The sequence below is a fragment of the Streptomyces sp. NPDC093795 genome (assembly GCF_044764665.1).
Taxonomy (GTDB): Bacteria; Actinomycetota; Actinomycetes; order Streptomycetales; family Streptomycetaceae; genus Streptomyces.
In genome coordinates, this window is sequence record NZ_JBIWIO010000005.1 from 1 (window position 1) to 57,671 (window position 57,671).

Here is a 57,671-nt window from a genome sequence, read left to right on the forward strand (position 1 = left end):
TTCTCCTCGCCGGTGATGAGGCCGTCGACGGCGGAGAACTGTCCGGTGACGCCGATCGCGGCCCGGACCGCCTGGGGGTGGGTCGTGAGGTCGTGTCCGGCGACCTGGGCCTGGCCGCCGTCGGCGGTGACGAGGGTGGACAGGATCTTCACGGCGGTGGTCTTGCCGGCGCCGTTCGGACCGAGCAGGGCGAAGACCGTCCCGGCCGGGATCCGCAGATCGATGCCGTCGAGCACGGTCTTGTCGCCGTAGGACTTGCGCAGCCCGAGGGTGGAGATGGCGGCCGGGGACGGGCGACCGTCCACAGAAGTGGTCATGGGCATGACAGAAGAAGGCATGGGGCCCTCCATTCGAAGGATGAAGGCTGACGGGCTGAGGAAGGGGCGGCTGAGGAAGGGGCGGGCGGGGCGGGGCGAGGGCCCCGCCGCTCAGGACTTGGCGCGGCGCACGTCGATGTTGCCCCAGCGGGTACGGGCACGGATCTTGACGGACTCCTCGGTCTCCGCCGGGGTCTCGGACGCGGCGAGCGTGTTGCGCACCTGCCCCCGGTCGGAGCTGACGTCGAGCCAGGCGACGGTGCCCTCGCGGATGCCGACCTCGATGGAGCCGTTGGAGGTCTCCAACTGGACGCTGCCACGGACGACTTCGGCCACGCGCAGGTGGCCGTTGGTCGTGGTGCCGGCGACCGACGCCTCGGCGCGCGTGATGTCGACGCCACCGTTGACGCCGTTCACCCGCAGCTCACCGGTGACGGTTCCGACGGTCGTGGTGCCGTGCGCGTTCTTCAGGACGGCGGGTCCGGTGACGGTGCCGACGCGCACGTTGCCGGTGCTGCTGGTGATCTCGGCCCTGCCCTCGACCCGGTCGACGATGCTCGTTCCGTGCGACGCGGTCAGGTTCAGCGGGCCGGTGGTGTCGAGGCGGACGTCGCCGGCCGAGGTCTTGACGCGGACCTCGCCGAGCCGGCCCTCGGCGAGGACGTTGGCCCCGGTGCCGGTGATGTCGATGCGCGAGCCCGTGGGCAGTTCCACCGTCACGTCGACGGTTCCGCCGCGGCCGAGCAGATTGGCCTTGGGCGTCCTGACGGTCAGTACGCCGCTCGCGTACGTGACCTCGGTCTGCTCGGCCGTCCGCACGTCCAGGTCCTTCTGCGGGGCGCGCGGCCGCACCTCGACGACGGTGTCGAGGCGGTCGCCCGCGGTGAACTGGATGGAACCGGCGTACACGAACGCGGAGACGGAGATCGGTGCGGGAGTGTCGTAAGAAGGCATGGCTGTCCCGTCCTCTTGGGTCTTCAGGGCGTCCCCGCTGGTGGGACGTGGTGTGAGGTGAAGTGGCGCGGGCGGGGTGCGGCTAGCGCACCCACCCCGTGATGCTCTGGCCGATGGTCTGGGTCCGCTCGGGCGTACGCGGCCGGCCGCCGCCGTCGACCGCGGCCGACACGGCGCGCACCAGCCACGCGTTGACCGACAGGCCCTCGCGGGCCGCGGCGTCCTCGGCGCGGGCCTTGAGGTGGGCCGGCAGACGCAGGTTGACGCGGGCGATGCCGCCCTCGTCGCCCTCGGCGGGAGCCGCGGCCGGGAGCGGTTCGGCGGGCGTGGTCGGCTCCGCGTGCCCACCGGCGCCGGCGGGCGGCGGGGTCACCACGAAGTCGGGGTCGAGCCCCCGCAGCCGTACGTCGACCGAACCGGGGGCGAGTTCGCGGGTGATCTCGTCCGTCGCGGCGGAGAGCACGTTGAGCATGGTCAACCGGGCCGCCGACTCCAGGGGAGCGGTGAGCCGCTCGGCCAGCTCGCGCGCTTCGTCACCGCCGGCTTCGGCGGCCACCGCGAGTTCGCGGCGGAGGGTGTCGACATACGGGGTGAGATCCATGACGCCATCATGGCACCGCAATGGCGCCACACGCAAGCCCTGATGGTGCCGAACGGATTACAAACTCCGCCAGGACGGCTCTGACCTGCGAAAACGCCCCTCTGGGGCCAGCGTGGCACCGGTTGGCGCCAGTCGGTGCCACCCCGTGACACACGGCCCTGCGGCATCCGCGCCCCGCCACGGCGACGGCGTTAAGAAAGCGACAGGAATTACGCCGCCGGGCAGCTGGTTCCAGAGGGCCCGAGCGAGACGACGAGGCCGGCCGCGTACGCACGGTCGAGAGCCGGCGCCCCTCCGGTCGCGGCGGGTGCCGCTCCGGGCGCCGTACGAGCGCGGGGCATCGGAAGGCGACTGGCCGCGCCGGTCGCCGCCATCGGACCGTTCCGGCACCCCCGCCCCCTCCTCGGTACAAGAGCGCAGGTGAGACGGCCCGTTGACGGTCCCCGGCGGCCGGCTGGCCGCTCTCGGCGCGGCGGTCCGGCGGCACCGCCGGGTGCCACGGAACGGAAGTCCCTCGCCCGTCCCCCGGCGCCGCGGAACCCTCCCGCTCCACCCGCGTCAGCCCTCCCGGCCTGCCCCCGGGCTCCTCCCCGAGCCGCCGAGCGGGCCCCGCCGGCCGCTTCCGCGACGGCTACGGGGTGCCGCCGGGAGGTCCCATACTCGGTGATCGCACAGCCGCGAGAGCGGTGACCGACAGGCATGTGCGCAGGAGCAAGGAAAGTCGATGGGAGACATGAAGGACGCGAACGGCCCGGCCGCCGTGCCCGAGGCGGCGCCCGACACGGCGCCCCACGTGGTCCCCGAGGTGGTGGACAGCCCCGCGCTGCGGCCGCAGCCGACCGGACGGCTGGCGCAGTGGATGCTGCGCCACCAGGTGCAGCCCGTGGGCCCGGCGGCCGGCGCGGGGCACACCGAGCCGCACGCCTGGTGGAAGGTGATGTGCCTGACCGGGGTCGACTACTTCTCCAGCCTCGCGTACGTGCCGGCCATCGCCGCGCTCGCGGCGGGCGCGGTCTCCCCGCTGGCGACGTTGCTGATCGTGGCGCTGACCCTGCTCGGGATGCTGCCGATGTACCGCCGGGTGGCCAAGGAGAGTCCGCACGGTGCCGGGTCGGTGGCGATGCTGGAGGACCTGCTGCCGTTCTGGTGGGGCAAGCTGTTCGTCCTGGTCCTGCTCGGATTCGTCGCCACGTCGTGGATCATCACCATCACCCTGTCGACCGCGGACGCCTCCGTCCACGTGGTGGAGAACCCGTTCTTCCCCGAAGCCCTGCACGGCCACGAGGTGGCCCTCACCGTGGCGCTGCTGCTCGTCCTCGGAGGCGTGTTCCTGCTCGGCTTCAGCGAGGCCGTCAGCGTCGCCATCCCACTGGTGGCGGTCTTCCTGGCACTGAACGCGGTCGTCATCGCCGTCGGCCTCGTCCATGTCTTCACCACGCCCGGCGCGTTCGCGGCCTGGACGGACGCGCTCGTCGGAGGCGGAGCCGGCTTCGGTGACCTGATGGCGCCGGCGCTCCTGGCGTTCCCGCTGCTCGTACTCGGCCTGTCGGGGTTCGAGACGGGCGTCAGCATGATGCCCCTGGTGGCGGCCGACGGCGCCGACGAGGAGCGGCGGCTGCGCTCGCGTATCCGTAACACCCGCAGGCTGCTGACCACCGCCGCGCTCATCATGAGCGTCTACCTGCTCGCTTCCAGCTTCGTCACCACCGTCCTCATCCCGGCCGACGAGTTCGAGCCGGGCGGTGCGGCCAACGGCCGCGCACTGGCGTGGCTGGCCCACGAGCACGTCGGGGAGGCGTTCGGCACCGTCTACGACATCAGCACGATCCTCATCCTGTGGTTCGCCGGCGCGTCCGCCATGGCGGGGCTGATCAACATCGTCCCCCGCTATCTGCCCGACTACGGGATGGCCCCCGAATGGGGGCGCGCGGTGCGGCCCGTGGTGCTCGTCTACACGGCCCTGTGCATCCTCATCACCATCGCCTTCGACGCGGACGTCGACGCCCAGGCGGGGGCGTACGCCACCGGGATCCTGGCCATGATGGTCTCCGGCGCCTTCGCCGTGACCATCTCCGTCGCACGCGCCGGGCGCCGGATCGTCGCCACCGGGTTCGCGCTGCTCACCCTGGTGCTGCTCTACGCGCTGGTCTACAACATCGTCGACAAGCCCGACGGCATCACCATCTCCGGCTTCTTCATCGCCGGGATCATCGTCGTGTCCCTGATCTCCCGGGTGTCACGGACCACGGAACTGCGCGCCGACCGCATCGTCTTCGACGAGGCCGCCCGCCGGTTCATTGCCGACACCCTGGCCCACGACCAGGCCATCAACATCATCGCCAACCGCCGCCAGGCCGGCGACGGGGCGGAGTACCGCGACAAGGAGCGCGAGCAGCGCGGCACCAACCCGGTCCCCGGGCCGGCGGACGTGCTGTTCCTGGAGGTCGACGTGGTCGACCCCTCCGACTTCAGCGAGGTCCTCGCCGTACACGGGGTCGAGGTCGACGGGTACCGGATCCTGCGCGCCGCGGCCCCCGCCGCGCCGAACGCCATCGCCGCGATCCTTCTCGCCCTGCGCGACACCACCGGTGTCCAGCCGCACTGTTACTTCGCCTGGGCCGAGGGCAGCCCTCTGAAGCACATGTTCCGCTACTTCCTCCTGGGGCGCGGCGACACCGCCCCCGTCACCCGCGAGATCATCCGCAGACACGAGCCGGACCCCGACCGCCGCCCCGGCATCCACGTCGGCGGCTGACCGGGCCCGCCACCCTCGCTCCGCTCGCCCTCGGCGGGGGCCCGAACGAGTTCTCCCTCCGAAAGCGCCCACTCCGGCATGATCAGCCCACTACCGTACGGACATGCCGCGCTGCCTGCCGCGGCCACACGAGGAGGAATCCTGTGTCGTCGCCCTGTGACCCCACGTACGCTCCCGCCGGTGATGTCGGCGCGGCGCTCATGATGATCGACTCCCAGCTCAAGGCCGTCTACGACGGCAGGACCGAGGCCGATCCCGAGCAGCGGAAGCTGGTCGAGCAGATCACCACGTCCCTGGGCCCCTCGGGAGCCGACGACGTCCTGGACGGCGCGTGCACGATCATCTTCATGTTCATGAAGTGGCTGCGGATGGCGTACGAGGACCACGACAGGGACGTCATCGAGTACGTGGTGCCCAACCTCGTCGCCTCGATGCGCATGATGCCCAGGAGCATCCGCCCCGAGACCATCCCCACCATGGCGGGCCTGGTCATCGCGGCGGGCACCGGCCTGAGCCCCAGCCTGTGGCGCCGGCAGTACGGAGACTGGACCAGCGAGGAGATGAACCCCCTGGAGGCCACGGCCTTCCTCCTCGCGGAGCACATCAACCGGCTGACCGAGGACCGCGAGTTCGCCACCCGCCTGATCACGGAAGCGCTGACCCGGGCGGAGGAGATCTGATCACCGGAATCGCTCTCGTCCCCATGACCGACGACCACGCGTCGGCCGTCATGGCGATCTACCAACAGGGCATCGACGAGGGAAACGCCACGTTCGAGACGGCCGCGCCGTCGTGGAGCACCTTCGACGCCGCCAAGTTGGCGGCGCACCGGCTCGTGGCGCTCGACCCTCGAGGGCAGGTCGTCGGCTGGACGGCGGTGTCCCGCGTCTCGGCTCGCCCCGCCTACGCGGGGGTCGTCGAGCACTCCGTGTACGTCTGCCCCACGGCACGCGGGGCCGGCGTGGGACGCACGCTCCTGGAGGCCCTGGTCGTCTCCACCGAGAAGGCCGGGATCTGGACGATCCAGGCGGGCCTCTTCCCCGAGAACACGGCGAGCCTCGCCCTCCACGAGTCCGTCGGGTTCCGCGTACTGGGCCGTCGGGAACGGGTGGCCCGCCACCACGGCGTCTGGCGCGACGTCCTGCTCGCGGAACGCCGTAGCCCGGTGGTCGAATGACGAATGCCGGCCACCTGGGTGAGCGGCCCGCGCTCCCTCTCGCGACCCCGGCCATGATCCGCCGGACACGCCCTAGTACCAAGGGCGGGCGTCATGCGTGGGCAGCGGGCGCAGCTTCGGCCAGCGTTCGAGCAGGCGGCCGGCCAGAGCGGAGCTGAGGCGGCCGAGGGCGTGCAGGTGGTCGTGGTCTCGGGTCATGTCGGCGACCACGTCCAGGCGGTGGACGAGCCGCTCACGGGCGGAGACGTAGCCCCACTCGAAGTCCTCGGCGGGTACCCGGGCGAGCTGGTCGACCGTCCCCCGGTGGGCCCGCTCGACGAGCGCGTCGCCCTGGATCAGCCACCCCGCGCACGCGTCGGCGAGGTCACCCGGCACGTCCTTCCCGGTGAGGCCGCGCCAAGTGGTCCGGTAGACGTCCTCCACCTCCGTGAGCGGGGCCGCGGTGACCGACATGGCACACCAGCAGGTGGGAAAGCCGATGCGGAAGTAGGCGAGTTCGATCAGGCCGTTGCCGAGCGAGGCCCGCTCGAAGTCGACGAAGCGGACGCCGTCGGCGGTGCGCAGATCATTGCCGGGGCAGGGGTCTCCATGCAGCAGCGCATGGTACGGGGTGGGGTCCAGCCGCTCCAGGAGACCGGCGAGTTCATGGGGAACCGTGGACGGTACGGCCACGTCGAGCGCCCTGGCCAGGGCGAGGAAGGACTCCGCGTCGGCGGCCGTGGGCCCCGACCAGACCGGTAGTGCGCCCGCGTCGGCGGGCCCGGCCAGGGCGTGCAACCGGGCGAGCGACTCGGCGTACCCCGGCATCCAGTCGTCCGTCCTGCCGAGGTCGTCCAGGTGCTCGAGGACCATCACCCGCGAGGGCAGGTCCGTGGCGAGCACCGAGGGGGCCACGGCGGGCCCGGAGGCCCGCCCCGCCAGGCGCAGCCCGGCGACCTCCCGCGCGAAGCGCGTGTTCGCGTCGGCGCCCGCGTCCCCGACGTCGGTGATCTGCTTGACGATCACCAGCCGCCGGTCGGCCAACCGCACCCGCCACACCCTCGACCGCGGACTGCTGTCCAGGAGTTCGGTCTGCTCGGGAGTGCCCACGGTGGAGAGCAGCGCCTCATTGAAAGGAACACGGTTCAGCATGCCGACGAGCGTAGCCGCAGCTTCGCACGCGCGAGCGAACGCCCTGACCTCGTCAAAGCCCCTGTTGCTGTCGGAACGGTGAGTTGTCGTCACCTCGCGGAAGGGCCCGCTCCCCGAGTTCCTGAAGAGGGTCCCGGCGTATCGAGAACCAGGCCCGGGTTCCTCGCTGTTCGCGGCGCAGCAGCCCTGCCGTGGTGAGGATCTCGTCAGCGGCGGCCCGTACGAGAAGGACCTGCGCCGTCTTCAGATGACGGCTCACCGCGGGCTGGGCCACCGCGACGCTCGGGGCGAAGACGCTCCAGCCGCGATACTCCGGGCGGCGACGCCCGGCCCACGCCGCTCCCGGCGGCCTCGCCGACAGCACAGCCGCGGTCGGCCGCCCCCGTCACTCCCTCATCGGCTCCCCCCGGCGAGCAGGCCCGAGCCCTCCGCCAGGGCGGCCTCGATGCGCTGCCACGCGGCGACATCCCGCCGCACGGCCGGCAGTTCCCTGCCTCGCCCCCCGCCCCATCCGGCCGCTGTCTTGACCGGGTCCTCGCCCCACGCGGCGCCCGCCGCGAGTGCGGCGGCTCCCACGGCGACCAGCTCCTCGCCGTCCGGCATCACTACGGGGCGCCCGGAGAGTCTGCGTACGGTCTCGATCCACGCGGCCCCCTTCGCCCCGCCCCCGATCAGCCGCAGTGGCCGCTCGCGCACGTCGGGCGCGTGCGGGTCGAGCCCCGTGGCCGCGTAGATCTCGTCCAGGACCCTCAGCAGCGTGAACACCGCCCCCTCGTACGCGGCACCGAGGATCTGACGGGATGTGGTCGCATGCCGAAGGCCGGTGAGCAGACCTGCGGCGCGAGGCAGATCGGGGGAGCGCTCACCGTCGAGGTACGGGAGCACGACCACGTGCTCTCCGGGCTGTACGTCCTCCCGGTCGAGGCCGAGGAGGCTCGCGACCTTGTCGACCGCCTGGGTGCAGTTGAGTGTGCAGCCGAGCGGCAGATAGGTCCCGTCGGCAGCCGCGAAGCCGGCGAGTCCGGCCGCCGACGGCCGGGCGCGGGTGGCGGTGAAGACGGTGCCGGACGTGCCCAGGCTGACCACGGGGTGGTCGAGCAGCCCCGCGCCACCGAGGCCGAGTCCGACGGCCGCCGCCATGTTGTCGCCGGTTCCGGCGGCGACGGGGATGCCCGGGCGAAGGCCCAGGAAGGCGGCGGCCGCGCTGGTCAGTGACCCCACGCGTTCGGCGCCGCTCGTGGCGACCGTGGGCAGCAGCGCGGGGTCGAGCCCGACCAGGTCGAGGAGCGTGAGGTCGTACGAGCCGGTACGGGTGTCGTACCAGCAGGTGCCCGAGGCGTCACCCGGGTCGGTGGCCGCCACCCCGGAGAGGCGCTCCGTGAGGAAGTCGTGGGGCAGGCGCACCGCTGCCGCCCGCTCGGCCGTGGCCGGCTCGTGCTCGCGCAGCCACTGCCATTTGGTGGCGGTCATGGAGGCGACGGGCACCGATCCCGTACGTTCCAGCCAGGCGTCGGCACCGCCCAGGGAAGCGGTCAGTGCCTCGGCCTGGGGCGCGGACCGCGTGTCGTTCCAGAGCATGGCCGGGCGCAGGGGGCGGCCCGCCGCGTCGAGTACGACGAGGCCGTGCTGCTGCCCGGCGACCGCGATGCCGCGCACCGCCGCCGGGGAGACGCCGGAGGCGTCGAGCGCCGCACCGAGGGAGGTGCGCAAGGCTGCCCACCAGCCCTCCGGGTCCGACTCGCGTGCGCCTCCCTCGCCCGTGACGGTGTGGGCGGCGCGGCCGACGGCGAGGATCCGGCCGCTCTCGGCGTCGATGACGACGGTCTTGGTGGACTGCGTGGAGCTGTCCACTCCGATGACAGCAGGTGATGTCAGCACGACGCACCTCATACCTGAAGAGACCTGAAGAGACCTGAAGAGCCTGTTTTGCAATGCGGGTGAACAAATTACACCTGCGACCATCCCCGCACGTCAAGGGCCTGGCAGTGGACTACTCAAGAAGCTGCGACAGAGTCGAGGGGGTTGCCCGACGCACCCCCATCCTCTATTAGTTTTGATGCACAACAAATCAGCGACGCCCGCATCGTCCCAAGGGAGCGCCACCATGCCCAAGCCCTACTCCCCCACCCCCGAGGACCGTTTCACCTTCGGTCTGTGGACCGTCGGCTGGCAGGGCCGCGACCCCTTCGGCGACGCCACCCGCCCCGCCCTCGACCCGGTCGAGTCGGTCGAGCGGCTCGCCGAGCTCGGGGCGTACGGCGTGACGTTCCACGACGACGACCTCATCCCGTTCGGCGCCGCCGAGGCCGAGCGCGACGCGATCGTCAAGCGCTTCCGGGCGGCCCTGGACCGCACCGGCCTCAAGGTCCCGATGGCGACCACGAACCTCTTCACCCACCCCGTCTTCAAGGACGGCGGCTTCACCGCCAACGACCGCGACGTGCGCCGCTACGCGCTCCGCAAGACGCTCCGCAACATCGACCTCGCCGTCGAGCTCGGCGCCACCACCTACGTCGCCTGGGGCGGACGGGAAGGCGCCGAGTCCGGCGCCGCCAAGGACGTCCAGGTGGCGCTCGACCGGATGAAGGAGGCCTTCGACCTGCTCGGCCAGTACGTCACGGAACAGGGCTACGACCTGCGCTTCGCCATCGAACCCAAGCCCAACGAGCCGCGCGGCGACATCCTGCTGCCCACGATCGGCCACGCGCTCGCCTTCATCGAGCGTCTGGAGCGCCCCGAGCTCGTCGGCGTGAACCCGGAGACGGGGCACGAGCAGATGGCCGGCCTGAACTTCCCGCACGGCATCGCGCAGGCCCTGTGGGCGGGCAAGCTGTTCCACATCGACCTCAACGGCCAGTCCGGCATCAAGTACGACCAGGACTTCCGCTTCGGCGCCGGCGACCTGCGGCAGGCCTTCTGGCTCGTGGACCTGCTGGAGACGGCCGGATACGAGGGTCCGCGCCACTTCGACTTCAAGCCGGTGCGTACGGACGGCTTCGACGGCGTCTGGGAGTCCGCGAAGAACTGCATGCGCAACTACCTGATCCTCAAGGAGCGCGCGGCCGCCTTCCGCGCCGACGCCGAGGTCCAGGAGGCCCTCGCCGCCTCACGCCTGCCCGAGCTGGCCGTGCCCACCGCCGCCGACGGGCTCGCCGGGCTGCTCGCCGACGCGACCGCGTTCGAGAGCTTCGACGTGGACGCCGCGGCGGGCCGCTCGATGGCGTTCGAGCGGCTCGACCAGCTCGCCCTGGAGCACCTGCTCGGCGTGCGCTGACCAGCAGGGACAATCTGAACGGCGGCCGGTCGGCACTTCCCGGCCGGCCGCCGCGAACCGTCCGGCCAGCATCAGGGAGATCCCACGTGTCGTCGAGCGCCGACAAGCCGGCCCGTATCCCGAGGAACCCCATGGACCAGGTGTCGGTGCGACGTGCCAACCTCGCCCTGGTCCTGGCCGAGGTCCGTTCCTCGGGACCGGCCTCCCGTGCGGCAGTGGCCAGGGGCACCGGGCTGACCCGGGCCACGGTCTCCAGCCTCGTCGCCGAACTGCTCGCGTGCAGGCTCGTCCGGGAGACGGAGTACCAGCTGAGCGGCTCGGCCGGGCGCCCGGGCCTGCAACTGGAGCTCGACGGTCGTACGGTGGCGGCCCTGGGCCTGGAGATCAACTCCCGCTACCTCGCCGGCTGCCTGATCGACATGGCGGGGCGGACGGTCCAGGAGCGCCGCCTCGTCCTCGACGCCACGGCTCAGGACGCGGACGAGACGATCCGCGCGCTCGCCTCACTCGCCGTGGAGCTGCTCGGACACGCCGCACGATCAGGCGTCCACGTGGCCGGCATCGGGGTGGCCGCACCGGGCCCCGTGGCAGCGGCGACGGGACGCGTCTACTCCGCGCCCAACCTCCACTGGGAGGACATCCCGGTCGCCGAGCGGCTGCGGACCGTGGCAGCCCTGCCCGACAGCATGAGCATCGTCGTCGACAACGAGGCCAACCTGGCGGCGCTCGCCGAGTGGGAACACGCCCACCCCGGCGTGGCGGACCTCATGTACGTCACCGGAGAAGCGGGCCTCGGAGCGGGCATCGTCGCCGGCGGGCAGCTGCTGCGCGGCGCCTCCGGCTTCAGCGGCGAGCTGGGCCACGTACAGGTGGACCCGGACGGCGCTCGATGCGCCTGCGGCCGTACGGGCTGCCTGGAAACGAAGGTCGCGCTCCCCGCGGCTCTCCGGACCGCCGCGCCCGACCTGGTCGAGCCGGCCGGGGAACGAGGCGGGACGGCATGGGGCCCCCAGGAGCAGACCGCGGAACTGGCGCGCCGGGCCGCCGCGGGCGAACCCCGGACGCTGGCCGGCCTGGACGAGATCGGCCGCTGGCTCGGGACGGGGCTCTCGATCCCGGTGAACCTCCTCAACCCGGAAGTGGTCGTCCTCGGCGGCTACTTCGCCTCGGTCGCCCCCTACCTCCTGCCCGCGACGATGAGGGAGCTGCGGGCGCGCGTGGTCGCCGGTGACGCGGCGCTCTGCCGCATCACCGGCTCCGTGTACGGCTTCGGCGCCGCGGTCCGGGGCGCGGCGGGCGTCATCGTGGAAGAGGTCTTCACCGATCCGGCCCGGGTGGGCCGCTGACACGCGCCCCCGAGGCCGCGCGGCACGGCGGTCCGCCGCGGCGGACCGAGGCGATCAGCCCGTTGACGCGTGCCGAAAGCCGCGCCGTTGACGCGTCCGGAAGCCGCGCTTAACGTCACCGTCGGCATCTCGAACCGATGTCGAAATACCGAACGAGCCACATGATGTCGGGGAGCCCACCGTGCGCATCACGGGAATCACCACACACGTCGTCGGCACGCCCTGGCGGAACCTCACCTACGTGCGGGTGCACACCGACGAGGGAATCACCGGCGTCGGCGAGACCCGGATGCTGGGACACACCGACGCCCTCGTCGGGTACTTGAACGAGGCCGAGGTCAACCACGTCCTGGGTTCCGACCCGTTCGCCGTCGAGGATCTCGTACGCCGCATGAAGTACGGCGACTTCGGCCGGGCCGGCGAGATCGTGATGTCCGGCATCGCCGTCATCGAGATGGCGTGCTGGGACATCAAGGGCAAAGCCCTGGGGGTGCCGGTCTGGCAGCTCCTCGGCGGCAAGGTCACCGACCGGGTCAAGGCGTACGCGAACGGCTGGTACACCACCGAGCGGACGCCGGAGGCGTACCACGAGGCCGCTCGCGGCGTCATGGAGCGCGGTTACAGGGCCCTGAAGATCGACCCTTTCGGGACCGGCCACTTCGAGCTCGATCACGCGCAGTCGATGTACGCGGTCTCCCTCATCGAGGCCGTGCGGGACGCGATCGGCCCCGACGCGGAGCTGATGCTGGAGATGCACGGCCGCTTCTCGCCCGCCACCGCGATCCGCCTCGCCCGCGACCTGGCGCCGTTCAAGCCCGCGTGGCTGGAGGAACCGGTGCCGCCGGAGAACCTCAAGGCCCTCACGAAGGTCGCCGCGAAGGTCGACATCCCGGTCGCCACCGGCGAACGCATCCACGACCGCATCGAGTTCCGGGAGCTCTTCGAGAGCCAGGCCGCCGACATCCTCCAGCCCGATGTGGGCCACATCGGCGGCATCTGGGAGACCCGGAAGCTCGCCGCCACCGCCGAGACGCACTACATGCTCGTCGCACCGCACAACGTCGGCGGTCCGGTCCTGACGGCCGCCTCGCTCCAGGTCGGGTTCACCACCCCGAACTTCAAGGTCCTTGAGCACTTCAACGACTTCGCGGACGCCGAGATCAAGAAGGTCGTCAAGGGCGCGCCGGAGGTCGTCGACGGCTACTTCGAGCTGTCCCACGCGCCCGGCCTGGGCGTCGAACTCGACGTGGACGCGGCCGCCGAGTTCCCCCAGCAGAAGGCTCGCTTCGACCTGTGGGCCGAGGGCTGGGAGCAGAGGAAGCCCGCGTGAGCCGCGCCGTCGTCGTCACCGCCCCGGGACGCCACACGCTCCTCCTGCGCGACATGCCCGAACCCGGCCCTGGCGAGGCACGCGTGCGCGTCGCCGCCGCGGGGATCTGCATGAGCGACCGCGAGGTGCACGACGGACACCGCGCGCCCGGCTACGTCCGGTACCCGGTGACTCCCGGGCACGAGTGGGCCGGGACCGTGGAGGCGGTCGGGGCCGGAGTCGATCCCGGGCTCGTGGGGCGCCCCTGTGTGGCCGAGGGCTTCCGCAACTGCGGGACCTGCGCCCGCTGCCGCGAGGGCGCCACGAACCTGTGCGGGGCGGGCTACGAGGAGACGGGTTTCACCGAGGCCGGGGCCTTCGCGGACCACGTGATCGTCCCCGCCCGCCTGCTCCACCTGCTCGCCGACCACGCCGATCTCCGGGCGGCCGCCCTGATCGAACCCGCCGCTGTGGTGGCGGCCGCGGTACGGGCGGGCAGGCCCCGCCCCACCGAACGCGTCGCCGTCGTCGGTGCCGGAACCCTCGGACTCCTGGCCGTCCAGTGGCTGGCCGCCCACTCCCCCGCCGAACTGGCCGTGATCGACCCGCGAACCGCACGGGCGGAACTGGCCGTCGGCCACGGCGCGACACGCACGGCCGGCCCTGGGGAGGCGATGGCCTCGGGCGGCCGGTACGACCTCGTCGTCGAGACCGCGGGCGCGCCTTCGACCGCCGCGTCGTCCTGCCTGCTGGCCCGCCGCGGCGGGCGGGTCGTGCTCACCGGCATGTTCGGCCCGGGCGCCGTGGGCATCGACCCCGTGCACCTGTCCATGAGCCAGCTGGAGATCCGCAGCGTGTTCGGGGCCTCGTCCGCGGACTGGCAGGCGGCCGTCACCGCCTTCCAGCAGGGCATCCTCACCCCGGGCACGCTCGTCACGCACGAGTTCCCGCTGGAGGGCTACGCCGAGGCAGTCGAACTGGTCGGCTCCGGCGACCCGACGGTGGGCAAGGTCCTGCTCCGCCCCGAACTCTGACCGCACACTCCGACCGCACGCAGAAGAAGCCGGCCCGGCGCGGGGCGGGCCCGGCGCGGGGCGGGCCCGGCGCGGGGCAGGCCTGACGCGGGGCAGGCCTGACGCGGGGCAGGCCTGACGCGGGGCCGCCCCGCTACGAAGCCGGCCTGACGCGAGGGCCAGCCATCCTCCGTACTCCTGACGAACCCGACCGAAGGACGACATCCCGTGACCGCTCAGCCGTCGCCGTCCCGCCGCCCCGGAGCTTCCGCGCTCGCGGCGATCGGCCACCCCGTTCCGCCGCTCGACGACGCCGACGCCTCGCCCCATGCCTTCCCCGACGGCGGCACCTGGCGCACCGAGATCCCCTCCGTCGAGGGGCCCGAGTCGCTGGCCGCCGTCCTCAAGGAGGCCGGTCGCCTGGACGTGCCCGTCCACCGGGTGAGCCAGGGCAGCGGCATCTGGATGCTCACCGACTCCGAGATCACCGAGATGGTCGGCGCCTGTGCCGAGCACAAGATGGAGTTGTGCCTGTTCACCGGACCGCGCGGCACCTGGGACATCGGTGGCTCCACCCGTACCCCGTCCGGCGGCGCAGGTCTCCGGGCGCGCGGCCATGACGCCGTGGCGGGCAGCGTCGAGGACGCCCTGCGCGCCGCCGAACTCGGTGTCCGCTGCCTGCTCGTCGCGGACGAGGGCGTGCTGTGGACGCTCCACCGGATGCGTACCCGGGGCCTGCTCCCCGCCGACACCACGCTCAAGGTCTCGGCGCTCATCGGCCCCGTCAACCCGGCGGCGTACGCCGTGTACGAACAGCTCGGCGGCGACTCGCTCAACGTGCCCTCCGACCTGACACCGCACCATCTCACGGAGATCCGCAAGGTCAGCCGTGCCCCGATGGACATGTACGTCGAGGCACCGGACGACCTCGGCGGCTACGTCCGCATGTACGAGATAGCGGAGCTGATCCGCCGCGGCGCGCCGCTCTACCTGAAGTTCGGCCTGAGCGGAGCGGCGGGCATCTACCCGTACGGCGCTCACCTCCGCGACCACGCCCTCGCCACGGCCCGGGAGCGCGTACGCCGCGGCCGCCTCGCTCTCGACCTGCTCGCCCGGCACGGCGCCGACGTCGGCATGTCCCCACTCGGCGCCCGACTCCCGGGCAAACTCCGCCGCTTCCCCACCGAATGCAGCTGAAACGACCGAGGGGCCGTTTCAGATTGCTCTGAAACGGCCCCTCGATCTACGACTCTTTCGAGTCGGGACGACAGGATTTGAACCTGCGACCCCTTGACCCCCAGATGTGCGGGTCGGGGGTATTTTCTGGATATAGCAGACTTATTCCGGGCGCACGCGGTGCGCATGACGGTCGGTCGTGTACCAGCGGGCACACCGTGTGGTCCCCAACTGGTCCCCAAGGGCGGTGCGCTGCGGCCGGCCTTCGCAGGCAAGGGAACGAACTCGCACACAGTCCTCCGGGAGCCGATTCACTCCAAGGGGCTGTCCTGGCCCCATTTGCCGTGCCAAGATCGAGGTCACGTTCAGTGAGCTTCGCTGCACCAGGGGGCGTCGTGGCAGAGAAGGCGGACCCGTTCGAGGCATCGGCCTCGGCGATCGGTTACGTGTACCAGCTGCGCAAGGCGCTGCACCTCTGCGTCGAGCGCTACGGGCGAGGGATCGATTGGTCGGTGGCGATCGAAGCCGGGGACGACATCGAAGAGGTCTCCAAGGGCGGCACCGTCTACTACCAGCTGAAGCACAGGGCGCCGGGAGTCAGCCTGACGGACGCCAGCACGGACTTGTGGAAAACGCTGCGCATCTGGGCACATGCCATCGCCAATCATCAGCTCGATCTGGACGAGACCGATCTGGTCCTCATGACCACGGCCGAACTCCCCAGGGGCTCCGCAGCCAGCTTGTTGCAACCAGGGGCTGTCTGTTCCAGAGACGAATCCGGCGCGCTGGAAGCGCTGACAGCAGCACGGACCGCTTCGACGAACAGGGACCTCAAGAAGGCGTTCGAGGCCTTCGACGCACTTACGGAAGAGCAGCGGCAGCGGATGGTCGGCCGCATCCAGGTGCTGGGCCGCGCGCCCGACGTAGAAACCGTGGGGGGCCTGCTGCTCGAGCGAGCAGCCACGGCAGTCGGCCACACGTACGCGAGCCCGTTTCTGAGCCGGCTCGAAGGGTGGTTCTTCCAGCGAACGATTCGGCAGTTGCGAGCTCGGGACGTTGATGCGATCAGCGGCAACGAGTTCGATCAGGTGTTCACCGACTATCGCAACCAGTTCCGCCCGGAGAACCTCCCGATCGACGAGGACATCGCCGGCCTGGAACCGAACGTTGCCACGTACAGCGACCACGCCTTCGTACGTCAGTTGCACCTGATCGACCTCGGAACTCCCCGGGTCGGGAGAGCGGTCCGGGACTACATGCGAGCCTTCACTCAACGCTCACGGTGGTCGGACGAGAACCTGCTGCTGCCGGGCGAGATCAGCCGTTTCGAGCGCCGGCTCGTCGAGGAGTGGGGGGAACTCTTCGAAGACATGAGGGACGAGTTGGGCGACGAGGCGGCAGAAACCGCCAAGGTGGCTGCGGCGCGGCACATCTACCGGTGGGCGATGACTCAGGCGCAAAGTCGGATCCGTCAGGACTGCGACGAGCCGTTCCTCACGAAGGGGTCCTTCCACATGCTGGCTGACGACTACGAGGTCGGCTGGCACATCGACTTCGTGGCCCGGCTCATGGCCATGCTGGAGCCCACGGAAGCAGGAACGGCGTGAGCGACTTCGTCGACCTCAGCCGTGAGGAGCGGGCTCTGTACAACCCGGCGTTCACGGCACTGCTCGCGGCCAGGACGGTCCAAGGGCACCAGACACAGTACGGGCGGCCGTGCCCCGTCGCTCTCGCCGTGCTCGGAGCAGTGATGGCACTGCAGCCCGCCGTGCGAGAGAAGTTGCCCAGGACCACCAACGCGGGAGTCAGTCGCTGGGTCGAGGAGAACCGGGCCGTGAAGGTGGCCATGTTGCAGAACGCGACCGCACTGGCCGCTGTCGTCCGGCCTGGCCTGCTGCTCGCCCTTCAGACCACGCTGGTGCACTGCACGGATCAGGGACTGCTCCAGTTGCCGACCGGACGGCTGAAGAAGGTGATCACCGGGCCGACCGAAGAGCTCATCGCCATTCAGAAGGCGGCACACATGCTGGGGCGATGGCTGCCCAGCACCGGAAGCATGAGCACCGTGATGACCCTGCTAGGAGTTCGGCCGTGACCTTTCAGATCAGTGCCATCTCGATCTACAACCGCGACGGTCGGATCCGCACCGTACCGCTCCGACCCGGGCGGATGAACATCATCACTGGCGATTCGAGGCTCGGGAAAAGCGCCCTGCTGAACATCGTCGACTATTGCCTGGCCAGCGAGGACTACGTCATCAAGGGCGCGGTTCTCCGTAACTTCGTCCACGTCTTCGGCGTCACCTTCGTCAAGGGGCAGCAGCAACTCTTCGTCGCGCGCCCTGCACCCGCCGGCAACGCAGCCACGACGACCACGATGTGTGTCGTGTCCCAGGCTCATGGTGCTCCGCCTCCAGCTCTCGACGACCTGGCCTTCACGACCCCGCTCGACATCGCGAAGAGAGTCTGCTCTCCGACTTCGCCGGCATTGATCACACCTTGCGGATCCCAGCGGTACGCAGCGCCAAGCCCATTGCGCCTTCGGTTCGCCACGCCTTGTTCTTCTGCCTCCAGAAACAAAATGAGGTCGCCAACGAGGACCTGCTCTTCCACGGCCAAGGTGATGACTTCCACCGCACGGCGCTCAGGGCCATGCTGCCGTACTTCCTGGGAGCGGTTGACCCCGAGCGAGCACTTCGCGAGCACCAGCTGCGGGTGCTGCGACGGGAACTGACCGAAATGGAGAATGCCCTCGCCTCCGCCCGCGTCGCGGGACCTGCTTCGGGTCAAGCCCGTGCGCTGCTCACCGAGGCCATCGAAGCCGGTCTGCTGCCGGTGCCACCGCCCGGCCGGGAGCTGACGGCCGAAGACGTCGTCGCGGGTCTGCGACGGGCCTTGTCCACCGGCTCCGCCGAAGCAGATGTCCGGGGAGTGGAAGATCCTCTCACCGCTCTCACCGAGTCACGCAGAGCGTTGCGCCAAGCCCACGCTCGCATCCGGGCGCGGATCTCAAACCTCAAGCAGGCTGCCCGGGAAAACGACGAGTTCCTCGGCCAAGCCACCGAACACCATGCCCGTCTGGCCACGCTCGGCCTGCTCCCGGATCCCGGGAATGACGAACTGCCGCACGCACGGCACTGTCCCGTATGCGGCAGCCCAGCTCCCGATGCGGGGCGCATCGCCGTAGTCATCCGGGAAGATCTGGTCCGGCTCAATGGCGAGTTGAACACCATCGGGAGAAGCACGCCTGACATCAATGCGATGATCGCCGAGGAACAGAACAAGCTGGGAGACGTTCGAGCCGCGCTCGCCAACAATCAGGACGAGATCGACACGTTGACCGCAGGCCGGCGGGCCGCCGCGGCGTTCGCCCGGCACGAGAAGCTGCCCCACATCGTCGACCGGCGAGAAGACATCGTGGCGCAGATAACGGCACTGGAAGAGCAGCTCGGCTCAGCCGTCCAGGACGACCGACTGAGCAGCTTCATCTCCTTGGTGAACTCGAAGATCAAGGACAAGGCCCTCATGCTCGACCTTGACCATCGTGAAGATCCGATCCGACTGGATCCTCGCGCTTTGACCATCGTGGCGGACACCGCCCGTGGCCCGATCCGTCTCGCTGAGATGGGCGGCGGGGAGAACGCCATGGGCTATCACGTGGCCACGATGCTGAGCCTCCACGAGTGGTTCTCCGAGCAGAGCAGGCCGGTCCCCCGCTTCCTCGTTCTTGACCAGCCTTCTCAGGTCTACTACCCCGAGGACGCCCAAGATGGCACGCCGGTCACCGACCGGGCCGCCCTGCTGAACCTGTACAAGACCATCCAGCGGACCATCGACGCGTTGCAGAGCGACTTCCAGGTCATCATCATGGAACACGCTGACCTCGACGACGAGCCCTTCCGCGCTGCAGTCCAAGCGCGTTGGAGGCGCAGCAACAGCGACGCTCTTGTACCTCACGAATGGATCACAGAGGACGTCCCCGAGGAAGCCAGCCGCTAGTAATCCAGCCGTACTTCGGTATTTGGGCTGGTCAACGCCTGATGGCGGGGAGTCTAACCGGGGCGTCACGTGCGGGCGAGGGCTTCCACGATCTGGTGCCGGCGAGTAGGTAGCCGCGCCGCGCGTCATGGCAGGTTCGGGTGCGGGCCTGGGGGCGTCGCCTCGACCGTGGCCAGTTCAGGGCGTGATCGCGGCGGTCCCGGGGTGGAGGTGGACGGATGGCAGGCGCGCGGTGATGATCAGCTATTGACGTGGTCCCGCACCTGCCCGTACACCGTGGGGTCGGTGCCGAGGGCGTTGTGACCGAGACAGGCGGACTTCGTGTTCGTCGCGCCGCTCAGGGCAACGCTGCTGTCCGGATTGATGACCGCGTCGCACGGCGACCACCACGTGGCATACCGAGGACTGCCGGGCGTCTCGTCGCCGGAGTTGAGTTCGCCGAGGAAAACCGACCCGATACGCATCTCCACGCAGGAGGCGTCGTAACACCCGTTCGCCCATTCGGTTCCGTGGTTCGGGCCGCCCAGCGAGACCCAGGCGTCGATCTTCTGGCTGCCACCGAGGTTCTTCGCGTAGTAGCGGCTCGACAGCCCGCCCATGGAGTGCGTGACGACGTCGACCTTGGTCGCTCCAGTGGCAGCCAGCAGCCGGTCGACCTCCGTGGCGATCTGCTGAGCGGTGGTTGCGTTGGACTGGCGGGTGTCGTAACTCCATTGCCGCAGATGAGTGGACGGCCAGCCGTCCGCTCTGAAGTCGTCGGCCATGGCGTTCCAGTACGAGCCGGAGGAGTTGTATCCGTGAACGAACAGGATCGGGTTGCTGGCGGGACCGAAGGTGGAGGTTCCGGTGGCCGCATGGGTCGGGTACACGGCGGCCGAGGTGAGCAAGAGGCTCACGAGGGCGGCGGGAAACAGACTCTTCTTCATGGCATGCCTCGCGGGATCGGCGTCCGTGGGGGGCGGCGCACGAGAAGGCTACTGGCGAGTAGGTGTGCTGAGTCAATAGGCGTGCAGAGATTCAACTGCCCTGTGACCTGCAGCGTTTCGCTCCATGCCGTAGCGATACTGTTCGAGCAGGCATGTGGAACGGGTGGGATCTGGGGCGCTCGACAGCCTCTTGTACGAACCCAGGTCCCTGCGCGCCGCCTCCCGTCTGCATAGTGGGTCGGAGGCGAAGACCAGCCCCGAGTCAGGTGCGCGCCATGGTCCCCCGGCCGAAGAAGCCGCGCCTGTGGCGCCCCGGCTGGACTCCCCGCCATCAGGCAGCTGACCAGCCCAAATGCCGAAGTACGGCTCGAGTACTAGGGTGTTGCTGCGGAAGGGCACGAAGGCGGGACGGCCGCCTGTTGGGCCTCGGCGACAGTCGATCGACGGCATACGGTTCCGGGTCCGGACCGGTGTTCCGTGGCGGGACGTGCCCGTTGAGTATGGACCGTGGAGCCGGGCCTACGACCTGTTCCGCCGGTGGCAGCGGGACGGCATCTGGCACCGCATCCTGACCCGGCTCCAGTCCCCGGCCGACGCGAAGGGTGCGATCGTCTGGGACTTGAGCGTCGACTCCACGGTCTGCCGCGCCCACCAGCATGCGGCCGGGGCCCACAAGCAGGGCGACCTGCAGAAGGAACCGCCGGGCGGTGTCCTCGCCGAGCCCGGAGACCACGGGCTGGGAAGGTCGCACGGCGAGTTCACCACCAAGCTGCACCTGGCCCTCGAGCAAGGCCAAAAGCCCATGTCGATCGTGATCACGGCCGGGCAGCGCGGCGACTCGCCGCAGTTCGAGCCCGTATGGGAGAAAGTCCGCGTGCCCCGCATCGGGCCGGGGGGCAACGCGTCCGTCCCCATCGGGTCTGCGCCGACAAGACGTACGCCTCCCGCAGAAACCGCGCCTACCTGCGCCGCCGCGGAATCCGATGCATCATCCCCGACATGACCGACCAGGCACGCAACCGCCAGGAGATCGGCTCCCGCGGCGGCCGACCACCACAGTTGGACCCGGCCGACTAGAGCGATCAACGACTACTGCCGCCGCCACGAACTGACGCTGGGCGGCATGTACATGGAACGGTGCTCCGCGACCTCATGCGCGTTCGTCGGCATGCTCGACGCCGTCATGGTCACCCGGCCGTACGGGGTCATCTTCCCTGCCCCGTCCCACCTGGGCCCCAAAGCCATAGCGGCAGATCGCCGACAGCAGCTCAGCGCCGCCGGCACCCAGATCCTGCTGGTACGAGGGGCACGGCCGGCCGGGGCCGGCGGTTCGGCTTCGACGCCGGCCTCGGGGAGCTCCAGGACATGAGCCTCGAGGAACTTCTCCGGCTGGACAGCCGACGTATCGATGGTCTTGGCAGCGTCTTCGGCGTCCCGCAGCACCAGAGAAGCCTGACCGTCCCCGCCGACGACAGGGCCCCGGGCACAGCACGCTCCTTCAGATGCCTGGACCGCCTGCCCCAAACAGGACGGAAGCGGCAAGCGGGTGATCGCCTTCGTGAAGTGTCCCGAGAGCTCCATCGCCCCCTGATCCACTCCACTGGAGACCCCTCATGCCTATTCCGCTCCCGCCCTCGCTCCCGAAAGTGTTGCTCCTTGACCTGGACGGGGTGCTCGTCGACACCCGCCCGGTCATGGAGAGCGCCTGGCCCCAGGTCCATGAAGCCCACGGCCTCGACGTGCCGTTCGAGGAGTACGAGCGCCACCTTGGTCGGCCCTTCGCCGACATCATGGAGCAGCTCGGGCTCGCTGACGCCGGACCGATCCACCAGACCTACTCGAAGGCGTCGACGGCCACTTCTCACCTCGCCCGACAGTTCGACGGCGTCGCGGAGGTCCTGCACGCCTTCGCCGCTGCCGAGTGGCTGAAGAGTTGTCAGGACAACCGCACCGGCTCGGTCGCATCCAGTGCACGCGACGCGCCCGTCGGGGGGACACCGTCGCTCTCCGGTGCGTTCACAGTGGCTCCGCCCACCCGTTTCGCACCGCGTACGCGCCGAGCTGCATCCGGGTTCGGACTCCTGCCATGTCCATGAGGTGGCGCAGGCGGCGGTGCAGCGTGCGCGGTGACAGCCCGAGTTGGGTTGCGGTCGTCAGATCCGTCAGGCCGGTCAGGAGCAGCGCGAGGATCCTGCGGTCCAGCTCGGTCGGGCCTTGCGGCCCGACCTCGGCGAGGGCTTCGGATTCGTCTCCCGTGCCCGACAGCTCGAGCGGGTGGGCCGTGCGCCATACCGTCTCGAACAGTGCGTCCAGCGCGGCCAGCAGGCCACTGCGGTGCAGCAGCACGGCACCGGGCTCGCCCGCCGGTGTGACCGCGAGGGGGACAAGGCCGAGGTCGGCGTCGGCCAGCACGAGTTTCATCGGCAGGTCGTCGGCGACGCGCAGTTGCACTCCGTTGCGCAGGGAGTCGATCGCGTCGCGGACGATGCCCGGCTCGGCCAGCACGGCGCGGTCCAGTACCGCTCGGAAGAGCACTCCGCGGTCGAGGGCCATGGGCTCGGCCGTGTTCTCGTCGGGAGGCAGGGCGACGAAGGGTGCGGTGATGAAGGAGCGGACCTGCGTGCGGGCTGCCTGCTGCACCTGGAGGAAGCGGTGACGGATGGCGTCGACGCCCGTGACGACCTCGAACAGATCGTTGATGCTGCTCCCGGTCATCGCCGCCCGGTGTTCCTCGGCCAAGGTCACCAGTGCGTGCTCGGCCATGCGCAGCCCGTCCCGGCGCTGGCTGATGAGGGAGCCGAGCGCCATGGCCGGTGGCGCGGCGGTGAACAGCTCGTCCGCCGACCTGATCACCAGTCCCCACCCGACCAGACGGGACAAGGCCTTGTCCACGTCGGCTCCCGATACGCCGAGAAGATCCGACAGCAGCGTCGCGGTGGAGTTCGGCCGTCCGAGCAGTCCCCGGTAAACGTGCTCGTCGTCGGGTTCGAGGCCCAGAACATCCAGCATCGGTGACCGACTCCGTTCCACTTTCAACAGCGGGGAGAGTATGCGCCATAGCGGCAGCCCTTGAATAGTCCCTGCTGGGAGCCGGTGTGAGGGGAGGGACCCCGGGGAGTCGTCTCCCCGGGGCCCTACAATGCGGTTCATCGCAGGCCGTACGCCCGGATGATCTCGTTCTTGACGCTGAAGCCGCTGTCCGTCTCGGCGCTCGCGCGCAGAGAGAGGAAGCCGCCGGGCTTCTTGGCCGTCCTGAACGGACCCGTCCAGTAGCCGTCGGTGCCCTTGGTCAGGGTCACCTTCTGCCAGGTGGAGCCGTCGTCGTACGAGACGTCCAGTTGCACCTTGGTGACGGTACCCGGCACGGTTCCGAGGTTCATCGACACCGGCTTGAGGGCGATCTGCTGGTGTGCGTTGACCTTGACGTCACCGTGCAGGTCCGTCTCCAGCTCGTAGTCCAGGTTCAGCACCGAGAAGGGCTCGAAGAAGTCCGAGTCGACGGTGTCGGACATGAACGTCCACTCACTGTGGGTGCGCGTCGACAGCCGGAAGACGTCCCCGGGCCGCTCCACGTCCAGGACGGCACGGTAGGGCAGATTGCCCGCCGGTACCTCCACCCATTGCATGTCCCCGCCGACCGGGTTGTCGTGGATCAGCGTGTCGCCCTGGAATACCTGCAGATGGGACGGCGTCTCACCCCACGGCAGGAAGCCGCCGAGGCGCATGTTGTCGCTCGCGGATGCCCAGGCCTGCACGTTCCAGGTCATGTAGTTCTGCCAGCGGGAGTTGTACACACCGAAGGACTCGCTCTGGCCCGGCCGGGTCGCCGGAGCGAACCAGTCCAGCCAGGTGGTGCTGCCCTTGGCGTACGTGTTGTCGCCCGACACCATCACCCACGGCAGGCCTCCGTCGACGCCCTGCGCGTGGAACTCCCTCCAGACCTGGCCCGGGGTGACCCATTCGGTCCGGGTGCCCGGGTGCCACTCGAGCTCGGGGAAGTTGAACGACGGGCTGAGGGTGAAGTCGGAACGGTATCCCTCCGCCAACCTGCCTTCCGTGGCCGAGTAGTAGCGGGCGTCGATCCGAGCGAGGTCGTCCTGGGTCGGCTTGTAGACCAGAGCCCGGTCCGGCACCCGGCCGGGGTAGTCCCGGGTCAGGTCGTAGACGAACGGCGTGTGCTCGGTCTGCGTGACGGTCAGCTTCAGCCTGCCGGCCTCGGCCATCGAGATCAGGGCCCTGCCCGCGTCGCGGTGCACGGTGGCGACCGGGATGGTCGACTCGCCTACGTACTCCATCAGGGCGCCGACACCGTCGTTGACCACGATCAGTGCCGCGGCACCGGCCGCGGCCGCGGCCGCGGTGCGTTCCTGAGGCGAGACCTCGTCGCTGCGCTCGACGACGACGACCCTGCCCTTGGCCTGCACCTTGTCGTACTCGGCCGCCGCGCCGCTGCCCGCGAAGACGGCGTTCAGCCTGTCGGTGGCGGTGTCCAGGGCGCTGCCCGCCTGCACCAGCGTCTCGAAGCGAAGCCGACCGTCCGGCGTACTCAGACCGAGTTGCGGCTCCCCCTTGCGCCAGCGGGTGGTCAGCATGAAATCGCCCTGCTTCATGGGCTCCGTCGGTGCGACGTAGACGTCGTCGTACGTCGGCGGCAGCACGTACGCGCTGCGGTAGTCCATGTACGCGTCGAGGCCCGAGTAGTGGACGTTGAAGTCGACCTTGCGCTGGCGGTCCTCCGTGCGCTGCGGCGCCTCGGTCTGCAGCAGACGTGCCTTGCTCGCGTCCAGCACCACGTCCGCGGAGCCGCCCTTGAGGACGGTCTCCGGGTCGACCAGCACGGCCACACCCGACCGGTCCGCCTTCTCACCGGCCACGTCGAGGTACGCCGCGACGGTGTACAGGCCGGGGGCCATGCGCATGGTCGTCGAGCCGTCGACATAGACCGACCACGGCCACGGGTCACCGGCCAGGTTGATCGCGACCAACCCGGCGGCCGGCTTTCCGTCACGGCCGACGAGCTTGATGTTCAGGTCGTAACGCTCCTCCTCCTTGAGGAGCGCAACCGATGTGCGGGACACCGGCTGCCCCGTGGCCGCCTCGGTGGCGATCACGTAGCCGGCGTGCCGGCCGACAGAGGCGGTCTGCGGGTCACCGGTCACCGGGACGGCGGCGGTGCCGCCCGCCGGGACGGTCACCGTGGCGGCGCCCAGCGTGAACGGGCCGTCAGCGTCGGTCAGCGCCAGGTTGAGCGTGACGTCGGCGGAACCCGTGTTGGTGAAGGTCAGGTCCTTGGTGACGGGGACGTCGCTCGGCTGGTGCGGCCATGTGTAATTGCCGAAGAAGAGCGGTCCGGTGCTGCGGACCGTGGCGCGTACGGCGGCGGCGACGTCGAGGCGACCGGTGCCGACCTCGTACGGCGAGTACCCGTCGGCCAGGCCCTTCGCGGTGCTCATCAGGTGTTCCTTGAGCTGCGCGCCGGTCCAGTCCGGGTGCCGCTGTGCCAGGATCGCCGCAGCGCCGACCACGTGCGGGGTGGCCATCGAGGTGCCGCTGATGGTGCGGTAGAGACCCTCACCACCGTCGGTCATCTCCTGCGAGCGAGCCGCGGTGATGGCAACGCCGGGCGCTGCGATATCCGGCTTCATGGCGCCGGAGTAGGCGAGCGGGCCGGTACTGGAGAAGGACGCGAGCCGGTCCTCTTTGTCCGTGGCGGCCACAGTCAGCGCCGAGGCGGCGGCACCCGGGGAGGAGATGCTCTCCGGGCCGGCGTTGCCGGCGGCTATGACGAACAGCGTGCCGTACTGGGCGGACAGCGCGTCGACCGTTTGCGACATCGGGTCGCTGCCGTCCGTCGGGTAGGAGTCGCCGAGGCTCATGTTGACGACGTCCGCGCCCGATTCGGCGGCCCACTGCATGCCGGCCATGACCCAGGAGTCCTGGCCGTATCCCTCCGCGCCGCCGAGCACCTTGCCGACGAACAGGTCGGCTCCGGGGGCGACGCCCTTGTTGTCGCCTCCGGAAGCGGAGCCCGAACCGATGATCGTGCCGGCCACGTGCGTGCCGTGCCCGTTGACGTCGGTGACGGCCTCACCCGGGACGAAGCTGGCCGTGCCGTCGATCAGGCCGGCGAAGTCGGGGTGGTTGACGTCGATGCCGGTGTCGAGCACCGCGACCTTGACGCCCTTGCCGTCGTAGCCGGCAGCCCATGCCTGGGGCGCGCCGATCAGCGGCACGCTCTCCTTCAGGCTGGCCTTCACCCGACCGTCGAGCCACAGCTTCGCCAGACCCGCGCCCAGCGTCGCGCTGTCCTGCGGCGCCACCGTGGTCCAGAAGGTGCGGGCCTGCCGCTTCTCGGTGCTGAGCGCCGCGCCGCGGATGCCCTTGAGGTCGCGGGTCAGCCTGCTGCCCCGGGGGGCGGTCGGCGGGGCAACCGCGCGGGACTTCGGCTGGGTGTACGTCGCGATCAGCGGCACCGCGGCCGACTTCGCGTCGTCGTAGCCCATCTCGATCAGGCCGCTGACGTTGAACAGCCGCCGGTCCAGCTTGTCTGCGCCCAGCAGCGGCGCCGCCTCGTCCGGGATGACGAACAGGTCGCCCTTGATCTGCTGGACTTTCACGCCGCCGACGGCACTGTCCGGCCGGTCGACGTCGGCCGTCTGCTTGCCGTCGGCCATCGTGGTGACCGTGACGACATCGCCGGTAACCAGGGTGACCTTGTGGGTCGACGAGGGCTTCGCGGTGACGGTGGGTTTACTCGGAGCGGCTTGTGCGGGCGTGTGCAGGGCTGCGAGTCCCGACGCCACGAGGGGCACAGCGGTGGCGATCGAGATCAGCTGCCAGCGCCCGCGCCGGAAGACGGAAGCATGAGAGGGCAAGTGCATGCCATGGGTCTATCGACCGGTGAACGCCGACGTGAAGGCCTCATGACGGCAAGTTCTCGCCATGGCGGATGTTTGTCAGCCGTGAACCTCGCGATTTCGGGCGCAAAGGCACCGTACCGAGACGCGAGGCTTGGCGACACGCCCGCTCCCTGCCCCATGATTCGGTCCACGAGCCCGGTGAAAACGGTGCGGTGCGGGCCGCGCGCCGCTGCCAGGTCGAGGTGACCCTCAAGCCGCGCTGAATGGCGGCACTGCGAGCCTTCCCGTTCGGCCGACATGCGCCGGGGACTGGCGGGGGTCAGATTGGAGGTATCCGACCCACCGGACGGAGAGTCTCGGCGGGCAGCCCGGACGACACGGAGGAGCCTGACATGACGACCCACGTGGGTGCACCCGGTCGGCGAGACGAAGCGCACACCAGCGGTTGGCTGATGTTCGCCGCAGTCATCATGATCTTCAGCGGCATCATGACGCTGCTCGGAGGCATTTCCGCCATCGCCAAGGACGACGTGTTCCTGGCCACTCGTAACTACGTCTACGAGCTCGACCTCACCGGCTGGGGCTGGATCCACCTCATCCTGGGCATTCTGATCCTGCTCACCGGCGTCGCCCTGTTGACCGGCGCCACATGGGCCAGGGTCGTCGGCGTGGGGCTGGCCGGTCTCAGCATGATCGCCAACTTCATGTGGCTCCCCTACACGCCGTGGTGGGCGGTGTTGCTCATCGCCATCGACGCCCTCGTCATCTGGGGGCTGTGCGTCGCACCCCGGCCGATCAGGGACTGACGGTCGGGACCGGCAGCCGTGGCACGCGAAGCAGCGACCGGGGAGCCGCCGCAGCTGATGCTTGTCGTCGGCGTCGCCGGATCCGGCAAGTCGACAGTCGGGCGCCTCCTCGCCGATCGACTGGGCTGGGTCTACCGGGACGCGGACGAGTTCCACTCCGAGGCCAACCGAGCCAAGATGGCCGCCGGTCATGCCCTCACGGACAGCGACCGGGGGCCGTGGCTCGAAGCGATCGGTGAGTGGATGGACCGGACGATCGCGGCTCGTCAGCAGGCCGTCGTGGCCTGCTCCGCGCTCAAGCGTGGCTACCGGGACACGTTGATGGCAGGGCGCCCGGAAGTCCTCCTGGTGTACCTGCACGGCTCACGCGAGCTGCTGGGCTCCCGGCTGACTGCGCGGCACGGTCACTTCTTCCCGGCGGACCTGCTGGACAGCCAGCTCGCCGACCTCCAGGAGCCGGAGCCCGACGAACACCCGTTGGTGGTGGAGATCGACCAGCCTCCGGAGGCCGTCGTCACGGCGGTGCTTTCCCTGATGCGCCGGGACTCCGCCGGGGGACGACCGGCCGGTTCGGACGCGGAGCGCGCCGTCCACGGCGTTGCGCGCGGCAGCCCTTCCGAACCCCACAGTCCCACGGGCGAGTCGTGGCGGCTGGTCCGCGGGGAGCAGAGTGCGGTGGTGGTACAGCTGGGCGGCGCCCTGCGCGACTACGTCGTGAACGGGCGTCCGCTGCTCGACGGGTTCTCCGCCGGGTCCGCCATCACGGGTGGGAGGGGGCAACTACTCGTCCCCTGGCCGAACCGCGTGGGAGGCGGACGCTACGGCTTCGCCGGCAGGAGCCTGCAACTGCCCCTGAACGAGGTGGAGAACAACAACGCGATCCATGGACTGCTCCGCTGGACCCTGTGGAAGCTGCTCGCCCGCAACAACGACGCGGTGATGCTCGGCACGACGCTCTGTCCTCAGCCCGGATATCCGTTCCTCCTCGACGTCCGTGTCGAGTACCGGCTGGGGCCCGAAGGGCTCACGACGGCGGTCCACGCCACCAACACCGGTACGGAGTCCGCGCCGTACGGTGTGGGGCAGCATCCCTATCTGACGGTCGGCACCGACCTCGTCGACAGCGCCATCCTGACCGTTCCCGCCCGGTATCTCCTGCGTACCGACGACATGGGTCTGCCCGTCGGTCGTGACCCCGTGGACGACGGTCCGTATGACTTCCGCGCCGCCCGCCCCATCGGCGATCTGCGACTGGACACCGCCTTCACCGGGCTCGACCGCGGCCCCGACGGCCGGGCCGTCGTGAGGCTGGCGCATCCTTCCGGGCTTCGAGGTACCGATCTCTGGCTCGGCGAAGGCACCCGCTACGTACAGGTGTACACGGGTGACACCCTCGCCGAGCCCGAACGGCGGCGGCAGGGAGTCGCCGTGGAGGCGATGTCCTGTCCGCCGGACGCCTTTCGCAGCGGCACGGATCTCACGGTCCTGGAGCCGGGCGCGACGCACGTGCTCCGATGGGGCCTGAACCCCTGGGGATACTCGTGACACCGGCCATGGAGCCCCCGGCGGCTCCCGGCATGACCGCGCACGCCTTCCGGACGCTCTACGAACGTCTACGGAGCCAGGCGGCGGCGCAGCCGACGGCGAACGGCCGGTGCGGAGCAATGCGCCATCTGACCCCTGAGCGGGTGGCGGCGGCGGCCGCCGAAGTCCGCCTCGGACGCACGGTGTCGCTGTCGGCCCCGATCGAGACCGAGCCGGGACCCGACTCCCCCGAGCCCGCAACACACCGCATGACCGGGCCGGGTACGCGCGACCTCGGCTCGGCCGGGCTCCACTTCGCCACTGACAGCTTTGCCATGAACGTACACGGGGACGCGGACAGTCATCTCGACGCCCTGTGTCACGTGGTGTTCGACGGGGAGCTGTACGGCGGAGTGCCGGCGAGCACCGTGACGGCCGAGGGGGCTCATTCGCTCTCCGTCGACCTGCTGGAGAACGGCATCGTCGGTCGGGGTGTACTGCTGGACGTCCCTCGGTTGCGGGGCGTGTCTTGGCTGGAACCGGGCGACCATGTGACCTCGGCCGACCTGGTGGCCGCTGAGGCCGCGCAGGGGGTGCACGTCGGCCCTGGTGACCTGCTGTTCGTCAGGGTGGGGCATCGCCTTCGTCGTAGCGGACTCGGGCCGTGGAACGTGGCCGTGGCGCGTGCGGGCCTTCACCCGACCGCCCTCGAGTTCCTGGCGGAACGCGCGGTCTCGGTCCTGGGTGGAGACGGTAACAACGACACCGCCCCCAGCGCGGTGGAGGGCATCGCCTTCCCCGTACACGTCCTGGCCGTGCAGGCCATGGGCATCCACCTCATGGACTACCTGCGGTTCGAGGACCTTGCCGCGGTCTGCGCGGGGGCAGGGCGCTGGAGCTTCCTGTGCGTGGTCGCTCCTTTGCGGTTGCCCGGAGCCACGGGCTCGCCCGTGAACCCGATCGCACTGCTATGACCAGGGGTTCCCCGGCCGCTGACCGCTCTCCGGTCGCCGTTCACGCGGCGGGCGGATACGTTCGACGGGGTGGGACCGCTCGGCCCCCGCGCAGCGGGAAGACAGGGCCCGCCGTCAGGTCAGGTCCGTGATCGCAAGGACGGTGGTCGTCGTGGGCGACGCCCCTCACTACGACGTCATCATCATCGGTACCGGCGCCGGCGGCGGCACTCTCGCCCATCGGCTCGCCCCGTCCGGCAAACGCGTCCTCCTCATCGAGCGCGGGGGCCGTCTGCCGCGTGAGCGCGACAACTGGGACTCGACGGCCGTCTTCGTGAAGGGCAAGTACCGGGCACCGGAGTTCTGGATCGACCGGGACGGGAACGAGTTCCCGCCGGAGGTCAACTACTACGTGGGGGGCAACACCAAGTTCTACGGTGCAGCCCTCTTCCGGCTGCGTCCCGAGGACTTCGGCGAACTCCGCCACCACGGCGGGCTGTCCCCCGCCTGGCCGATCGGGTACGAGGATCTGGAGCCGTACTACACCCAGGCCGAGCACCTCTATCTCGTCCACGGACGGCACGGGGAGGATCCCAGCGAGGGTCCGGTGAGCGCGCAGTACGCCCATCCGCCCGTCGAGCACGAACCGCGCATCCAGCAGTTGAGCGACGACCTCGAGAGTCGTGGCCTGCACCCCTTCCACCTGCCGATCGGCGTCAATCTGCTTCAGGAGAACAGCGGTCGGGCCGCCCACTCCAGCGTCTGCATCCGATGCGACCGGGTGGACGGCTTTCCCTGTCTGGTGCGGGGCAAGTCCGACGCCGAAGTGATCTGCGTGGAGCCTGCCCTGGAGTACCCCAACGTCGACATGGTCACGAACACGCAGGTGTTCCGCCTGGAGACCGATGCGAGTGGACGCGATGTCAGCGCGGTCGTCGGCCGGCTCCCCGACGGCTCGGAGGTCCGGTTCACGGCGGATGTGGTGGTCGTCTCCTGCGGGGCGGTCAACTCCGCGGCGCTGCTGCTGGCCTCGGCGAACGAGCACCATCCCCGTGGCCTCGCCAACAGCTCCGACGTGGTCGGCCGCTTCTACATGCGGCACAACAACCTGGCCCTGATGGCTGTGTCGAAGGTGCCCAACGACACCGCGTTCCAGAAGACCCTGGCCTTGAACGACTGGTACCTCGGTGCGGACGACTGGGGCTACCCTCTGGGCGGCATCCAGATGCTGGGGAAGTCGGACGCCGAGCAGATCCACGGTGAGGCCCCCAGGTGGGCCGGTGCGGTCACACCGGACATGCCGTTCGAGGTGCTGGCACATCACGCCGTCGATTTCTGGCTGTGCGGTGAGGACCTCCCGCTGGCCGACAACCGGGTCACCCTCGACGGCGACGCACGTATCCATCTCGCTCTCGACGAGAAGAACAACGTCGAGGGCCTGAAGCGGCTGAGGCACAAGCTGCAGGGGATGCTCGGCCATCTGGGCATGCACGAGCACCACCTGCTGTCCCACAGCATCTACCTGCACAAGGGAATGCCGATCGGTGCGACGGCCCATCAGGCCGGCACCGTTCGCTTCGGCAGCGACCCGGCCTCTTCCGCGCTGGACCTCAACTGCAAGGCCCACGACCTCGACAACCTGTACGTCGTGGACACGAGCTTCTTCCCGAGCATCGGCGCGGTCAACCCGTCCTTGACGGCCATCGCCAATGCCCTGCGGGTCGGAGACCACCTCCTGGCCCGGCTGAGCTGAGGCCGAGGCCCGCTGGCCCGACCGGGTGAAGATGGCCGAGCCAACGGCCCAACGGTGGTGCTCCGGGCATGCCGCTCGCCCCGCCCGGTGATTGCGTGACTCCGCAGCCGGGCGGACCGGAGCCGCGCAGCCAGGAGGCAGAGCATCATGGAGTCCACCGTCGAAGCACCCCGTGGTGTGATCCCGACAGATCTGCTGAAGGGCCAGAAGGCGCTGGTCACCGGAGCCAATTCGGGCATCGGCAAGGCCACGGCCATCGGTCTGGGCCGGGCCGGCGCGGATGTGGTCGTGAACTACGTGGCAGGCCGTGACGCCGCCGAGGAAGTGGTCCGGGAGATCACCTCGTTCGGGGGGCGCGCGGCCGCCTACGAAGCGGACGTGTCCCAGGAGGACCAGGTCACTGCCATGGTGGACCGGATGGTCCAGGAATTCGGGACGATCGACATCATGGTCGCCAACGCCGGTCTGCAGCGCGATGCCCGGCTCACCGACATGACGCTGGCGCAGTGGCAGAAGGTCATCGACGTCAACCTCACCGGGCAGTTCCTGTGTGCGAGGGAGGCGACCAAGGAGTTCCGGCGCCGTGGAGTCGTCCCCGAAGTGTCCCGCGCGGCCGGGAAGATCATCTGCATGAGTTCGGTGCACCAGCTCATCCCGTGGTCCGGCCACGTCAACTACGCCTCTTCCAAGGGCGGCGTGCAGATGATGATGCAGACCCTGGCGCAGGAGCTGGCACCGGAGAAGATCCGGGTGAACGCAGTCGCTCCCGGGGCGATCAAGACGCCGATCAACCGCAGCGCCTGGGAGACGGCCGAGGCCCGCGAGGATCTGCTGAGGCTGATTCCGTACAAGCGGATCGGCGACCCCGAGGACATCGCGCATGCCGTGGTCGCACTCGCCTCGGACCTCATGGACTACGTGGTGGGGACCACGCTGTACGTCGACGGCGGGATGACGCTCTTCCCCGGTTTCGCCACGGGCGGCTGACCCCCTCCAGGACCATCACGAACAGCAAAGGCCTGTATGTCCACCTCGTTCCACCTGCTGGCGGATGCCCCGGCCCAGCTGCTGCCGGCCCGGGAACTCATGGCCTTCACTCTGGCGTCCCACATCATTCTGGTGCCCCTGGGCGTGGCTTTCCCCTTCATCACCTTGGTCATGCACTACCGCGGACTGCGCCGCCAGGACGCCGCGGCGCTGCTCCTGGCGCGGCGCTGGTCGGCTGTCATGGCGGTGCAGTTCGCCCTCGGGATCGTCACCGGCACGGTGCTCTCCTTCGAGTTCGGCCTGCTCTGGCCCGGTCTGATGGGCAGGTGGGGTGATGTCTTCGGCATCGGGTTCGGTGTCGAAGCCTGGGCGTTCTTCCTGGAGGCCGTACTCATCGCCATCTATCTGTACGGATGGCGGCGGCTGAAGCCCCGTACGCACTTCCTGCTCGGGCTGCCGCTCCCGGCCGCCGCACTGCTCGGGACGTTCGGCATTCTGGCCGCCAACTCCTGGATGAACACGCCACAGGGCTTCTCCCTCGACTCCGAGGGCAACCCGGTCGACGTGAACGTCTGGAGAGCGATCTTCACCCCGATGTTCGGGCCGCAGTACTGGCACTTCGTCGTGGCAATGATCATCACGGCGGGCTTCATGGTGGCCGGTGTCTACGCCGTGGGCTGGCTGCGTGGCCGCCGGGACCACTACCACCGGCTCGGATTCACCGTTCCGTTCACCATCGCCGCGGTGGCCACTCCGGTGCAGCTCTTCCTGGGCGACTTCATCGCCCGGTCGGTGTTCCACAAGCAGCCGGTGAAGTTCGCCGCGATGGAGATCGTCTGGAAGACCGACACCCGGGTACCGGAGTACCTCTTCGGGCGCCTGCACGAGGACGGCACCGTCTCGGGCGGCATCAAGATCCCGCTGCTCGACTCCGTACTGGCCGGATTCAGTCCGGACACCGAGGTGGTGGGACTGACCTCCGTCCCGGCGGACCAGCGTCCCACGGCCACTCAGGCGACCATCGCCCACTGGGCCTTCGACATCATGGTCCTGATCGGGTCCGCCCTGGTGCTGCTCGCCCTCTGGTACGGGTTCGTCTGGCTGCGGCACCGCCGGCTGCCCGCCTCGAAGTGGTTCTACCGCTCCGCGGCCTGCGCGGGCGTCGCCTCCGTCGTGGCCGTCGAGTGCGGCTGGATCGCCACCGAGGTGGGCCGCCAGCCCTGGATCGTCTACCAGAACATGCGCGTCGCCGAGGCCGTGACGTCGACCCGCTCGACGACGCTGTGGATCATGCTCGGTGTGGTGATGGTGGTGTACGTGTTCCTCTTCGGCTCGTTCCTCCTCGTCCTGCTCAAGATGCGCACGCGCTGGCGGCTCGCCGACGAGCAGCGGGCTGCCGGAGGCACGGCCCACGCGCCGGAGGCGGACACTCCCTACGGACCCCGGGCCCCGCTTCCTGCGGGTGACGCCCCCACCGCCGCCGCCGGCGGCGGAGCCGCCCGATCCGAGGACGGTCGCCATGACCGCTGACCTCATCGCCGTGGTGCTGCTCCTCGCCGTGGCCGCCTACGCCAGCGCGGGCGGAACGGACTACGGGGCCGGGTTCTGGGATCTCACGGCCGGTGGCGCGGAACGCGGCAAGCGTCCCCGGTGGCTCATCGACCACGCCATGGCTCCCGTATGGGAGGTCAACAACGTCTGGTTGATCTTCGTCCTCGTCATCATGTGGACCGGTTTCCCCACCCTGTTCCAGACCGTGTTCTCCGCGATGTGGCTCCCGCTCGCGCTCGCCGCCATGGGCCTGGTCCTGCGCGGCGCCGGCTTCGCGTTCCGCAAGCCCTCCCGGCGGCTCGTCGACCGACGTCTGTACGGCGCCGTGTTCGCCGTGGCCTCGGTCGTCACGCCGTTCTTCCTGGGTGCCGCCGTCGGAGGGGTCGCATCGGGCCGGGTGGCGCAGGGTACGGAGGCCTCGGCGGACGCCTGGGCCAACCCCACGTCCCTGATGTTCGGGTTCCTCGCCGTCGCCACCACGGCCCTGCTCGGCGCAGTGTTCCTCACGGGGGACGCCCGCCGGTTCGACGCCCCCGACCTGGTCGGATACTTCAGGGGGCGCGCCCTGGGCAGTCTCGCTGCCGTCACCGTTCTGGCAGTGATCACCGGGTTCGTCACCCATGAGGACTCCCCTCACGTATGGCACGGGCTCACTCACGGTCTGGGGCTGTTCTTCGTCGTCGTGGCCGGTGCGGCCACACTCGCGACAGCCCTGTTGCTCCTGCGGACACCAGGCACGTGGGTACGCGTCACGGCGGTCGGGGTCGTGGCGTCCGCCGTGATCGCCTGGGGGATGGCCCAGCGCCCCTTCCTCATCCCCACCTCGCTGACCGTGGCCGACGCCGCGGGCGCGCCCGCCACGCTGACATGGCTGGCGATCGTCACCGTGGTGGCCCTGGTACTCGTCGTGCCGGCCGTCGTCTTCCTCTACTGGCTGGACACCCACGGGGAGCTGGCCGAACTCACCGACTCCGAGCTGACCGGAGAAAGCGGCACGGCCGGCGGCGGTGCGGGACCCGAAAGCTGACCGACCACTCGTACCCCCGCTGGACCTCCCCTTCGCGTCCGCACTCCGACGGAGGAAGCCGCTGTGACCGACGACGAGATCCTTCTGGGTTTCGCCCTGACGGTGGTGCTCGCCACCGGTTCGCAGATCCTGGCGAACAGGCTGCGTGTCCCTGCTCTGATCATCCTGCTTCCCGTGGGGTTCGCGGCCGGGTGGATGACGGACGTCATCCACCCGGACAAACTGCTGGGGCCGGACTTCTCGGCCTTGGTGTCGCTGTCCGTCGCCGTGATCCTCTACGACGCCGGTCTGGGACTCGACCTCCGCAAGCTCGCCCACCACACGCGCGGGATCGTGGTCAGACTGCTCGTGTACGGCGTGCTGCTCACCTTCCTCGTCACCGGGGCGGTGGGACCCGCGATGTTCGACATGCCCCTGCGGGTGGCGGCCATGCTCGGCATGATCCTCGTCGTCTCAGGGCCCACGGTCGTGGGGCCGCTGTTGGACTTCGTGCGGCCGAGTGACAAGGTGCGGCGCATCCTGATCTGGGAGGGAACGCTGATCGATCCGATCGGCGCCATCCTTGGCGCGCTCACCTTCCACGCGGTCGCGTCGTCGCACCAGATCGACCTCGGGCGGGGTTACCAGTTGGGGCAGTTCGCCCTCAGCCTCGCCTTCGGGCTGGCGGGCGGGGCCGTGGCGACCGCGCTGCTGTGGTTCACCCTGCGCACGCTCCGACTCGGCGAGACCCTGGGAACGCTGGCGCAGCTCGCCGTCGTGATCGGCGTTTCGGCGGTCTGCGACGTCGTGCGGGACGACACGGGGCTCATCGCCGCGGTCGTGGCGGGGCTGGCCGTCTCCAACATCCGCGGCTTCGACATGCCCGCGCGCCGGCCCTTCCTGGAGACCCTGGTCCAGCTGATCATCGGCCTGCTGTTCATCTCCATCTCCTCCACCGTCACCCCAGCGTCACTGGTGCCGGTGCTCCTTCCCTCCCTCGGCCTGATCGCGATCCTCGTCCTGGTCGTCCGGCCGATCGTCGCCTTCGGCGCCGCAGCGCGCACAGATCTCTCACGCGGTGAACGCGCCTTCGTCGCATGGATGGATCCACGCGGCATCGTCGCGGCGGCGACGGCGTCGGCCTTCTCGTCCGGCCTGGTCGAACGGGGAGTGAACGGGGCGGACAAGATTTTGCCCGTCACGTTCCTGGTCATCGTGGGAACCGTTGTGCTGTACGCGCTGACGGCCGTGCCGGTTGCCAGACGGCTGGGCGTCGTCAAGACGGCGGGCACGCGCGTTCTCCTGGTGGGCGGCGAACCCTGGGTGGTCGACCTGGGCAGAGCCCTGCGGTCCGCCGGTCTCGACCTGCTGATGTGGGCGGGGCGCGAGGAGGAACGGGAGAGGATCAAGGGGGCGGGCCTCGAACTCGCCAAGGGCGATCTGCTGGCCACGGCCATCAACCCGGGGGCTCGTCTGGAAGGCGTGACGGCCGTCTTCCTGGCCACCGACGACGATGACTTCAACGCCCTCGCGTCGATCGTGATGGAGGACAGCGTCGAGGGGCCCGTCTACCGGGTGGGTCCACCGCACGACAGCCATGGCGTGGTCGCTCCGTACACCGGTGGCGACATCCTCTTCGGCCGCTCCCTCGTCCGGCACGTCCTGGCGGAGAACTACGAGCGGGGCGCCCGGTTCGTGGTGCGGCCCTTCTCCGGCCCGTTGCCGCCGGAGCACGACACGCTCTTCGTGGTGCGCGCCGACCATCGGCTGGACCCGGTCACGGAGCGAGAGCCGGCCTTCCCGCAGGAGGGCGACACGGTCGTCCTCCTCGGTCCCGTCCCGACCGCTGCCGAACGGTGAGACGCGCGGGACGGCTTCGTCCGTGCCCCTACAGCCCGCTCTTCCAGGACCGTTGCAGCATCGGGTCCAGGGTGATCGCCGCGTCGATCAGGGCCAGGTGGGTGAAGGCCTGTGGGAAGTTGCCCAGTTGGCGCCCGGTCAGGTCGATCTCCTCGGAGTACAGGCCGAGGTGGTTGGCGTAGGTGAGCATCTTCTCCAGCACCAGCCTGGCCATGTCGGTGCGTCCGGCCCGTGCGAGGGCGTCGACGTACATGAACGTGCACAGGGAGAAGGTGCCCTCGGAGCCGCGCAGCCCATCGGGTGACGCCTCGGGGTTGTAGCGGTAGACCAGGCTGTCGCTGACCAGTTCACGCTCCATCGCGTCCAGGGTGGACGTCCACATCGGGTCGTCCGGCGTGATGAATCCGACCGTCGGCATGCGCAGCAGCGACGAGTCGAGCACGTCCTCGCCGTAATGCTGGACGAACGCCTGCTTGTTCGCGTCCCATCCCTTGCTCATCACCTGCGCGTAGATCTCGTCCCGCGCGTCCACCCAGCGGCCGCGCGCCGCCGGACGGCCGTCGTCGGCGGCGATCCGCACGGCGCGGTCGAAGGCCACCCAGGACATGACGCGGCCGTACGTGAAGTCCTTCCGGCCGCCGCGGGTCTCCCACAGCCCCTCGCCGGGCTGGTCCCAGTGGTCGACCAGCCAGTCGAGCAGAGTGTGCAGGGCCTTCCAGCCCCGGTTGTCGAGGTGCATGCCGTGCTGGTGCGCGAAGTAGATGCTGTCGAGCGCCTCGCCGTAGATGTCCAGCTGGAGCTGGCTCGCCGCACCGTTGCCGATACGGACCGGTGCGGAGCCGCAGTATCCCTCCCAGTGCTCCAGGGTCTCCTCGACGAGGTCGGCGGAGCCGTCGACCCGGTACATGATGTTCAGTGGTCCGGAGCCGTTCCCCTGGCCGGCCTCCTGCTTCACGCGGTCGTGCAGCCAGTCGATGAACGCGGACGCCTCTTCCTTGAACCCCAGGCCCAGCAGGGCGTACACCGAGAACGACGCGTCGCGGATCCATGTGAACCGGTAGTCCCAGTTGCGCTCTCCACCCAGTTGTTCGGGCAGACCCGCCGTCGGGGCGGCGACCAGGGCGCCGGTCGGCGCGTAGGTCATGAGCTTCAGTGTCACGGCCGAACGTTCCACCGCCTCCCGCCAGCGGCCGGAGTACGTGGACTGCCCCAGCCAGGAACGCCAGAAGCGGACCGTCTCGCCGAAGAGTCGCTCGAACTCCTCGACACGGACCTCGTGCGGCGGCCCGCCGGGGGAGGACTCCATGACGAGGCCGCGCTGCTGTCCCGCCCGCAGGCTCAGGGAGAAGCGCAGGTCCTTGTCACCGGAGAGGACGTTCAGCAGCCGCTCGTCGTGCGGCTCACGGACGGCGTGGACGGCGATGTCCAGGTCCTCCGAGGTGAACAGCGCTCCGTGCTCCGTGATGTGCAACTGGTGCGGCTTGCGGCCGTAGTCGAAGCGCGGAGCGATCTCGCCCTCGAACGTCATGCTGCCCCGGACGCAGCGCAGCATGCGCACCAGTCGATGCCGGTCCGTCGCGGTCGTTCCGGTCACCGGCATGAAGTCGACGACCTCACCCGCCCCGGCCTCGGTCATGAAGCGCGTCACCAGGACGGCTGTGTCCGGGTGGTAGAGCTGCTTGGTGGTGTAGGCGGCCGCGGCCGGCCTGACGGTGAAGTGGCCGCCCTTCTGCCGGTCCAGCAGAGCGCCGAAGACACTGGGCGAATCGAAGCGCGGACAGCAGAACCAGTCGATCGTCGCATCCGTCGTCACGAGAGCCGCGGTCTGCAGATCACCGATCAGGCCGTGGTTCTCGATAAGGGTATATTCATCCATATTGCGCCCCTTTCGGCCCCGACCGTTAAGCCTAGGCCAAGGAGGTCATCCCGTCCTGGCGAGGCAGTGACGCGGAGAGTGGCGGCGGGAGCCCCGCCGCTGCGCCGGTCCGGGAACGGCCCTACCGTGAGATGACAGTGGTCCCGCTGAGGGAGCCCGCGATGTCGTGCGCCTCAGCACGGGACCCCTCGGGTGAAGGGGGCGTGACGTGGGTGTCCTGACATCCTGGGCGGCCAGGTTCAGGTTGCGGCAATACGTCAAGGCCAGCCTGTGGATCGTGCCCATGTTCGGTCTCGCCCTCGGTGCCCTTCTCGCTGAGCTCGCCCTCACCGCGGACGGCGCGGACTGGCCGCCGAGCGGTTGGCACTACTCCGCGACGACGGCAAGCGACGTGCTCACCGCCATCGTGGGGGCGATGGTCGCGTTGCTCGGCTTCGTCGTCACCATCGGCGTACTCGTCGTGCAGCAGGCCACGGGAACCCTCTCCCCCCGTTATATGCGCCTCTGGTACCGGGACCGGTTGCAGAAGGCGGTGCTGGCGACCTTCACCGGGACGTTCGCGTTCGCGTTCTCCCTGCTGCGCAGCATCGAATCCGACTCCGTCCCCGACCTCGGGGTCACCCTGGCCGGCGCGGCGGTGGCCATCAGCCTCGTGCTCCTGCTCATCTACCTGAACAGGTTCATCCACAGCCTCAGACCGGTGGCCATCGCCGAGTTGGTCGCGCGCATGGGAGAGGACATCTTCACGGCCGGAGCCGCTGCGATCCGGGGCGCGGCGCCTCGCGGAGACGGAACCGTGCCGCCCGACGGACCGGTGATGCGCATCCGTACGGCACGCGGTGGAGCCATCCAGGCGTTCAACGTGACCGGTCTGGTCGCGGAAGCGGCGCGTCACGAATGCGTCTTCGTCGTGACCCGGCTGATCGGGGACTTCGTACCGCCGGGCACGGTCATCGTCGATGTCCACGGGGGCACGTCGGCACCCGACCCGGACCGGGTGGCCGGTCTCGTCGCCCTCGGGTCCGAGCGAACCATCGAACAGGACCCCGCCTTCGCTCTGAGGGTCCTCGTCGACATCGCCATCAGGGCCCTCTCCCCAGCGGTGAACGACCCGACGACCGCGGTGCAGGTGATCAACTACATCGAGTCGTTCCTGCACACGGTCGGCAGCGCGCGTCTGCCCGGTCGTTACGTCCTGGCCGGTCGCGACGGGCAGGCCCGGCTCGTGCTGCCAGGGCGTGACTGGGAGAACTACCTCCAGCTCTCCGTCTGCGAGATCCGCGACTACGGAGCATCCTCCGTGCAGATCTGCCGACGGCTCCGCGCCATGCTCGAAGGCCTGCTCGACACCCTGCCGCCGGGACAGCACCCCGCTGTGCACACCGAATTGAGTCTGCTGCAGGAGTCGATCGAGCGAGAGTTCCCCGACGCGGCCCGCAGGGCCATCGCGCAGGGTTCCGACCGCCAGGGCATCGGCGGACGCCGCCGTCCGCGGACATAGCCGCACGTGCGTGCCGGCGGCCGAACCGGGGTTGCAGCCGGACGCGCACGCTCTTGTCCCGGCGTGCGCATCGCACCCCGGTGGTCGAGATTGGAGAGGAGCCCAACCGAAGACCGCCTGGCTGGGGGGATGTCGTCCACAACGGAGACCGCCATGAGCACATTCCAGTCCGCCGACACGAAGGACTTCGAGAACGCCGACCGTGGATTCATCGCTGCCCTGACTCCTGGGCAGGTCAAGAATTCCGACGGCCGTGTCGTGTACGACAACGACGTCTACACGTTCTTGGAGAGCGAGTGTCCGGACACCGCGAATCCGAGCCTATGGCGCCAGGCGCAGCTCTGTTCCAAACAGGGTCTGTACGTCGTCACGGACGGCATCTACCAAATCCGGGGCATCGACCTTTCGAACATGACGCTGGTCGAGGGCGATCGTGGCGTCATCGTGATCGATCCACTGATCTCCACCGAGTGCGCCGCGGCGGCGCTCGCCCTCTACCGCGAGCACCGCGGCGACCGCCCCGTCACGGGCCTGATCTACACCCACTCCCACGCCGACCACTTCGGCGGCGCCCGCGGCGTCCTGCCCCCGGGCGCCGAGGACAGTGTCCCTGTCCTCGCGCCGGCGGGCTTCATGGAGCACGCCATCAGCGAGAACATCTACGCCGGCAACGCGATGACCCGCCGCGCAGTGTTCATGTACGGCGATCAGCTGCCCAGAGCCGCCGACGGACAGATCGGCGCAGGGCTGGGCATGGCCATGTCCACCGGCACGATCAGCCTGGTCCCGCCGAGCGTGGACATCACGGCTACCGGCCAGACGGAGACGGTCGACGGCGTGCGGATCGTCTTCCAGCTCACTCCCGGCACGGAGGCTCCCGCGGAGATGAACTTCCTCTTCCCCCAGCAGCGGGCCCTGTGCCTGGCGGAGAACGTCACGCACACGATGCACAACATCCAGACGCTGCGCGGCGCCATGGTGCGTGACTCCCGGAACTGGTCGCGCTACATCGACGAGGCGATCGAGTACTTCGACGGGCAGTACGACGTCGGCTTCGCCTCCCACCACTGGCCGACATGGGGCCACGACAACGTGGTTCAACTCCTGAGCGACCAGCGGGACCTCTACGCCTACATGCACGACCAGACCCTCCGGCTGCTCAACGACGGGATGGTGGCGGCGGAGATCGCGGAGACGATCCAACTGCCGCCGGCCCTGGAGGAAGCCTGGAACACGCGCGGGTACTACGGGTCGCTCAGCCACAACGCCAAGGCGATCTACCACCGATATCTGGGGTGGTTCGAAGGCAACCCCGCCACCCTCTGGGAGCACCCGCCCACCGAGCAGGCGAAACGGCACGTCGACCTCGCTGGAGGCCGGGACAGCGCCTTGGCCAAGGCGGGCGCGTACGCCGAGAAAGGCGATCTCCGGTTCGCCGCCACGGTACTCAACTACCTGGTCTTCGCCGACGCCGAGGACACGGAAGCCAAGAACGTCCTCGCGTCCGTGTACGAGCAGCTCGGGCGGGGCGCGGAGAACGGCACCTGGCGGAACTTCTACCTGACCGCCGCCCTCGAGCTGCGCTCCGGCGCCGGAGGCGATGTCGCCGACGTCACCAATCCCGAGATGATCATGGCGCTCACCACTGAGCAGCTGCTGGACTCCGTCGCCATCAGGATCGACGGGCCCCGGGCCTGGGCCGAGGATCTCACCGTCGACGTAGTCCTCACCGACGAGGGGCGCAGGCACCGACTGACCCTGCGCAACGGTGCGCTCACGCACCGATCCCGGGACGCCGGCAGTCCGCCGCCCACGCCGGCCGGGCTCACTCTCACCGTCACCAAGCCCCAGCTGATCGGCCTGCTGGCAGGTCAGGGCATCGACGAGGTCGAGCACGAGGGCGACTTGGGCCTGCTCAAGCGCCTGTTCACACTCGTGACCGTCCCGGACAAGCGATTCCCCATCGTCACCCCCTGAGACGGCCCCGGCCCCCAACAACCGGGGCCGCGGCCGTAGGCTCTAGGCATGGTGGGTATGCAGCCGGACGGGGCAGCACGGGGGCCGGGTCGACCGCGAGAGGAACGGGTCACCGGAGCCGTCCTCAACGCGGTCGTGGACATGGTCCACGAGCAGGGGATCGCGGCGGTCACGATGGACGCCGTCGCGGCACGGGCCGGCGTGAGCAAGCCCGCCATCTACCGGCGGTGGCCCACCAAACAGGATTTGATCATCGCAGCCGCGGAAACCCGCATCGGCATTCTGTCGGTGCCCGACCTGGACGACTTCCGCGCGGAACTCCGCTTCGTGCTCACCGCTCGTCTGGAGGCCTACCGGCTGCCGGGTACGGACCGGCTGATCGCGGGCCTCATCGGGGCGGCGGCCGAGACCGGCGCGGTGCGAGGCCAGTACGCGGAGTACACCGAGCGGATCACGAGTGAGACGAGGCGCATCCTCGAACGCGGGATCATCCGCGGCGACGTGGCCCCGGACACCGATGTCCGGGCCGCCGCCACGTTGGTGGCCGCACCGCTGATCTTCCGGCTGATCGGCGAGCAGGAGATGCCCGACGCTCGCTTCGTGGACAGCCTGGTCGATCTCGTGGCCCGGGCCGTCGGCCCGGTCTGCTGACGGCCTCCGCAGCGGCGGCTGTATCCGGCTCCACATTTTCGTGCGCCAGACCTCTTGCCTCACCATGCCGTAATAACGATACTCCGAGTAACGATTTCTGCCCTCGCCTCGGAGGACTCATGGACAGCAGCACCCCCGCCCCCGCCCTCGACAAGCCGTTGATGCACTACGGGAAGCGCGCGCTCGATCGCATCGCCCCGGACGCGCCCCAGCCCGACTACCGGATCCTGGACGTCTGCCCGCTCACCCCGCACATCGGCGCCGAGATCGAAGGTGTCGACCTCTCGCTCGCGATCGGCGAGGAGCTCGCGGAGGACATCAGGCAGGCCCTGCTGGAGTGGAAGGTGCTCTTCTTCCGCGACCAGCACGCCTTCGACCCGCAGAACCAACTGGCGTTCTCCGGCTTGTGGGGCGAGCCGGAACCCAACCCCTTCTTCCCCAAGGGCGACACCGTCGGGGTCTCCCGGCTGGCCAAGGACGCCATGGCCATCGGAACCGAGAACATCTGGCACAGCGACCACTCGTTCATGGCCGCGCCGGCCCTCGGCTCCGTACTGCGCGCCGTCGAGGTGCCGTCGGCCGGCGGCGACACCATGTGGGCGGACATGGCGGCCGCCTACGACAACCTCACCGAGCCCATGAAGGCCCGCATCGACGGGCTCACCGCCGTGCACGACTGGGTGCCGAGCTGGGGTGCGCTGATGACCGACAGCCAGATCGCGGCGCACCGGGAGAATTTGCCTGCCGTCGAGCACCCCGTGGTCGTGCGCCACCCGCGGACCGGCCGCAAGCTGCTGTACGTCAATGAGCCCTTCACCACACGGATCGTCGGGCTGTCGGACCAGGAGAGCCGCGAACTGCTCGACGAGCTCGTCCTCCAGGCCCGAATCCCCGAGTACCAGGTTCGCTTCCGCTGGCAGCCCGGCTCGGTCGCGGTCTGGGACAACATCGCCACCCAGCACTACGCGATCAACGACTACTTCCCGCAGCGTCGTGTCATGGAACGCATCGCCATCACCGGTGTCCCGCTCTCCTGAACCAGCTCCCGGCCCCTCCTCCCCTCCCCATCCAGTCTCCGCGGAGCCCTTGTGACCGACACCGATGTCGCACCCGCTGTGCCGGCCGGCCCCCCGAAGGCGCCGAACAGAACGAGACCCCGCGCTTGGGTCGTCACCGCGCTGCTGGTCATCTTCATGATGATCAATTTCGCGGACAAGTCCGTGCTCGGCCTGGCCGCGGAGGAGATCCGTCAGGACCTCGGCCTGTCCGCATCGGCCTTCGGACTCGCCAGCAGCGCCTTCTTCCTGCTTTTTTCGATCTCCGGTGCCGCTGTGGGGCTGCTCGCAGACCGCATCCGGCCCAAGTGGCTGATTCTTGCCATGGCCGTCCTCTGGTCCGTCTCCCAGGCGCCGCTGGCGGTGGGCGGAGGGCTCGCGGTGCTCATCACCTCACGTGTTCTGCTCGGTGCTGCCGAGGGACCCGCCTTCCCCGTCGCTCAGCAGGCCACCCTGTCCTGGTTCCCCAACCACCGCCGCAACCTGCCCGGGGCGTTGATCGTCCTCGGCATCACCCTGGGGGTCCTGGTCGCCGCTCCCGTCCTGACGTGGGTGATCCAGCACCACGGCTGGCGCTCGGCCGTCGCCGCGGTGGCGCTGGTCGGTGTCGTGTGGGCGCTCCTGTGGATCCCCCTCGGCGGGGAGGGACCCTACGCGGCGGCCTCGGACACCACGGCGCCGGGCGGCTCCGGCGACGGGAAGGGTGAGAGGGCGGTGGGGCCGGGTGCGGCCCGGCCGAGGACGCCGTACCGGCGCATCCTCGCGACCCGTACCTGGATCGGTGCGACGGCCGCCTACTTCGGCACGTACTGGGTCATCGCCTTCGCCCTCGTCTGGCTCCCCTCCTACCTCCAGGACGCGCTCGGCTACACCTCCGCCGGATCCACCCGGATGCTGATGCTGGTCTGGGGGCTGGGCGGGGTCGTGGTGCTGGGGCAGGCAGGTCTGACCGGATGGCTGCTGCGCCGCGGGACCGCGAGTCGTTGGGCCCGCGGCGGGGTCGGCGGCGTGCTGCTGCTCGTCGGTGCCGCGGCATGCCTCGCCCTGCCGCTGGCCCCGGCCGGTGCCGTGACCGCCCTGCTCCTGATCGCGGGATTCGGGCTCGCCGGAGCGATGAGCAGCGTCGCCGTCACCACCGTCACGGAACTGGCTCCGGCCGATCGTCGCGGCGGCGCCCTCGGCATCATGAACGCCGTGGTGACCACCGCCGGTCTGATCGCCCCGACGTTGATCGGACACCTCGTGGACACCCACGGTGTGGCGGGCTACCAGCACGCCGTCCTGATCACCGGCGCCGTGCTCCTGCTGAGCGGAGTCGCCGCCCTCACGTTGATCGACCCGGACCGCGACGCCCGCCTGCTGGCCGCGTGACCACTCGCGTGTGTCCGCTCCTCGCGCAGCGCCGGGAGCAGGCCCCGCCTTTCCCGCTCCCGACCCACCGCAAGGAACGACGTTGAACAGCAGCGCCCTCGACACCTCCCTGCTCGACCGCACCGTGGCCGACGTACGCGCCCATGCCGCGTCCTGGTCCGCCACCCCGCTCTCCGAACGCATCGCCCTCCTGGAGCGGCTGATGCCGCGCGTCGTCGCGAGTGCGGGCGAGATCGCCGGTGCGGGCGCCCGGGCGAAGGGGTACGGATCGGGCTCCCCCTGGGCGGCCGAGGACTGGATCGGCGGGCCCTGGGCCCTGGCCCAGAACGCCGCCGCGCTCCTCCACGTCCTGCGACGGATCGCCGCGGGCAGGGACCCACTGGACGGCAGGACGGTTCACGAGGAGAACGGCCGCACCCGCGTGGACGTCTTCCCCGCCACCGGCTGGGACACCCTGCTGCTCAACGGGTTCACGGCCCAGGTGTGGATGCGCTCCGGCGTCACCGCGGAGCAGGCGCGGGCATGCGCCGCGGGAGAGTACCGGGGCAGGCAGGGAGACCCTGGCCTCGCCCTGGTGCTCGGCGCCGGCAACGTCGCCGCCATCACCGCGCTGGACATCCTGCACAAACTCTACGCCGAGGGCCAGGTCGTCATAGCCAAGATGAACCCGGTCAACGCCTATCTGCGCCCCCACTTCGAGCACGTCTTCGCCGAGTTCGTCGAGCGGGGCTGGCTGCGCTTCGTCGACGGCGGCGCGGCCGAGGGCGGATACCTCACCCGCCACGAAGGCGTCGACGCCATTCATGTCACCGGCAGCGACCGCACTCACGACGCCATCGTCTGGGGCACCGACGAGGACGCCGAGCGACGCCGCCGTGACGACCTCCCGCTGATCGCCAAGCCCTTCAGCAGCGAACTGGGCGGCGTCAGCCCCTGCATCGTGGCGCCTGGCCCGTGGAGTGAAGCCGACCTCCGCTTCCAGGCCGAGCACATCGTCACCAGCAAGATGAACAACTCGGGCCACAACTGCATCGCCAGCCAGATCCTGGTCCTGCCGCGTGACTGGGACGGTACCGAGCGGCTGCTCGACGAGATCCGGAAGGTGCTGCGCCGGCTGCCCCCGCGCGCCGACTACTACCCCGGCGCCGCCGACCGTCTCGCCTCCGTACGAGCGGCTCACCCGACGGCGGAGGCCCACGGCGACGGCTGCCGACTGCTCGTGCCCGACATCACGGACCACGACGACCTCCTCGTTCTCGACGAGGTCTTCGGCAGCGCCCTGGGCGTCGTACGCCTGTCTGGCGCATCCCCGGCCGAATTCCTGCGGCAGGCCGTCGACTTCGCCAACGACACCCTGCCCGGCACCCTCGGTGCCACCCTGATCGTCCACCCGAGGACGGAGAAGGCCCATCGGGAGGCGGTGCGTACCGCCATCGCCGAGCTGCGCTACGGCACGCTGGGCGTCAACTGCTGGTCAGGGGTCGGTTTCCTGCTGGGCTTCACCCCCTGGGGTGCCTTCCCCGGCCACACGCGGCAGGACATCGGCAGCGGCATCGGCTTCGTGCACAACGCGTTCATGCTCGAGGACGTCGAGAAGACCGTGCTGCGCGCGCCCTTCACACCGGCTCCGCGCGGCCTGGTCACGGGCGACGTGTCCCTGTCACCGCGTCCGCCGTACTTCGTCACCCACCGCACCGCGTTGACCACGGTGCAGCGCCTCACCCGCTTCACCGCCGCGCCGAGCCTCACCAAGCTGCCCGCTCTCCTCGCGTCCGCGTTGCGGGGCTGACACCCGCTCGCCTGCCGCTCGCACCGACACACCCTACGGAGACCCCATGCTCAACCTCGCCGTCGTGCTGGAGAACAGCGCCCGCGCCGTACCCGACCGCACCGCCATCGTCCTGGGCGACCAGCGGCTCACCTACGCGGAGCTGGACGCGGCCGCCAACCGCGTGGCGAACCTCCTCCGCTCGCGCGGTATCGAGCCGGGCGACAAGGTCGCCCTGTCCTGCCCGAACCTGCCGTGGTTCCCGATCGTCTACTACGGCATCCTCAAGGCCGGCGCGGTGGTGGTACCGCTCAACGTGCTGCTCAAGGGCCGAGAGATCGCCTACCACCTGGCCGACTCCCAGGCCAAGGCCTACTTCTGCTTCGAGGGAAGCGCCGAACTCCCGCTCGGACAGGAGGGCTGGTCAGGCTTCGGCGAGGCGCCGGACTGCGAGCACTTCTTCGTCATGACGGCCGCATTCTCCGGCGACTCCCCGATCGAGGGCGCCGAGAGCCTCACGGCGGCGCTGGCCGGACAGAGCGGGGACTTCGAGACGGCGACCACGGAGCCCGGTGACACCGCGGTCATCCTGTACACGTCCGGCACCACCGGGCGGCCCAAGGGCGCCGAGCTCAGCCACTCCAACGTGATGCTCAATGTGCTGACCTGCCACAAGCTGTTCGGCGAGGTGGAGCACGACGTGCACCTGATCGCGCTGCCTCTGTTCCACTCCTTCGGCCAGGTCGTGCAGATGAACGCCGGCCTCGCGTCAGGCTCCACGCTGGTGCTGCTGCCGCGCTTCGATGCCCGGGCTGCCCTCGCCCTCATGCAGCGCCACGCCGTCACCTTCTTCGCGGGCGTCCCCACCATGTTCTGGGCTTTGCTCGAATCGGACGCCTCCGACGTGGACCTGCCGCAGATCGCCAAGAACCTGCGCATGGCGGGCTCGGGGGGCTCTGCGCTCCCGGTGGAGATCCACCGCCGCTTCGCCGAGCGGTTCGGCGTCACGATCCTGGAGGGGTACGGCCTCTCGGAGACCAGCCCCGCCGCCACCTTCTCGCCACGAGGGGAGCCGGTGCGCCCCGGCTCCATCGGACGCCCCGTCTGGGGCGTGGAGGTGGACCTCGTCGGCAAGGACTGGACCCCGGTCCAGGGCGCCGACGCGATCGGGGAGATAGTCGTCCGTGGGCACAACGTGATGAAGGGCTACTTCAACCGGCCCGACGCGACCGCCGAGGTGATGCGCGACGGCTGGTTCCGCACCGGTGACCTGGCCCGCCGCGACGCCGACGGATGGTTCTACATCGTCGACCGCGCCAAGGACATGATCATCCGTGGTGGCTTCAACGTGTACCCGCGCGAAGTCGAGGAGGTACTGCTCACGCACCCCGCCGTGAGCATGGCGGCCGTGATCGGCCTGCCGGACGCGCGCCATGGTGAGGAGATCAAGGCCTGCGTGGTACTCACCCCGGGAGCGGCGCTCTCCGAGGTGGAGTTGATCGCCTGGTGCAGGGAGGAGATGGCGGGTTACAAGTACCCCCGTCTGGTGGAGTTCTTCGATGTCCTGCCCACCAACGCCACGGGCAAGATCCTCAAGCGCGAGCTTCGGGAGGCGGGTACGGCGGAGGCCGGCGCCGTCGTCACCGGGGAGCGCGCCGCGGAACTGCTGAAGGCGAACTGAGCCAGCGGGTCTCGTTCATCCGACCGGCCGTATCCGGCCGCGCGGCTCCCGGCTCGTGTCATCCGGTGGCGCCATGACGGTGTCGCCACCGGAGGACGGCGCACGGCGTGGCTCCGGTCGCGGGAGCTGGAAGGAGCGCCTTTGCTGGACTGGCGGCGGGTGCTCCGTCGCTCGCGGCCACCCGCGGAGTGCTCTTGCAGGAGATCCGTATGGAACCTCAGCCCATCCGGCCGGATCCTTCACACGGCACGCCCTCTCCGGAAGGGCAACCAAGCGAGTTGGCGGATCTGCAGCGCCGGATCGCGGAGCTGGAGGGCGGCGGGAGACCGCGTCGGCATCGGGGGCGGTCGGTACTGTCCGCTGTGCTGGTGATCCTGGCCGCGTTGCTGTCCGTTCTGTCGGTCGTCGCGGTTTGGGCCGACAGCATGGTGGCGGACACTGACCGATATGTCGACACTGTCGCGCCGCTGGCCCGGAACCCTGCGGTGCAGACGGCGGTGACCAACCGGGCCACAACAGTGATCCTTGAGCAGATCGACGTCAAGGCCCTGGTGGGAGAGCTCTCCACGGCGGCAAATCAAGAAGGGGCACCTCCTGCTGTCGCCAAGCTGGTCGGAGAGCTGAGCGGCCCCATCGAGAAGGGTCTCGAGGAGCTCGTGAGCAGCACGGTCCACCGGATCGTGTCGAGCACCGCGTTCGAAACGCTGTGGACGGACGCCAACCGCGTCGCGCACCGAGCCCTGGACAAGGCGCTGACGGGCAAGGGCGGCGGCGCCGTGACGCTGAAGGGCGATCAGGTAGCCATCGATGTCGGCCCCATCGTGGATCGGGCCAAGGACGAGCTGGTGAAATCCGGCTTCTCCCGCGCCGCGCGCATCCCTGAGGTGCACAGCGACTTCGTGGTGTTCTCCTCGGACGAGCTCGCCAAGGTCAAGACGTACACCCGGGTCCTGCAGATCGTCGGCTCATGGCTTCCGGTGGTCACCGTGCTGATCGCCGCAGCAGCAGTTCTCCTGGCGGCCCACCGTCGGCGCGTCCTGGTGACAACGGCGCTTGCCGTGACCTTCGGGATGCTACTTCTCGGTGTGAGCCTGACCGTCTTCCGCGGTATCTACCTCGACCGTCTGCCGACCGAGGTTTCGCAGGACGCGGCGGCTGCCGTGTTCGACGCACTCATCAAGTTCGTGCGGGCCACCATCCGTGCCGTCGCCGCCGTCGCCCTGATCGCGGCCTGCGGCGCCTTCCTGACCGGCCCTTCTCGCGCGGCGGTCACGATGCGGCGGGCATGCGCCAGTGGCATCGCGTCCATGCGTGACGTCGCCGGCTCGGCCGGCCTGCGGCTCGGCGCGGTGGGTCGCTTCGTACACCGCCACAAGCGCTGGATCGGCGGCCTCATCCTGCTCACCGCCCTGATCGTCCTCGTCACCTGGTCGTATCCGAGCACAGCGGTCGTCCTGTGGATCGTTGCCGCGGTCCTGGCCGCCTTCGCCGTGCGCGAATTCCTCGACGATGCGGGCGCGACCGGCCGGCAGAACGGCGAGAAGGAACCGCGACCCTCATGAGTACACCGCCGAAGAGTGACCGGGGCCGGCCGTATCGCCCGCACCACGTGCGCCTGCTCCTGACACTCCTGCGCTCCACGGCCGTGGTGGCAGCGGCCACCACGGCGTACTACCTGCTCCCCCTCGACCGTGATCTCGACCAGCACACGGCCGCGGCGCTCGCCCTAGGGCTGTTGGGAATCGGCACACTGCTGGCGCTGCAAGCGGTCAGCATCATCGGTTCATCACACCCCCGGTTGCGTGCCATCGAGGCTCTGACCACAGCGGTCCCCCTCTTTCTGCTGCTGTTCTCAGCCACGTACTTCCTGTACGCGCAAAAGCAAGCAGTGCCCTCCTTTTCCGAATCGCTCAGCAGGAACGACGCCCTGTACTTCACGGTGACCGTCTTCGCCACCGTCGGCTTCGGTGACATCGTGCCTGTCTCGCAGACGGCTCGAATGCTGACCACGCTCCAGATGGTGGCCGACCTCGTTCTCGTAGGCCTGATCGCGAAGGTGATGGTCGGAGCGGTACGGATCGGGCTGGAGCGACGTCAGTCCTCCACGGCACCCGAGCAGCCCGAGCCATGACGTCCACGTCCCCCGGTCCGGAAGGACGGAATCCATGACGGCGCCGAACGCCCGCCCCTCCCCCTCCGAAGAGCCCGAGGGGGCCACAGAGGCCGACCGTTTGCGGGATCTCCTGCGTACGCCCGCATACAGCAAGCTCTTGTTCTTCAGCGCTCTGATCGGCGTCCCGATCTCCCTGGCGGCCTTCTGGTTCCTCGTCGGCCTGCACGAGCTGGAGCACGTGATGTGGGCGGACGTGCCGAAGGCACTCGGCTGGGACACCCCACCGTCCTGGTGGCCGCTCCCGCTGCTCGCCGTCGCGGGCGTCGTCGTGGGGCTGGTGGTGACCCATCTGCCCGGCGCGGGTGGTCACGTTCCGGCGTACGGCCTGCACGCAGGAGGTCCCTCGGCGGCTGCCCTGCCAGGGGTAGTCATCGCCGCGGCCGCGAGCCTGCCGCTCGGTGCCGCCCTCGGCCCGGAGGCGCCCCTGATCGCACTCGGCGGTGGTCTGGCCCTGCTCTTCCGGCATCTCGTCCGCGCCCCGGCCACCCCACAGAGCACCGCACTGCTGGGTGCGGCCGGCGCGGCCGCGGCCATCGCCGCCATCTTCGGCAATCCGCTCATCGCCGCGGTGCTTCTGATCGAAGTGGCGGGCGTGGGCGGTCCACAGTTGTTCGTCGTCATGCTTCCCGCGCTGCTGTCCAGTGGTGTGGGAGCGGTGGTGTTCACGGGCTTCGGACGCTGGACCGGCCTCGAGACGGGCAGTCTCACCGTCCACTTCCCCACCGCTCCCCCACGCCTGGACACCGGCGACGTGGTGTGGTCGATCGTGCTGGCGGCAGGCGTGGGCGCGCTGGTGCACCTGATGATCATCGGCGGCCGACTGACCGCCGCTTTCGTGTCGGCTTCTCCCCTCGTGAGGACCATGATCGCCGCGGTCGCCGCCGGGGGTTGCGCGGCCCTTTACGCGCTCGTCACGGGCCGTTCCCCGGCTGAGGTCGCCTCGTCCGGCCAGGCCACGCTGGCCGGACTCGCTTCGGATCCACATGCCTGGGGCGTGGGCGCCCTACTGGCCGTCCTCCTGTTCAAAGCCGCCGCGTACGCACTGTGCCTGGGCAGCCTCCGCGGCGGGCTGGTGTTCCCCGTTCTCTTCCTGGGCGCGGCGGCAGGTGTGCTGCTCGCACCGCTGCCTGGCCTCGGGGTGATCCCCGGCGCTGCCGCGGGCATGGCCGCGGCAGCCGCAGCCGCCCTGCGGCTTCCGGTCAGCAGCGTGGCCCTGGTGGTCTTGGTACTCGGGAACACCGAGACGATCCCCGTCGTGATCCTGGCGGCCGTGACGGCTTTCGTCACCGCCGAACTGCTTCCGCCGGGCCCGTCGGCCGCGACGCGCCGCCCGCGCGAGAAGAGTGCGGGCGGCGGCGTGAGGGCCTGATCCCCCGGATGTTCAGGATTCGAGGATGCGGCGCTTCTGGGCCTCGAACTCGGCTTCGGTGAGTACCCCTTGCTCCTTGAGCTGACCGAGCTCCTTCAACTGAGCGATCTTCGTTTCCATCGACGGTGCGGCTGCGGGCGCGGGTTCCGGAGCGCTGTGGGCCTGTGGTGCTGGCGCCGCAGCGGTCTGCCCGTAATCCTGTTGCGCCCATCGGCCGGCCTGACGGCGCGACACCCGGTTGGAGACGGCGGTGGCGGTACCGGAGATGACCGCGGTGCGGGCGACCCCGCGGAGTAGACCAGGCATGGCAGGTGTCCTTGTCGTCGGGCGGGCGTCGGCCGCTAGGAGGCGGACTGGGCCTCGGCGGCTTCCAGAGTCGCCAGGAGTTCCTCGGCAGGGATCCTTCCGTTGGCCACCATCCGGGCTCCGCTGCGACGCAGGGCCGCCGCCAGCGGTGCGGCCCACACGTTCTCGTACACGATGACGCCTGCGGAGTTGCCCGGTTCGAGGACGGCGGCGGCCTCTTGGAGGTCGTCCTCGCCAAGCAAGCCGGAGGAGGCCCCCTCGAAAACGGCCAAGTCGAGTTCCCCGTCGCCGTCCATGTCGGCGAGTTTGAGCGCTCGGACCGATCCGTCTTCGTCTTTGCGGACGAAGGAGAGGTCGAGGACACGGATGATGTGCCGGTCGACGAGGTCGAGAAGTAGAGGCAGGCCTTCGCCGGTCATGCGATTACCAGGGAACTCCAGGATCAGGTAATCGACAGGTCCCATCTCAGAGAATTCATCGACGCTCATACCGACTCCTCGCCTGGTGGCCCTCACCTCGGATGGAGCGACAGGCGCGTCCCGGCCCACCGCGCTCGTTACCGCCTTCAATTCCAACATCGCAGGACCTCGCACGCACCTTCGCGGCGACTGTTGGCCACGGCTGTCAGATGAGTTCGTCGATCTTTTGCCGTCAGCCAGAAGGTCAGCCACAGCGACAGCACGAGACGCGCCGGGGCCAGCCTCCCGCATTTTCGGAGGTTGGGTTCCCCAGGTGTGCGGCCCCCGGCCCGCGTACCAGCGGGCCGCGCTTCACCCCAGTGGGTGAAGCGGGGCACGAAGGTCGCGCGTGACCAGGTACGTCCGGCAAGGATGCCGCCCATGCGTGACCCCAAGGAGCCGCTGCCGACTGGGACTGGCTCCGCGAGGAGCGTCTCGCGGAGCGGAGCGGACGCCTACGCACCGTTCCCCTGGCGGACGGCTCGGTTCGGGGTGGTCATGTCGCTCCATGGGCACCCCGCGCGATCCTGGAGTACGACGGCCTGGACTGGCCACCGGTCACAATCGTGGCGAACCTGGCCGAAGCACAGGCGCTGCTCTATCCACCTCTGCCAGAGCCTGCTCGCCAGGCCGAAGCGGAACTAGCGGGTCCCCCGCAGGGGACCTGGCCGGCACCGACGCACATCCTCGAAGCCCGGTCACGTCGGCGCCTGACCTCTCCCGTCCCCGGCAAGGCGGAACCCGGCGCCTGCGGCCGGGCCGCTCCGCATTACGGTCGAAGCGGCCTGCCCGCCGCCGTTCCGGCGCCCGGAGCCATCGCGCCGAAGCCGTTCGTACCGAGGAGGAGACCGACCATTGGACGCCGACTCACCACACACCGCCGGGGACGACACGTTCTGGCAGGAACGCATGACCTGCTTCCTGACCACACTCCGGCCCGACGGCACCCCGCATACCACTCCTGTCGGCGTGACGTACGACCCCGAGACGCGGATCGCCCGCGTCATCACCGACGGCGGCAACAAGAAGGTCCGCAACATCCGCGCTGCCCTGGCCGCCGACACCGAAGCCCGCGTCGCCGTGAGCCAGGCCGAAGGCCGGCGCTGGTCCACACTCGAAGGCACCGCCATCATCAAGGACGACGCCGCGTCCGTCGCCGACGCCGAGCGCCGGTACACCGAGCGGTACAAGACCCCGCGGGTCAACCCCAACCGGGTCGTTATCGAGATCACCGTCACCCGCGTCTTGGGCCCCACCAAGCCCTCAGGCTGGTGACCCGCCCGGCGTCGGGACAGGCGGAATATAGGCGAGGATCCCCGGTTTCCGAAACCGGGGATCGTTCGGAAAATCAGCTCTCCCAGCACATTCCTGTCCGCCACGCTTCGAAAGCCATAGCCCCCTCATACGTCTTCATCACGTCCAGGCTGACTCCTCGCTCCCAGCCGCGAAGCGACCGCGCACTTGCCATGCCGAAACCCTGAACGTCCCTTCCGTACTAGGCGCTTCGCGCCTCACCCAGAGGTGTGTCGCCCGATTTCATCCATGCGCGGGGCATCTCAGGGCCCACGAAGAATCAGCGCCCCAGACCAGAACAGATTGTTCTCCGTGCGCGAATCCATAGTTTTTCCGCTGGACTTCTCCACCGTTGCTCTTATGGTCGTCACCCCGGCATTCACTTGACCAAGGGAGCTGTTGATCCTGCTCATGACCTCACCTCACCCCGTCGGCGCGCCACGCCACAAGGAACTCATGTCTCCCCAGGAATCCATTCAGACCGGACGAGGCGCTCTCCCCGACCTGGTCACCGGTAAGTGGCTCACGACCGACGAGCTCGTGGGCACACTGAACATCGATCCCTCCACCCTCCGTCGTTGGCGCTCGGCCCGCCCTCTGCAGGGGCCGCCCTTCGTGCCCGTGTCTGATCGCGTCACCATCTACAGCGCCTATGACGTCGAGCATTGGTTGCACACTCGCCGTGTCGTCCCGGGGCAGGCAGCCTGACGTGGCGATAGCAACACCGCCCGCTGCCGCCGAGAGCGTTCCGATCGGCGTCCGCCTCACCGCCGACGTCGAGTACCGGCCCAACCGCCCCTCGCCCTACCGCGCTCGCGTGCGTTGGTGGGATCCCGAGACGAAGTCCCGCAAGTTCCTCTCCGAGGCCAGGGACACGGAAGATGAAGCCCAGGCGTGGATCACGGCGCTCGTCGAGGCTGCGGAAGCCGGTGTCAACCCCTCGCTCGCCACCATGCCTCTGGCCGATTACAGCAACGCGAACATGAAGAAGCGCGACCGATGGTCGCCCAGCGCCTGCTCGCGGCCGGAGACAGCCCCGACGCCCGGCTCTTCTTCGGCCCTCGCGGCGGACGCATCTCCACAGCCGTCCTGCGCGACGCGACCCACTGAGACGACGTCGTCACCGAGCTCGGCTTCGAACACCTTCGACGACACGACCTTCGCCACACCGGGCTCACGTGGTTCGCAGACGCCGGAGTCCCCCTGCACGTCCTGCGCAAGATCGCCGGACACGGCTCACTGACCACCACCCAGCGCCACCTGCACCCCGACGCCGGCCAGATCGTCGCAGCCGGTGCAGCCTTCTCCGCGCACCTCATCGTGCTCCGTGCACCTCGTTCGCTGCCTGTCACGGCAGTTGCAGCCGTCTGACCGGCGCGCCTCCCCTGGTCCCCAGCTGGTCCCCAAAAACGGTCAAGGGGCCGGTTCAGATCCCTCTGAACCGGCCCCTTGACCTGCGACTCTTTCGAGTCGGGACGACAGGATTTGAACCTGCGACCCCTTGACCCCCAGTCAAGTGCGCTACCAAGCTGCGCCACGTCCCGATGCGCGTCTTCGCCGGGTTTCCCCCGCGTCGGCGTGCAGGGAAGACATTACCTCACTCCGGCGGGTGGGATGACGCACGGGCTGTCACCGGGTCCGCGGTGGTGGGGTCCGCGCCGCAGGTGGTGGCCAGGGCCTTCGCTTCGGCGAGGGTGGTGGCGGAGCCCGTGGCGTGGGCGAGGTCCAGGCGGGCGCGGGCCTCCTCGTAGCGCGAGGGGGACGCGGCCAGGTGTTCGACGGCCTGGGTGAGGAGGTGGCGGGACTTCTCCGGGTCGGCGAAGAGGGCCAGGCAGCGGAGGGCCTCGCCCAGGACGGTGGGGGTGCCGAGGCGTTCGGCGTGGGCGTGGGCCTCGGTGGCGATGCGGGCGGCGCGGTCCGGGTCCGTGGCGGCGAGGGCGCGGGCCAGGTCGAACGGCCAGGGCGCCCAGACGCCGTGGTGCCTGCCGCGGCCGGCCAGGGACTCGGCCGCCGCTTCGAGGGTCGCCACCGCCTCCTCGCGCCGGCCCTCGGCGAGCAGCAGCCTGCCGAGGACGCTGGGGCCGTCGGGCAGGACGATCGCGCCCGGCCAGGGCGGGCCGAAGGCGTAGCGGTCGGCGACGGTCCGCGCCTCGGCGGTACGGCCCCGGGCGACCAGCGTGTCGATGAGCAGGCAGGCCGTGTCCCAGTGCACGGGGAGGCCGGTGCCGACGCGGTCCGCGAGCCGGAGCCCTTCCTCCAGGTGGTGCTGCGCCCGGGGCAGGCTGCCGCGCCGCCGGTGGACCAGTCCGAGCAGGGTGTGGGCGAAGGCGAGGTGCGCGCCGCTCCAGCCGGAGATCTCGAAGGCCCGGACCGCCTCGCCGAACAGCGCCTCGGCCCGGTCGGGACGGTCGGAGAAGGCGTACGCGATGCCCGTGAGCGCCGGGATCTCGAAGCCCCAGGTGGTGTCGGTCCAGCCGAGCCCACGGGCGGGTACGCCGTCGACGAGGGTGCGGTCGCAGAGCCGCACGATCTCGTCGGCGGGTTCGCCCCGCATCATCCCGTCGAAGGCCCGTACGGCGACGAGGGCACGCTCGGAGTTGTCGGCGCAGGTGAAGTGCGCGGTGAGGTCGGCGAGGCGGCGGGAGCGGCCGATGCCGTCCTCCTCGGCGGCCTGGAAGCCCTCGAACATGAAGTGCGCGGCCTGGAGGCGTCGGCGGCCGGTGCCGGGCGGGGTCCGGGTGGCCGCGGCTCCGGCGGTCCTCGCGGCCTCCTGGAGCTGGTTGTCGTGGGCGAGGGCCTGCGCGAGCCGGTGGGTCGCGTCGATGCGCAGGGTGTCGTCGAGGCCGGGCAGTTCGAGCGCGGAGCGCAGGTGGCGGACGGTGGCGCCGGGCGCGGTGAGCAGGGAGGCGCAGCCG

The 57,671-nt window shown here is 69.7% G+C and carries 45 protein-coding genes, 1 tRNA gene and 2 pseudogenes (1 of these 48 running past the window's edge); 34 read left to right on the forward strand and 14 right to left on the reverse strand.

From position 1 onward, the window contains the following. From ACIRB7_RS15110 to ACIRB7_RS15120, 3 genes are all read right to left on the reverse strand, one after another. On the reverse strand, positions 1–338 hold a 338-nt coding region (locus ACIRB7_RS15110; protein ID WP_403597726.1), incomplete at its 3' end, for an ATP-binding cassette domain-containing protein. 90 nt (positions 339–428) lie between these two features. Then, the gene (locus tag ACIRB7_RS15115) at positions 429–1,271 is read right to left on the reverse strand and encodes a DUF4097 family beta strand repeat-containing protein (protein WP_403597729.1); all 843 of its coding nucleotides are present in this window, start codon (positions 1,269–1,271) and stop codon (positions 429–431) included. An 82-nt stretch (positions 1,272–1,353) separates the two neighbouring features. After that, positions 1,354–1,872, reverse strand: a complete 519-nt coding sequence (locus ACIRB7_RS15120) for a hypothetical protein (protein WP_403597732.1) — start codon at positions 1,870–1,872, stop codon at positions 1,354–1,356. A gap of 733 nt (positions 1,873–2,605) precedes the next feature. Here ACIRB7_RS15120 and ACIRB7_RS15125 point away from each other — a divergent pair. The 3 genes from ACIRB7_RS15125 (at position 2,606) to ACIRB7_RS15135 (ending at position 5,804) form a co-directional block, all read left to right on the forward strand. Continuing rightward, positions 2,606–4,627, forward strand: a complete 2,022-nt coding sequence (locus ACIRB7_RS15125; protein ID WP_403598801.1) for an amino acid transporter — start codon at positions 2,606–2,608, stop codon at positions 4,625–4,627. 143 nt (positions 4,628–4,770) lie between these two features. Further along, complete coding sequence (locus ACIRB7_RS15130; protein WP_403597735.1) at positions 4,771–5,307, forward strand: hypothetical protein; 537 nt, start codon at positions 4,771–4,773, stop codon at positions 5,305–5,307. Between the two features lie 23 nt (positions 5,308–5,330). Further along, positions 5,331–5,804: a GNAT family N-acetyltransferase gene (locus ACIRB7_RS15135; RefSeq protein ID WP_403597738.1), complete on the forward strand. Its 474-nt coding sequence runs from the start codon at positions 5,331–5,333 to the stop codon at positions 5,802–5,804. Positions 5,805–5,876: 72 nt separating this feature from the next. Here the strand turns inward: ACIRB7_RS15135 and ACIRB7_RS15140 are convergent, their stop codons facing one another. Together ACIRB7_RS15140 and xylB are read right to left on the reverse strand one after the other, a co-directional pair. Beyond that, on the reverse strand, positions 5,877–6,935 hold the full coding sequence (locus tag ACIRB7_RS15140; RefSeq protein WP_403597741.1) for a phosphotransferase family protein: 1,059 nt from the start codon (positions 6,933–6,935) through the stop codon (positions 5,877–5,879). 393 nt (positions 6,936–7,328) lie between these two features. Continuing rightward, a complete protein-coding gene (xylB, locus tag ACIRB7_RS15145; protein WP_403598803.1) occupies positions 7,329–8,810 on the reverse strand; it encodes a xylulokinase in 1,482 nt (493 codons plus the stop codon). A 229-nt stretch (positions 8,811–9,039) separates the two neighbouring features. Between xylB and xylA the strand changes: the two genes are divergently transcribed. From xylA to ACIRB7_RS15185, 8 genes are all read left to right on the forward strand, one after another. Next, positions 9,040–10,209, forward strand: coding sequence for a xylose isomerase (gene xylA / locus ACIRB7_RS15150; protein ID WP_403597743.1), 1,170 nt, complete (start codon positions 9,040–9,042; stop codon positions 10,207–10,209). An 86-nt stretch (positions 10,210–10,295) separates the two neighbouring features. Then, positions 10,296–11,555: an ROK family protein gene (locus ACIRB7_RS15155; RefSeq protein WP_403597746.1), complete on the forward strand. Its 1,260-nt coding sequence runs from the start codon at positions 10,296–10,298 to the stop codon at positions 11,553–11,555. 181 nt (positions 11,556–11,736) lie between these two features. After that, positions 11,737–12,885, forward strand: coding sequence for a mandelate racemase/muconate lactonizing enzyme family protein (locus ACIRB7_RS15160; protein WP_403597749.1), 1,149 nt, complete (start codon positions 11,737–11,739; stop codon positions 12,883–12,885). Positions 12,886–12,938: 53 nt separating this feature from the next. Next, on the forward strand, positions 12,939–13,898 hold the full coding sequence (locus tag ACIRB7_RS15165) for a zinc-binding dehydrogenase (protein WP_403598805.1): 960 nt from the start codon (positions 12,939–12,941) through the stop codon (positions 13,896–13,898). A gap of 207 nt (positions 13,899–14,105) precedes the next feature. After that, the gene (locus ACIRB7_RS15170) at positions 14,106–15,074 is read left to right on the forward strand and encodes a hypothetical protein (RefSeq protein ID WP_403597751.1); all 969 of its coding nucleotides are present in this window, start codon (positions 14,106–14,108) and stop codon (positions 15,072–15,074) included. Positions 15,075–15,448: 374 nt separating this feature from the next. Beyond that, a complete protein-coding gene (locus ACIRB7_RS15175) occupies positions 15,449–16,660 on the forward strand; it encodes an ABC-three component system protein (RefSeq protein ID WP_403597754.1) in 1,212 nt (403 codons plus the stop codon). After that, positions 16,657–17,148: a three component ABC system middle component gene (locus ACIRB7_RS15180; RefSeq protein ID WP_403597757.1), complete on the forward strand. Its 492-nt coding sequence runs from the start codon at positions 16,657–16,659 to the stop codon at positions 17,146–17,148. Before ACIRB7_RS15175 ends, ACIRB7_RS15180 begins: the two co-directional genes overlap by 4 nt. Positions 17,149–17,551: 403 nt before the next feature. Beyond that, complete coding sequence (locus ACIRB7_RS15185) at positions 17,552–19,051, forward strand: DUF3732 domain-containing protein (RefSeq protein ID WP_403597760.1); 1,500 nt, start codon at positions 17,552–17,554, stop codon at positions 19,049–19,051. Positions 19,052–19,290: 239 nt separating this feature from the next. On the opposite strand, the gene ACIRB7_RS15190 is transcribed toward ACIRB7_RS15185, so the two are convergent. Beyond that, positions 19,291–19,977, reverse strand: a complete 687-nt coding sequence (locus ACIRB7_RS15190; RefSeq protein ID WP_403597763.1) for an esterase/lipase family protein — start codon at positions 19,975–19,977, stop codon at positions 19,291–19,293. A 352-nt stretch (positions 19,978–20,329) separates the two neighbouring features. Between ACIRB7_RS15190 and ACIRB7_RS15195 the strand changes: the two genes are divergently transcribed. Continuing rightward, on the forward strand, positions 20,330–20,980 hold the full coding sequence (locus tag ACIRB7_RS15195; protein WP_403597766.1) for an IS5 family transposase: 651 nt from the start codon (positions 20,330–20,332) through the stop codon (positions 20,978–20,980). A gap of 610 nt (positions 20,981–21,590) precedes the next feature. Next, positions 21,591–22,073, forward strand: a complete 483-nt coding sequence (locus tag ACIRB7_RS15200; protein ID WP_403597768.1) for an HAD family hydrolase — start codon at positions 21,591–21,593, stop codon at positions 22,071–22,073. Here the strand turns inward: ACIRB7_RS15200 and ACIRB7_RS15205 are convergent. Both ACIRB7_RS15205 and ACIRB7_RS15210 read right to left on the reverse strand, forming a co-directional pair. After that, complete coding sequence (locus ACIRB7_RS15205; protein WP_403597771.1) at positions 21,994–22,986, reverse strand: helix-turn-helix domain-containing protein; 993 nt, start codon at positions 22,984–22,986, stop codon at positions 21,994–21,996. The two genes, ACIRB7_RS15200 and ACIRB7_RS15205, sit on opposite strands and share 80 nt — an antisense overlap. A 137-nt stretch (positions 22,987–23,123) precedes the next feature. Then, positions 23,124–26,858: a S8 family serine peptidase gene (locus ACIRB7_RS15210; RefSeq protein ID WP_403597774.1), complete on the reverse strand. Its 3,735-nt coding sequence runs from the start codon at positions 26,856–26,858 to the stop codon at positions 23,124–23,126. Positions 26,859–27,229: 371 nt separating this feature from the next. Here ACIRB7_RS15210 and ACIRB7_RS15215 point away from each other — a divergent pair, with 371 nt between their 5' ends. The 8 genes from ACIRB7_RS15215 to ACIRB7_RS15250 all read left to right on the forward strand — a co-directional run bounded on the left by ACIRB7_RS15215 (position 27,230) and on the right by ACIRB7_RS15250 (position 37,277). Beyond that, positions 27,230–27,643 carry a hypothetical protein gene (locus ACIRB7_RS15215; protein ID WP_403597777.1) on the forward strand — a complete coding sequence of 138 codons (414 nt, stop codon included), beginning with the start codon at positions 27,230–27,232 and terminating at the stop codon, positions 27,641–27,643. Between the two features lie 18 nt (positions 27,644–27,661). Beyond that, on the forward strand, positions 27,662–29,188 hold the full coding sequence (locus ACIRB7_RS15220; RefSeq protein WP_403597780.1) for a gluconokinase, GntK/IdnK-type: 1,527 nt from the start codon (positions 27,662–27,664) through the stop codon (positions 29,186–29,188). 32 nt (positions 29,189–29,220) lie between these two features. After that, positions 29,221–30,141, forward strand: a complete 921-nt coding sequence (locus ACIRB7_RS15225; RefSeq protein ID WP_403597783.1) for a cyclase family protein — start codon at positions 29,221–29,223, stop codon at positions 30,139–30,141. A gap of 151 nt (positions 30,142–30,292) precedes the next feature. After that, the gene (locus ACIRB7_RS15230) at positions 30,293–31,873 is read left to right on the forward strand and encodes a GMC oxidoreductase (RefSeq protein ID WP_403597786.1); all 1,581 of its coding nucleotides are present in this window, start codon (positions 30,293–30,295) and stop codon (positions 31,871–31,873) included. A gap of 147 nt (positions 31,874–32,020) precedes the next feature. After that, entirely contained in the window at positions 32,021–32,860 is an 840-nt protein-coding gene (locus ACIRB7_RS15235) for an SDR family oxidoreductase (protein WP_403597789.1), read from the forward strand. A 36-nt stretch (positions 32,861–32,896) separates the two neighbouring features. After that, entirely contained in the window at positions 32,897–34,390 is a 1,494-nt protein-coding gene (locus ACIRB7_RS15240; RefSeq protein WP_403597792.1) for a cytochrome ubiquinol oxidase subunit I, read from the forward strand. Beyond that, positions 34,380–35,438, forward strand: coding sequence for a cytochrome d ubiquinol oxidase subunit II (locus tag ACIRB7_RS15245; protein WP_403597794.1), 1,059 nt, complete (start codon positions 34,380–34,382; stop codon positions 35,436–35,438). Before ACIRB7_RS15240 ends, ACIRB7_RS15245 begins: the two co-directional genes overlap by 11 nt. A gap of 63 nt (positions 35,439–35,501) precedes the next feature. Beyond that, the gene (locus ACIRB7_RS15250; protein WP_403597797.1) at positions 35,502–37,277 is read left to right on the forward strand and encodes a cation:proton antiporter; all 1,776 of its coding nucleotides are present in this window, start codon (positions 35,502–35,504) and stop codon (positions 37,275–37,277) included. Between the two features lie 28 nt (positions 37,278–37,305). Here the strand turns inward: ACIRB7_RS15250 and ACIRB7_RS15255 are convergent, their stop codons facing one another. Then, complete coding sequence (locus tag ACIRB7_RS15255; RefSeq protein ID WP_403597800.1) at positions 37,306–39,153, reverse strand: glycoside hydrolase family 15 protein; 1,848 nt, start codon at positions 39,151–39,153, stop codon at positions 37,306–37,308. 208 nt (positions 39,154–39,361) lie between these two features. Here ACIRB7_RS15255 and ACIRB7_RS15260 point away from each other — a divergent pair, with 208 nt between their 5' ends. The 10 genes from ACIRB7_RS15260 to ACIRB7_RS15305 all read left to right on the forward strand — a co-directional run bounded on the left by ACIRB7_RS15260 (position 39,362) and on the right by ACIRB7_RS15305 (position 52,699). Beyond that, the gene (locus ACIRB7_RS15260; protein WP_403597803.1) at positions 39,362–40,654 is read left to right on the forward strand and encodes a DUF2254 domain-containing protein; all 1,293 of its coding nucleotides are present in this window, start codon (positions 39,362–39,364) and stop codon (positions 40,652–40,654) included. 153 nt (positions 40,655–40,807) lie between these two features. Continuing rightward, positions 40,808–42,631 carry an alkyl/aryl-sulfatase gene (locus tag ACIRB7_RS15265; RefSeq protein ID WP_403597805.1) on the forward strand — a complete coding sequence of 608 codons (1,824 nt, stop codon included), beginning with the start codon at positions 40,808–40,810 and terminating at the stop codon, positions 42,629–42,631. A gap of 48 nt (positions 42,632–42,679) precedes the next feature. After that, positions 42,680–43,282 (forward strand): TetR/AcrR family transcriptional regulator, encoded by a 603-nt coding sequence (locus ACIRB7_RS15270; RefSeq protein WP_403597808.1) that lies wholly within the window; start codon positions 42,680–42,682, stop codon positions 43,280–43,282. Positions 43,283–43,401: 119 nt separating this feature from the next. Then, positions 43,402–44,319: a TauD/TfdA dioxygenase family protein gene (locus tag ACIRB7_RS15275; protein ID WP_403597811.1), complete on the forward strand. Its 918-nt coding sequence runs from the start codon at positions 43,402–43,404 to the stop codon at positions 44,317–44,319. Between the two features lie 156 nt (positions 44,320–44,475). Further along, complete coding sequence (locus ACIRB7_RS15280; RefSeq protein WP_403597814.1) at positions 44,476–45,708, forward strand: MFS transporter; 1,233 nt, start codon at positions 44,476–44,478, stop codon at positions 45,706–45,708. Between the two features lie 82 nt (positions 45,709–45,790). Beyond that, on the forward strand, positions 45,791–47,497 hold the full coding sequence (locus ACIRB7_RS15285; RefSeq protein ID WP_403597816.1) for an aldehyde dehydrogenase family protein: 1,707 nt from the start codon (positions 45,791–45,793) through the stop codon (positions 47,495–47,497). Positions 47,498–47,543: 46 nt separating this feature from the next. Next, positions 47,544–49,157, forward strand: a complete 1,614-nt coding sequence (locus tag ACIRB7_RS15290) for a long-chain fatty acid--CoA ligase (RefSeq protein WP_403597818.1) — start codon at positions 47,544–47,546, stop codon at positions 49,155–49,157. A 362-nt stretch (positions 49,158–49,519) separates the two neighbouring features. Continuing rightward, complete coding sequence (locus ACIRB7_RS15295) at positions 49,520–50,719, forward strand: hypothetical protein (RefSeq protein ID WP_403597820.1); 1,200 nt, start codon at positions 49,520–49,522, stop codon at positions 50,717–50,719. Beyond that, positions 50,716–51,288, forward strand: a complete 573-nt coding sequence (locus ACIRB7_RS15300) for a potassium channel family protein (protein WP_403597823.1) — start codon at positions 50,716–50,718, stop codon at positions 51,286–51,288. The genes ACIRB7_RS15295 and ACIRB7_RS15300 overlap by 4 nt, the downstream gene beginning before the upstream one ends. Positions 51,289–51,322: 34 nt before the next feature. Further along, positions 51,323–52,699, forward strand: a complete 1,377-nt coding sequence (locus ACIRB7_RS15305) for a chloride channel protein (protein ID WP_403597826.1) — start codon at positions 51,323–51,325, stop codon at positions 52,697–52,699. Between the two features lie 12 nt (positions 52,700–52,711). On the opposite strand, the gene ACIRB7_RS15310 is transcribed toward ACIRB7_RS15305, so the two are convergent. Next, entirely contained in the window at positions 52,712–53,005 is a 294-nt protein-coding gene (locus ACIRB7_RS15310) for an SHOCT domain-containing protein (protein WP_403597829.1), read from the reverse strand. A 35-nt stretch (positions 53,006–53,040) separates the two neighbouring features. After that, positions 53,041–53,493: a DUF6325 family protein gene (locus ACIRB7_RS15315; protein WP_403597832.1), complete on the reverse strand. Its 453-nt coding sequence runs from the start codon at positions 53,491–53,493 to the stop codon at positions 53,041–53,043. A 386-nt stretch (positions 53,494–53,879) separates the two neighbouring features. Here ACIRB7_RS15315 and ACIRB7_RS15320 point away from each other — a divergent pair. Both ACIRB7_RS15320 and ACIRB7_RS15325 read left to right on the forward strand, forming a co-directional pair. Continuing rightward, positions 53,880–54,095: pseudogene (locus ACIRB7_RS15320) on the forward strand (DUF6087 family protein); the annotation flags it as partial. 223 nt (positions 54,096–54,318) lie between these two features. After that, entirely contained in the window at positions 54,319–54,738 is a 420-nt protein-coding gene (locus tag ACIRB7_RS15325; protein WP_403597835.1) for a TIGR03618 family F420-dependent PPOX class oxidoreductase, read from the forward strand. A 984-nt stretch (positions 54,739–55,722) separates the two neighbouring features. On the opposite strand, the gene ACIRB7_RS15330 is transcribed toward ACIRB7_RS15325, so the two are convergent. Further along, positions 55,723–55,989 (reverse strand): hypothetical protein, encoded by a 267-nt coding sequence (locus ACIRB7_RS15330; protein ID WP_403597838.1) that lies wholly within the window; start codon positions 55,987–55,989, stop codon positions 55,723–55,725. On the opposite strand from ACIRB7_RS15330, the pseudogene ACIRB7_RS15335 reads away from it, so the two are divergent. Then, positions 55,936–56,127 (forward strand): annotated as a pseudogene (locus ACIRB7_RS15335) (site-specific integrase); the annotation flags it as partial. The gene ACIRB7_RS15330 and the pseudogene ACIRB7_RS15335 sit on opposite strands and share 54 nt — an antisense overlap. A gap of 99 nt (positions 56,128–56,226) precedes the next feature. On the opposite strand, the gene ACIRB7_RS15340 reads toward ACIRB7_RS15335, so the two are convergent. After that, positions 56,227–56,300: transfer RNA gene (locus tag ACIRB7_RS15340), tRNA-Pro, on the reverse strand. A 53-nt stretch (positions 56,301–56,353) separates the two neighbouring features. Beyond that, a protein-coding gene (locus ACIRB7_RS15345) for an ATP-binding protein (RefSeq protein WP_403598807.1) crosses the window boundary here: on the reverse strand, positions 56,354–57,671 show its final stretch. 1,361 nt of this gene lie beyond the right edge of the window; the window shows 1,318 of its 2,679 coding nt (coding positions 1,362–2,679); its start codon lies beyond the right edge, outside the window; the stop codon is at positions 56,354–56,356.

Bases quoted from the DNA above. Each gene is read 5' to 3' on its own strand.
- ACIRB7_RS15215 (WP_403597777.1), top strand. From the start codon at position 27,230: ATGACGACCCACGTGGGTGCACCCGGTCGGCGAGACGAAGCGCACACC.
- ACIRB7_RS15200 (WP_403597768.1), top strand. From the start codon at position 21,591: ATGCCTATTCCGCTCCCGCCCTCGCTCCCGAAAGTGTTGCTCCTTGAC.
- ACIRB7_RS15205 (WP_403597771.1), bottom strand. From the start codon at position 22,986: ATGCTGGATGTTCTGGGCCTCGAACCCGACGACGAGCACGTTTACCGG.
- ACIRB7_RS15280 (WP_403597814.1), top strand. From the start codon at position 44,476: ATGATGATCAATTTCGCGGACAAGTCCGTGCTCGGCCTGGCCGCGGAG.
- ACIRB7_RS15290 (WP_403597818.1), top strand. From the start codon at position 47,544: ATGCTCAACCTCGCCGTCGTGCTGGAGAACAGCGCCCGCGCCGTACCC.
- ACIRB7_RS15265 (WP_403597805.1), top strand. From the start codon at position 40,808: ATGAGCACATTCCAGTCCGCCGACACGAAGGACTTCGAGAACGCCGAC.
- ACIRB7_RS15125 (WP_403598801.1), top strand. From the start codon at position 2,606: ATGAAGGACGCGAACGGCCCGGCCGCCGTGCCCGAGGCGGCGCCCGAC.
- ACIRB7_RS15315 (WP_403597832.1), bottom strand. From the start codon at position 53,493: ATGAGCGTCGATGAATTCTCTGAGATGGGACCTGTCGATTACCTGATC.
- ACIRB7_RS15245 (WP_403597794.1), top strand. From the start codon at position 34,380: ATGACCGCTGACCTCATCGCCGTGGTGCTGCTCCTCGCCGTGGCCGCC.
- ACIRB7_RS15135 (WP_403597738.1), top strand. From the start codon at position 5,331: ATGACCGACGACCACGCGTCGGCCGTCATGGCGATCTACCAACAGGGC.
- ACIRB7_RS15275 (WP_403597811.1), top strand. From the start codon at position 43,402: ATGGACAGCAGCACCCCCGCCCCCGCCCTCGACAAGCCGTTGATGCAC.
- ACIRB7_RS15195 (WP_403597766.1), top strand. From the start codon at position 20,330: ATGCCGAAGTACGGCTCGAGTACTAGGGTGTTGCTGCGGAAGGGCACG.
- ACIRB7_RS15140 (WP_403597741.1), bottom strand. From the start codon at position 6,935: ATGCTGAACCGTGTTCCTTTCAATGAGGCGCTGCTCTCCACCGTGGGC.
- ACIRB7_RS15165 (WP_403598805.1), top strand. From the start codon at position 12,939: ATGCCCGAACCCGGCCCTGGCGAGGCACGCGTGCGCGTCGCCGCCGCG.
- xylA (WP_403597743.1), top strand. From the start codon at position 9,040: ATGCCCAAGCCCTACTCCCCCACCCCCGAGGACCGTTTCACCTTCGGT.
- ACIRB7_RS15120 (WP_403597732.1), bottom strand. From the start codon at position 1,872: ATGGATCTCACCCCGTATGTCGACACCCTCCGCCGCGAACTCGCGGTG.
- ACIRB7_RS15310 (WP_403597829.1), bottom strand. From the start codon at position 53,005: ATGCCTGGTCTACTCCGCGGGGTCGCCCGCACCGCGGTCATCTCCGGT.
- ACIRB7_RS15225 (WP_403597783.1), top strand. From the start codon at position 29,221: ATGACCGCGCACGCCTTCCGGACGCTCTACGAACGTCTACGGAGCCAG.
- ACIRB7_RS15300 (WP_403597823.1), top strand. From the start codon at position 50,716: ATGAGTACACCGCCGAAGAGTGACCGGGGCCGGCCGTATCGCCCGCAC.
- ACIRB7_RS15240 (WP_403597792.1), top strand. From the start codon at position 32,897: ATGTCCACCTCGTTCCACCTGCTGGCGGATGCCCCGGCCCAGCTGCTG.
- ACIRB7_RS15190 (WP_403597763.1), bottom strand. From the start codon at position 19,977: ATGAAGAAGAGTCTGTTTCCCGCCGCCCTCGTGAGCCTCTTGCTCACC.
- ACIRB7_RS15235 (WP_403597789.1), top strand. From the start codon at position 32,021: ATGGAGTCCACCGTCGAAGCACCCCGTGGTGTGATCCCGACAGATCTG.
- ACIRB7_RS15270 (WP_403597808.1), top strand. From the start codon at position 42,680: ATGGTGGGTATGCAGCCGGACGGGGCAGCACGGGGGCCGGGTCGACCG.
- ACIRB7_RS15210 (WP_403597774.1), bottom strand. From the start codon at position 26,858: ATGCACTTGCCCTCTCATGCTTCCGTCTTCCGGCGCGGGCGCTGGCAG.
- ACIRB7_RS15305 (WP_403597826.1), top strand. From the start codon at position 51,323: ATGACGGCGCCGAACGCCCGCCCCTCCCCCTCCGAAGAGCCCGAGGGG.
- ACIRB7_RS15115 (WP_403597729.1), bottom strand. From the start codon at position 1,271: ATGCCTTCTTACGACACTCCCGCACCGATCTCCGTCTCCGCGTTCGTG.
- ACIRB7_RS15255 (WP_403597800.1), bottom strand. From the start codon at position 39,153: ATGGATGAATATACCCTTATCGAGAACCACGGCCTGATCGGTGATCTG.